This is a genomic window from Spirosoma validum, from assembly GCF_014699035.1.
Lineage (GTDB): Bacteria > Bacteroidota > Bacteroidia > Cytophagales > Spirosomataceae > Spirosoma > Spirosoma validum.
On sequence record NZ_JACXAA010000010.1, the window covers coordinates 115,344 to 173,014 of the forward strand.

The 57,671-nt window shown below is 48.4% G+C and carries 51 protein-coding genes and 1 pseudogene (2 of these 52 cut by a window edge); 26 read left to right on the forward strand and 26 right to left on the reverse strand.

Annotation, left to right across the window (positions count from 1 at the left end; genetic code table 11):
• From IC230_RS23820 to IC230_RS23840, 5 genes are all read left to right on the forward strand, one after another.
• Positions 1 to 730 carry the 3' portion of a DUF2157 domain-containing protein gene (locus IC230_RS23820; RefSeq protein WP_191041569.1) on the forward strand. 278 nt of this gene lie to the left of the window's left edge, so only the last 730 of its 1,008 coding nucleotides appear in the window; its start codon lies off the left edge, out of view; it ends in the stop codon at positions 728 to 730.
• Positions 717 to 1,907: a hypothetical protein gene (locus IC230_RS23825; RefSeq protein WP_191041570.1), complete on the forward strand. Its 1,191-nt coding sequence runs from the start codon at positions 717 to 719 to the stop codon at positions 1,905 to 1,907. The genes IC230_RS23820 and IC230_RS23825 overlap by 14 nt, the downstream gene beginning before the upstream one ends.
• Before the next feature lie 42 nt (positions 1,908 to 1,949).
• On the forward strand, positions 1,950 to 2,165 hold the full coding sequence (locus IC230_RS23830; RefSeq protein ID WP_191041571.1) for a type II toxin-antitoxin system VapB family antitoxin: 216 nt from the start codon (positions 1,950 to 1,952) through the stop codon (positions 2,163 to 2,165).
• Entirely contained in the window at positions 2,162 to 2,557 is a 396-nt protein-coding gene (gene vapC, locus IC230_RS23835) for a type II toxin-antitoxin system VapC family toxin (RefSeq protein WP_191041572.1), read from the forward strand. The genes IC230_RS23830 and vapC overlap by 4 nt, the downstream gene beginning before the upstream one ends.
• Positions 2,558 to 2,629: 72 nt before the next feature.
• Positions 2,630 to 3,817: a phosphoglycerate kinase gene (locus IC230_RS23840; protein ID WP_191041573.1), complete on the forward strand. Its 1,188-nt coding sequence runs from the start codon at positions 2,630 to 2,632 to the stop codon at positions 3,815 to 3,817.
• A gap of 19 nt (positions 3,818 to 3,836) precedes the next feature.
• On the opposite strand, the gene IC230_RS23845 is transcribed toward IC230_RS23840, so the two are convergent.
• From IC230_RS23845 to IC230_RS23855, 3 genes are read right to left on the reverse strand one after another with little or no spacing between them, the layout of a single operon-like run.
• Positions 3,837 to 5,333 (reverse strand): tetratricopeptide repeat protein, encoded by a 1,497-nt coding sequence (locus IC230_RS23845; protein WP_191041574.1) that lies wholly within the window; start codon positions 5,331 to 5,333, stop codon positions 3,837 to 3,839.
• Positions 5,334 to 5,347: 14 nt separating this feature from the next.
• Positions 5,348 to 6,103 (reverse strand): zinc ribbon domain-containing protein, encoded by a 756-nt coding sequence (locus tag IC230_RS23850; RefSeq protein WP_191041575.1) that lies wholly within the window; start codon positions 6,101 to 6,103, stop codon positions 5,348 to 5,350.
• A gap of 17 nt (positions 6,104 to 6,120) precedes the next feature.
• Positions 6,121 to 7,221, reverse strand: a complete 1,101-nt coding sequence (locus tag IC230_RS23855; protein ID WP_191041576.1) for a Nif3-like dinuclear metal center hexameric protein — start codon at positions 7,219 to 7,221, stop codon at positions 6,121 to 6,123.
• Positions 7,222 to 7,595: 374 nt separating this feature from the next.
• Between IC230_RS23855 and IC230_RS23860 the strand changes: the two genes are divergently transcribed.
• The 4 genes from IC230_RS23860 (at position 7,596) to IC230_RS23875 (ending at position 9,866) form a co-directional block, all read left to right on the forward strand.
• On the forward strand, positions 7,596 to 7,808 hold the full coding sequence (locus IC230_RS23860; RefSeq protein WP_191041577.1) for a hypothetical protein: 213 nt from the start codon (positions 7,596 to 7,598) through the stop codon (positions 7,806 to 7,808).
• A 32-nt stretch (positions 7,809 to 7,840) separates the two neighbouring features.
• The gene (locus IC230_RS23865) at positions 7,841 to 8,230 is read left to right on the forward strand and encodes a hypothetical protein (RefSeq protein ID WP_191041578.1); all 390 of its coding nucleotides are present in this window, start codon (positions 7,841 to 7,843) and stop codon (positions 8,228 to 8,230) included.
• A 120-nt stretch (positions 8,231 to 8,350) separates the two neighbouring features.
• The gene (locus IC230_RS23870) at positions 8,351 to 9,397 is read left to right on the forward strand and encodes an SDR family NAD(P)-dependent oxidoreductase (protein ID WP_191041579.1); all 1,047 of its coding nucleotides are present in this window, start codon (positions 8,351 to 8,353) and stop codon (positions 9,395 to 9,397) included.
• Positions 9,398 to 9,581: 184 nt separating this feature from the next.
• On the forward strand, positions 9,582 to 9,866 hold the full coding sequence (locus IC230_RS23875; protein WP_191041580.1) for a hypothetical protein: 285 nt from the start codon (positions 9,582 to 9,584) through the stop codon (positions 9,864 to 9,866).
• A gap of 76 nt (positions 9,867 to 9,942) precedes the next feature.
• Here IC230_RS23875 and IC230_RS23880 read toward each other — a convergent pair whose 3' ends face one another.
• Positions 9,943 to 10,200: a DUF6582 domain-containing protein gene (locus IC230_RS23880; protein ID WP_191041581.1), complete on the reverse strand. Its 258-nt coding sequence runs from the start codon at positions 10,198 to 10,200 to the stop codon at positions 9,943 to 9,945.
• 81 nt (positions 10,201 to 10,281) lie between these two features.
• Here IC230_RS23880 and namA point away from each other — a divergent pair, with 81 nt between their 5' ends.
• Positions 10,282 to 11,352, forward strand: a complete 1,071-nt coding sequence (namA, locus tag IC230_RS23885; protein ID WP_191041582.1) for an NADPH dehydrogenase NamA — start codon at positions 10,282 to 10,284, stop codon at positions 11,350 to 11,352.
• 94 nt (positions 11,353 to 11,446) lie between these two features.
• Entirely contained in the window at positions 11,447 to 12,292 is an 846-nt protein-coding gene (gene ypfJ, locus IC230_RS23890; RefSeq protein ID WP_191041583.1) for a KPN_02809 family neutral zinc metallopeptidase, read from the forward strand.
• 75 nt (positions 12,293 to 12,367) lie between these two features.
• Here ypfJ and IC230_RS23895 read toward each other — a convergent pair whose 3' ends face one another.
• On the reverse strand, positions 12,368 to 16,042 hold the full coding sequence (locus IC230_RS23895) for a PAS domain S-box protein (RefSeq protein WP_191041584.1): 3,675 nt from the start codon (positions 16,040 to 16,042) through the stop codon (positions 12,368 to 12,370).
• Positions 16,043 to 16,273: 231 nt separating this feature from the next.
• Between IC230_RS23895 and IC230_RS23900 the strand changes: the two genes are divergently transcribed.
• Genes IC230_RS23900 through IC230_RS23910 form a run of 3 tightly spaced genes read left to right on the forward strand, consistent with a single transcriptional unit; the run spans position 16,274 to position 18,314 of the window.
• Positions 16,274 to 16,609 (forward strand): PKD domain-containing protein, encoded by a 336-nt coding sequence (locus IC230_RS23900; RefSeq protein ID WP_191041585.1) that lies wholly within the window; start codon positions 16,274 to 16,276, stop codon positions 16,607 to 16,609.
• 5 nt (positions 16,610 to 16,614) lie between these two features.
• Positions 16,615 to 17,520: a hypothetical protein gene (locus IC230_RS23905; protein ID WP_223860809.1), complete on the forward strand. Its 906-nt coding sequence runs from the start codon at positions 16,615 to 16,617 to the stop codon at positions 17,518 to 17,520.
• 20 nt (positions 17,521 to 17,540) lie between these two features.
• Positions 17,541 to 18,314 carry a hypothetical protein gene (locus IC230_RS23910; protein ID WP_223860810.1) on the forward strand — a complete coding sequence of 258 codons (774 nt, stop codon included), beginning with the start codon at positions 17,541 to 17,543 and terminating at the stop codon, positions 18,312 to 18,314.
• Positions 18,315 to 18,397: 83 nt separating this feature from the next.
• On the opposite strand, the gene IC230_RS23915 is transcribed toward IC230_RS23910, so the two are convergent.
• Positions 18,398 to 19,807, reverse strand: coding sequence for a WG repeat-containing protein (locus tag IC230_RS23915; protein WP_191041586.1), 1,410 nt, complete (start codon positions 19,805 to 19,807; stop codon positions 18,398 to 18,400).
• A gap of 108 nt (positions 19,808 to 19,915) precedes the next feature.
• The gene (locus IC230_RS23920) at positions 19,916 to 20,494 is read right to left on the reverse strand and encodes a retropepsin-like aspartic protease family protein (RefSeq protein WP_191041587.1); all 579 of its coding nucleotides are present in this window, start codon (positions 20,492 to 20,494) and stop codon (positions 19,916 to 19,918) included.
• Positions 20,495 to 20,848: 354 nt separating this feature from the next.
• Between IC230_RS23920 and IC230_RS34115 the strand changes: the two are divergent.
• Both IC230_RS34115 and IC230_RS34120 read left to right on the forward strand, forming a co-directional pair.
• Positions 20,849 to 21,100: pseudogene (locus IC230_RS34115) on the forward strand (cupin domain-containing protein); the annotation flags it as partial.
• Between the two features lie 266 nt (positions 21,101 to 21,366).
• Complete coding sequence (locus IC230_RS34120; protein ID WP_223860812.1) at positions 21,367 to 21,750, forward strand: cupin domain-containing protein; 384 nt, start codon at positions 21,367 to 21,369, stop codon at positions 21,748 to 21,750.
• An 87-nt stretch (positions 21,751 to 21,837) separates the two neighbouring features.
• Here the strand turns inward: IC230_RS34120 and IC230_RS23930 are convergent, their stop codons facing one another.
• The 5 genes from IC230_RS23930 to IC230_RS23950 form a co-directional block, all read right to left on the reverse strand.
• Positions 21,838 to 23,175: a hypothetical protein gene (locus IC230_RS23930; protein WP_191041588.1), complete on the reverse strand. Its 1,338-nt coding sequence runs from the start codon at positions 23,173 to 23,175 to the stop codon at positions 21,838 to 21,840.
• Positions 23,176 to 23,264: 89 nt separating this feature from the next.
• Positions 23,265 to 26,699 carry an acetate and sugar kinases/Hsc70/actin family protein gene (locus tag IC230_RS23935; RefSeq protein WP_191041589.1) on the reverse strand — a complete coding sequence of 1,145 codons (3,435 nt, stop codon included), beginning with the start codon at positions 26,697 to 26,699 and terminating at the stop codon, positions 23,265 to 23,267.
• A 7-nt stretch (positions 26,700 to 26,706) separates the two neighbouring features.
• Positions 26,707 to 28,197 (reverse strand): hypothetical protein, encoded by a 1,491-nt coding sequence (locus tag IC230_RS23940; protein WP_191041590.1) that lies wholly within the window; start codon positions 28,195 to 28,197, stop codon positions 26,707 to 26,709.
• A gap of 117 nt (positions 28,198 to 28,314) precedes the next feature.
• A complete protein-coding gene (locus IC230_RS23945; RefSeq protein ID WP_191041591.1) occupies positions 28,315 to 28,758 on the reverse strand; it encodes a hypothetical protein in 444 nt (147 codons plus the stop codon).
• A gap of 73 nt (positions 28,759 to 28,831) precedes the next feature.
• The gene (locus IC230_RS23950) at positions 28,832 to 30,337 is read right to left on the reverse strand and encodes a hypothetical protein (protein WP_191041592.1); all 1,506 of its coding nucleotides are present in this window, start codon (positions 30,335 to 30,337) and stop codon (positions 28,832 to 28,834) included.
• Positions 30,338 to 30,539: 202 nt separating this feature from the next.
• On the opposite strand from IC230_RS23950, the gene IC230_RS23955 reads away from it, so the two are divergent.
• Positions 30,540 to 32,324, forward strand: a complete 1,785-nt coding sequence (locus IC230_RS23955) for an Ig-like domain-containing domain (RefSeq protein WP_191041593.1) — start codon at positions 30,540 to 30,542, stop codon at positions 32,322 to 32,324.
• Between the two features lie 20 nt (positions 32,325 to 32,344).
• On the opposite strand, the gene IC230_RS23960 is transcribed toward IC230_RS23955, so the two are convergent.
• Both IC230_RS23960 and IC230_RS23965 read right to left on the reverse strand, forming a co-directional pair.
• Complete coding sequence (locus IC230_RS23960) at positions 32,345 to 32,773, reverse strand: hypothetical protein (protein WP_223860813.1); 429 nt, start codon at positions 32,771 to 32,773, stop codon at positions 32,345 to 32,347.
• A gap of 176 nt (positions 32,774 to 32,949) precedes the next feature.
• On the reverse strand, positions 32,950 to 34,614 hold the full coding sequence (locus tag IC230_RS23965) for an ArnT family glycosyltransferase (protein ID WP_191041594.1): 1,665 nt from the start codon (positions 34,612 to 34,614) through the stop codon (positions 32,950 to 32,952).
• Positions 34,615 to 34,821: 207 nt separating this feature from the next.
• On the opposite strand from IC230_RS23965, the gene pgi reads away from it, so the two are divergent.
• The 5 genes from pgi to IC230_RS23990 all read left to right on the forward strand — a co-directional run bounded on the left by pgi (position 34,822) and on the right by IC230_RS23990 (position 39,830).
• Positions 34,822 to 36,486 (forward strand): glucose-6-phosphate isomerase, encoded by a 1,665-nt coding sequence (pgi, locus tag IC230_RS23970; protein ID WP_191041595.1) that lies wholly within the window; start codon positions 34,822 to 34,824, stop codon positions 36,484 to 36,486.
• 154 nt (positions 36,487 to 36,640) lie between these two features.
• Complete coding sequence (locus tag IC230_RS23975) at positions 36,641 to 37,510, forward strand: PorT family protein (RefSeq protein WP_191041596.1); 870 nt, start codon at positions 36,641 to 36,643, stop codon at positions 37,508 to 37,510.
• 148 nt (positions 37,511 to 37,658) lie between these two features.
• The gene (locus IC230_RS23980; protein ID WP_191041597.1) at positions 37,659 to 38,546 is read left to right on the forward strand and encodes a hypothetical protein; all 888 of its coding nucleotides are present in this window, start codon (positions 37,659 to 37,661) and stop codon (positions 38,544 to 38,546) included.
• 103 nt (positions 38,547 to 38,649) lie between these two features.
• Positions 38,650 to 39,216 carry a precorrin-2 dehydrogenase/sirohydrochlorin ferrochelatase family protein gene (locus IC230_RS23985; protein WP_191041598.1) on the forward strand — a complete coding sequence of 189 codons (567 nt, stop codon included), beginning with the start codon at positions 38,650 to 38,652 and terminating at the stop codon, positions 39,214 to 39,216.
• A gap of 77 nt (positions 39,217 to 39,293) precedes the next feature.
• A complete protein-coding gene (locus IC230_RS23990) occupies positions 39,294 to 39,830 on the forward strand; it encodes an NADPH-dependent FMN reductase (RefSeq protein ID WP_191041599.1) in 537 nt (178 codons plus the stop codon).
• 14 nt (positions 39,831 to 39,844) lie between these two features.
• On the opposite strand, the gene IC230_RS23995 is transcribed toward IC230_RS23990, so the two are convergent.
• From IC230_RS23995 to IC230_RS24035, 9 genes are all read right to left on the reverse strand, one after another.
• Positions 39,845 to 40,606 carry a cupin domain-containing protein gene (locus IC230_RS23995; protein WP_191041600.1) on the reverse strand — a complete coding sequence of 254 codons (762 nt, stop codon included), beginning with the start codon at positions 40,604 to 40,606 and terminating at the stop codon, positions 39,845 to 39,847.
• Positions 40,607 to 40,792: 186 nt separating this feature from the next.
• Positions 40,793 to 41,125 carry an MGMT family protein gene (locus IC230_RS24000; RefSeq protein WP_191041601.1) on the reverse strand — a complete coding sequence of 111 codons (333 nt, stop codon included), beginning with the start codon at positions 41,123 to 41,125 and terminating at the stop codon, positions 40,793 to 40,795.
• Positions 41,126 to 41,160: 35 nt separating this feature from the next.
• On the reverse strand, positions 41,161 to 41,742 hold the full coding sequence (locus tag IC230_RS24005; protein ID WP_191041602.1) for a DUF3109 family protein: 582 nt from the start codon (positions 41,740 to 41,742) through the stop codon (positions 41,161 to 41,163).
• Between the two features lie 123 nt (positions 41,743 to 41,865).
• Entirely contained in the window at positions 41,866 to 44,388 is a 2,523-nt protein-coding gene (locus IC230_RS24010) for a LysM peptidoglycan-binding domain-containing protein (protein WP_191041603.1), read from the reverse strand.
• A 39-nt stretch (positions 44,389 to 44,427) separates the two neighbouring features.
• Positions 44,428 to 45,069, reverse strand: a complete 642-nt coding sequence (locus tag IC230_RS24015) for an O-methyltransferase (protein WP_191041604.1) — start codon at positions 45,067 to 45,069, stop codon at positions 44,428 to 44,430.
• Positions 45,070 to 45,164: 95 nt separating this feature from the next.
• The gene (gene dtd, locus IC230_RS24020) at positions 45,165 to 45,617 is read right to left on the reverse strand and encodes a D-aminoacyl-tRNA deacylase (RefSeq protein ID WP_191041605.1); all 453 of its coding nucleotides are present in this window, start codon (positions 45,615 to 45,617) and stop codon (positions 45,165 to 45,167) included.
• Positions 45,618 to 45,946: 329 nt separating this feature from the next.
• Positions 45,947 to 47,299 (reverse strand): magnesium transporter, encoded by a 1,353-nt coding sequence (gene mgtE / locus IC230_RS24025; RefSeq protein ID WP_191041606.1) that lies wholly within the window; start codon positions 47,297 to 47,299, stop codon positions 45,947 to 45,949.
• A 78-nt stretch (positions 47,300 to 47,377) separates the two neighbouring features.
• The gene (gene rsmA, locus IC230_RS24030; protein WP_191041718.1) at positions 47,378 to 48,175 is read right to left on the reverse strand and encodes a 16S rRNA (adenine(1518)-N(6)/adenine(1519)-N(6))-dimethyltransferase RsmA; all 798 of its coding nucleotides are present in this window, start codon (positions 48,173 to 48,175) and stop codon (positions 47,378 to 47,380) included.
• A 98-nt stretch (positions 48,176 to 48,273) separates the two neighbouring features.
• A complete protein-coding gene (locus IC230_RS24035) occupies positions 48,274 to 49,413 on the reverse strand; it encodes an acetamidase/formamidase family protein (RefSeq protein WP_191041607.1) in 1,140 nt (379 codons plus the stop codon).
• 167 nt (positions 49,414 to 49,580) lie between these two features.
• On the opposite strand from IC230_RS24035, the gene IC230_RS24040 reads away from it, so the two are divergent.
• Positions 49,581 to 51,062: an MFS transporter gene (locus IC230_RS24040; protein ID WP_317171829.1), complete on the forward strand. Its 1,482-nt coding sequence runs from the start codon at positions 49,581 to 49,583 to the stop codon at positions 51,060 to 51,062.
• 56 nt (positions 51,063 to 51,118) lie between these two features.
• Here the strand turns inward: IC230_RS24040 and IC230_RS24045 are convergent, their stop codons facing one another.
• A complete protein-coding gene (locus IC230_RS24045; protein ID WP_191041608.1) occupies positions 51,119 to 51,520 on the reverse strand; it encodes a Dabb family protein in 402 nt (133 codons plus the stop codon).
• 251 nt (positions 51,521 to 51,771) lie between these two features.
• Here IC230_RS24045 and IC230_RS24050 point away from each other — a divergent pair, with 251 nt between their 5' ends.
• Positions 51,772 to 52,539, forward strand: a complete 768-nt coding sequence (locus IC230_RS24050; protein ID WP_191041609.1) for a M48 family metallopeptidase — start codon at positions 51,772 to 51,774, stop codon at positions 52,537 to 52,539.
• 108 nt (positions 52,540 to 52,647) lie between these two features.
• Here the strand turns inward: IC230_RS24050 and IC230_RS34845 are convergent, their stop codons facing one another.
• Together IC230_RS34845 and clpB are read right to left on the reverse strand one after the other, a co-directional pair.
• Positions 52,648 to 52,845, reverse strand: coding sequence for a PIN domain-containing protein (locus IC230_RS34845; protein ID WP_191041610.1), 198 nt, complete (start codon positions 52,843 to 52,845; stop codon positions 52,648 to 52,650).
• A 311-nt stretch (positions 52,846 to 53,156) separates the two neighbouring features.
• On the reverse strand, positions 53,157 to 55,778 hold the full coding sequence (clpB, locus tag IC230_RS24060) for an ATP-dependent chaperone ClpB (protein ID WP_191041611.1): 2,622 nt from the start codon (positions 55,776 to 55,778) through the stop codon (positions 53,157 to 53,159).
• 240 nt (positions 55,779 to 56,018) lie between these two features.
• On the opposite strand from clpB, the gene IC230_RS24065 reads away from it, so the two are divergent.
• Entirely contained in the window at positions 56,019 to 56,609 is a 591-nt protein-coding gene (locus IC230_RS24065; protein WP_191041612.1) for an RNA polymerase sigma factor, read from the forward strand.
• A gap of 99 nt (positions 56,610 to 56,708) precedes the next feature.
• Positions 56,709 to 57,671, forward strand: partial view of a FecR family protein gene (locus IC230_RS24070; RefSeq protein ID WP_191041613.1) — the 5' portion only. Its footprint extends 162 nt past the window's final position; only the first 963 of its 1,125 coding nucleotides appear in the window; it begins with the start codon at positions 56,709 to 56,711; its stop codon lies off the right edge, out of view.

Consider the following 57,671-nt stretch of genomic DNA (forward strand, 5'->3'; position numbering starts at 1 on the left):
CAGAGAACAAACCAAAAGTCGATCGTCGTTTGGTGATTACGCCCTGATCTTAGCCTGCCTGCTGTTCCTAACGCTCGAAGGATACGCCCAATATGCCTATACTGTTTTCGGAACGCGTTATGGGTTGGTAACGCTGCTGCCGGCTGCGTTGTTCTTGCCACTGGCTTACCGTTTCGACCACCGCGGGGTATTGGGTATGGCGCTAACCGCGCTGATCTCATGGGTGGGTGTCACGGTTCGGCCACTGGAATTGTATGTCAAAACCAACTTCTTCGATCAGAAAACCGTCTTTTCGGCTATCGGACTAGCGCTTGTTTTAATTACGCTGGCACTGGGTTTGGAACGACAACGTATTAAACCGCACTTCACATACACCTACCTGACCATTGCCGGAAACCTGTTAATGGTAGCGCTACTGGGTGGGTTATTCAATTTCGAGGATAGGTGGGCGTGGTTTGCGCTCGGTTTGGGCGTTACGTGTGTCGCCTTCGATCAATATGCTCGTCGGGAGCGACGGCTTGCCAATAGTCCAGCTGGCTCGTTTGTTTATCTGCTTATCAGTCTGATTTATGGGTACATCGGCGCTACGTATATCGTCTTTCACTACCTGCACCTCGATCGTGTGGGGGATAATATTTACTATTGGTATTTTATTCTGACAGGCATCGCCTTAGTCTATTATCTGATGAGTCAGCTACCGAAGGGAAACAGAACGAATGAAAGCCTATAACGAACAGTGGATTTATAACCGAGGAATAGTAGACCAGGCCGCGCGCTGGCGTCAGCAGCAATTGCTATCTGCTGAACAGATTGACGCCATTCGTCAGGCTTATCCAGTCGAGTTTCGGCAAACGAACGGTTTTATCGAAATCGGTTTGTTTCTTTTTACGACCGTAGCCATTCTGGCCTGTTATCTGCTACCTGCCAGCGTTTTCTCGGTATTGCTAACCGACCAAACAACGTATGGGCTGTTCAACGTAGCGTTTGGGCTTGGTGTTGGGTTTGTTGGACGTATCCTGATCAATCGGCGGCTTCTTTACCGAAATGGTATCGATAATGCTTTCGTCGTTACGTTGACTGGGTTCTTAGCGTTCGGGCTTAATCAGTTTTTACCAAATGGACTTTCAATAGCCACGCATTGTCTCGTTACGTTGCCCCTGTTGTTACTGGTGTTTTGGTACTACGGTGATACACTGATTGCGTTTTTTACTCTCGCTACGTTCTATACGTTCATTTTTGATGGCCTGCTCAAGTTTAGCTGGGGGAAAGATGCCTTACCGTTCGTGATGATGGGCGTTTCACTGATACTTTATCTGACGGTTAGATGGATTCTTAGAAGCAATAGGCAACTGGAGTATTATTCCGATCCGCTAAACCTGGTACAGTGGATAGCCTTGACCGTGCTGGCTGCCAGTGGAAACTACTTTGTCGTCCGCGAGCTGAACGGACTACTGCTTAAAACAAGTCTGATCAGTTCCCGACATGTTGTTGCGCCCGAAATAGCTCTGGCGTGGCTGTTTTGGCTATTGACATTTGTTATCCCTACAATTTACTTGTGGCAGGGATTGGTGAAGCGAAATCGAATGCTTACTATTCTGGGTGTGCTGGGATGGATTGCTGCTGTCATGACTTTTCATGAATATCACGCACTGGTTCCGCTCAACGTAGCGTTGACTATTGGTGGTTTTGTCTTAATCGGCATTGCTGTCGCAGTCATTCAATACTTACGTCAATCCAAATCCGGATTTACCGACGTACCCGATGAAGAATCACCTAATGAGTTACTAAGTAATCTGGGAACGATTGCTTCGATACAGGCTACGACTGGTGCCCAGCATATACCAAAAGATGATATTCGGTTTGGTGGGGGTGATTTTGGTGGAGCTGGAAGTGAAGGGAAATACTAAGTGTATAGAATTCTGTATTTTTGTGTATAAGACATAATTAATATGCGAACAAATATTGATATTGATGATGGATTGCTTCAGAAGGCGATGGCGATAAGTCATTTGAAGACAAAAAAAGCTATCGTTGAACTGGCTTTACAAGAGTATATAAACATGACTCGTCGCAGAGACCTACTTTCTTTACGTGGAAAAGTGCAATGGGATGGTGATTTGGATCAGATGCGGACTGATACCACACTGAATGATTATGATAAATGATTGTTGATACGTCTGTCTGGATAGACTTTTTGCGTGGTGTCCGAAGTGCGCAAACAGATTTAGTAGCTGCTCTTTTGGTCGAGAGGGATTTGCTCTATATAACGCCAACTATCTTGCAAGAAGTCTTACAGGGAGTATACAATGACAGTCAGTTCGAACGAATAAAAGAAAATTTGTTAGCCTGTAGACTATTACGGTTCGATCCTGTTGAAGCCGCCATCGGAGCGGCTCAGTTATATCGCGATCTTCGCAAAAAAGGTGTGACCATTCGTAAGCCCAACGATTGTCTGATCGCACACTACGCGATTTTTTACGACATGCCTATTCTGCACAGTGACGCCGACTTTGACCAGATCGGTCGCTTCACGGCCTTACGGATTGCTACTTCCTGATAAACTTCCCGTTTTCATCTGCCGAAAAACCGCTAAGTTTGGCCTCGTAAACCAACGACCATACGTAGTCGCATGAAAACCGTAGATTCCTACAATTTTGCTGGCAAGAAAGCCCTCGTTCGGGTAGATTTCAACGTGCCCCTCGATAAGGCGTATAACATTACTGACGACACCCGTATTAAAGCGACCATCCCAACCGTGATGAAAATCGTGAATGATGGTGGCTCCGCTATTCTGATGTCGCACCTTGGCCGGCCGAAAGGTGGTCCTGAAGAAAAATATTCGCTTAAACACGTATTACCTGCGCTGAAAGAAGCCTTCGGTCGCGATGTGAAATTTGCGGATGATTGCATTGGTCAATCCGCTACCGATCTGGCGGCTAGCCTGAAACCAGGTGAAATTCTGCTGCTCGAAAATCTGCGTTTTTATAAGGAAGAAGAGAAAGGAGACGTAGCGTTTGCCGAAAAGCTTGCCAAACTCGGTGATGTTTGGGTAAATGACGCGTTCGGAACGGCCCACCGGGCTCACGCTAGTACAGCTGTAATGGGTCAGTTCTTCAATGATCGCGTTGCTGGTTACGTCATGCAGGCTGAATTGGATAATGCCAAAAAGATTCTGGAGAGTGCTGAGCGGCCCTTCACGGCCATTATGGGTGGCGCTAAAATCTCTGACAAGATTCTGATTATCGAAAAACTGCTTGATAAGGTTGATAATTTAATCATCGGTGGGGGAATGACCTATACCTTCACCAAGGCACAGGGGGGGCAAATCGGTAATTCGCTTCTGGAAGCCGATAAGCAGGACCTTGCTCTCGAACTGATCAAAAAAGCGGAAGAAAAAGGGGTGAAAATTTATATGCCGGTTGATAATGTCTGCGCAGATGCCTTCTCGAATGATGCGAATCGCCAGATAGTGGCTACGGGCCAGATTCCTGATGGCTGGGAGGGGTTGGATATTGGTCCTGAAACGATTAAAACGTTTACCGAGGTTGTTCTGGCATCGAAAACTATTCTCTGGAACGGCCCAATGGGTGTGTTTGAGTTTGAGAATTTTGCCAAAGGCACCGACGCTATTGCTGAAGCAGTTGTAAAAGCCACGGAAGAAAATGGTGCTTTCTCGCTTATCGGTGGTGGTGACTCAGCCTCTGCGATCAACCAGGCCGGCTACGGCGACCGCGTTAGCTACGTATCAACTGGGGGTGGAGCCTTGCTTGAATACATGGAAGGTAAGACGCTGCCAGGTGTAGCTGCTCTCGAATAAAACCTCACAGATTACGTTTCTACAAGCTACTTAAAGCCGCTCTTGCTTTGTTGTCAACGCTGTTTTTGTATTCGTGGCGTTTAAAGCTAAGCGCTTTTTGAAAGAACGATCGGGCGCGCGTCCGATCGTTCTTTTGTTGATAAATATAGCCTAACTGTAAAGCCGCCGTGGCACCAAAGGAAAGCTGTTCCGGTTCGCTGAGGGCAAGCGCACGATTGAGGTAAGGAATGGCTGCGTCGGGTTCGTCACGGCGTTGGTAGATACGTCCCATACGGTAATTGTATTCAGCTTTTTCGGCACTTATTGAAAATTTGACCTCTGCATAGGGACGCAGGTACGCCAGCGCACTATCGGTGAACCCACCATCTGAGGCTATTCGTGCGCGCATCAGGACCTTGTAATTTGGTGATACGCCTTTTTTAAAATAAGCTTCGGCAAACTTCTGGGCAGCTTTATCGGATTCAACGTTTGTACGACCCCTTTGGATAACCTGTTGCAGAAAAGGCCGTGATTTAGCATCCGACTCGTTCGCTAACCAGTGACAGAGAAATAGTTTGTAATACGTATCTTTTATATAGTTCTGACCTTTGTAGCTCGTTAGAAATTGCTGAAAATGAACTGCTGAAATAGTATACTGGCTTTTTTGCAGAAAGATATCACCCAGAATGTTTTCAATAATGGGCAGTTGAATATAGGTTTTATCAGTAGGACGACTTTTGAGATACGTTAAAGCCTGTTCGCTGTGTCCGTTTTTTTGTTCGATCGTTGCGCCGAAAAAGTGGAGTAGTAAATTGTCCGGATGCTCACTGACTAGTCGTTGCAAGGTTTGTCCATCAGCGTCAGTAAATTTCAGAACATAAGCCCGAACCATCAAATCAATTAACCGGGCTTCGAGTTGGAAGAGTGGGTCCTGCTGAGCTCTTTGTAATTCCTGCTGACCCTGCCTGATATTACCGTGCAGACCAAGCAAGTTGGCTACCCAGACGTAATTATCGGGCACTGAGCCAATCATGATGTGTAAGGTTCCGAGCGATTTGTAAGTGGGCAGAAAAGTAGGGAATCGCTTCTGGTTCTCTGTTAACAGTTTATAGGCTCGAATAACGTCCCAACTGGCGCTCATCTCCTTACCGAGCTTCAATTTTACAAAGGCCCAGTGAAGCCGTACTTCAGCCTGAATTACCCGTTTCCAGGGCGAAGTGTCATCCAGTTTTTTCAGAGCGTCGAGCCGGTCATCTTCGCGATCATCCAGCGATGCGAAAGCCTGCTCATCATCCGAGCTTACGAGTGTGAGCATATCGGCATAATCATCCAGGAAAATACGAATCCCGTTCGCGGCAGACTCAAGTTCCAGTTGCTGCTTCCCCGACTGCACTCTGAGTTTCTGCAAATCCGCATAGGCGCGTTGCAAACCCGGCGTCCAGACAAAATCCTGGGCGTGAGTCAGTACTGGAATGGAAAGAAGGATAAACAAAAACACCGGGCGTAAACCCGGTGCAGTTGCCAAAAAACGCTTCATATCAGTTCAGTTCGCTATCGACCACGACCAACCGTAGCTGGCTCAGGGACACCTTCGACGTCCGCAAAGATGCGCCCGCAGTGTTCGCAGACGATAATCTTCTTTTTGTCTTTAATATCGGCCTGGCGTTGAGGAGGTACTACGTTGAAACAGCCCCCACATGCACCGCGTTTCACCATGACAACGGCCAAACCGTTCAGAGCGTTACCACGAATTTTGTTATAAGAATTCAGCAGACGCGGCTCAATCGTTTTTGCCTGTTCGTCGCGCTGTTTGATGAATTCTTTTTCTTCTTCCTGGCTTTCCGACGTAATCTGATCCAGTTCCTGCTTTTTCGCTTTCAGATCTTCTTTCCGTTCGTTAAGCGCGGCCTGCGTCGTTTTGATTTCTTCTTCTTTGCCACGAACCCGAAACTGAGCTTCGTTGGCGCGTTTTTCAACCAGTTCGATTTCAAGCGACTGCAGTTCAATCTCTTTAGAAATTGCGTCGAACTCGCGGTTGTTCCGCACGTTCATCTGCTGATCTTTATACTTCGTAATCAGTTTCTCGGCATCTTTCTTTCCTACGCGATTACGTTCAACTTCCTCGTCCAGCGTCTTGATTTCAGCCTGAAACTTGCCTATTCGTGTTTCAAAACCGGCAATATCGTCTTCTAAATCACGGACTTCTTCGGGAAGGCCTCCGCGAATCTTGATAAGTTCATCTAATTGAGAATCCAGGGATTGCAGTTTCAGAAGAGCGTCTAATTTTTGCGCAATCGTCAGTTCCATTCGGAATGTAGTTAGTGCTATATGAAATATCGGACCGGATTCGTATCCGTTTCTGATAAAATTACCGCAAAAGTAGTGAATTTTTTTGCCAAATGCCCGCAAATCAACTCTTTCGTAAAGACTTCACTCTCATAGTGCCCAATATCGCAGATACCTATGCGGCCATCAGCATCGAAAAATTCATGGTATTTGTAATCGGCAGTCACAAAAACGTCGGCTCCTGCCCGCATGGCGTCTAGTAATAAAAAACTGCCTACGCCCCCACATACCGCTATTCGTCTGATCGGACGGTCGGGGAGGGGCGTGTACCGGATTAGGTTCAGATTCATGTTTTCTTTCAGATAGGCCAGCCACGACTGACTATCCAACGGTTCTACTAACTCACCAACTGCCCCTGAACCAACTTCCTGATTTTGATTCTCTAACGTAGTCAGATAATAAGCAACTTCTTCATACGGGTGTGTCTGACGCAAAGCTGTCAGAAGCTGGCTTTGCTGATATGTCGGAAAAATTACCTCAAGTCGGTTTTCTGTTTCCTCATGGTAAGTGCCTACTTCGCCGATGGCGGGTTGGGCACCTTCGCCGGGCTGATACGTACCCGTTCCCTGAACCCGAAAACTACAGTTTTTGTACGCCCCAATCTGACCGGCTCCCGCTGCGTAAAGCGCATCCAGTACCCGCTGCGTATCGGCTACGGGTACAAAGGTGACCAGCTTGGTTAAAACCTGCGTTTTGGGAGACAGCACCCGTACATTCTGTAGCTTTAGTTTCTCGGCAATCTTGAAATTAACTCCGCCTGCTACGTTGTCTAAGTTCGTATGCGCTGCGTAGAGAGCCACATCGTTTTTAATAGCTTTGATAACCGTTCGTTCAACATAGGTTTTTCCATTCAGCCTTTTTAAGCCTTTAAAAACGATTGGGTGGTGTGCTACCACTACGTTACAGCCTTTAGCGATTGCTTCATCAACAACGGCCTCTGTTGTATCGAGGGTGACCAAAATACCTTTGATCTCGGTAGTAGGATCGCCGACGATCAGGCCTGCATTGTCGTACGATTCCTGGTAAGCGAGTGGAGAAAATGTTTCAAGGTAAGCGGTAAGATGACGAATTTGAGGCATATCGAGGCTAGTGCTCAGTAAATATATAACACTGCAAAGTAAGGAAATTTTAGAGCCTAGTATAACTCGTATACCTTAGCTGTACGAACGTGCGTTTTAAACCGGGTCTCATAGGGTTAGAGAAATAGGATTTGTAAATGACTGATAATTAATGACATAGTAAGTATTGCTCTGCTTTTGAAGGAATATTTATAGCATCCCGGTTAATAAATAATCTTACGTTTGTATGAAGTTGTTATCATAAGAATGGAAGGCGATTTACTTTTGTATCAAGAGAAATTAAATCTGAATTAAACCTTACTGTGTGACAATTGTCATAACTCATAGTGATTGAAAATCGCTGAATATAACTTCTACCAACAGATTCAATACATATGCATAAAATTCTCCTTTTAATACTTATTAGTTTAGGTGCTTTAGTCGCCTTTACTGGTTATTGCGCTGCGCTGATTGACTGGATTCAGGATTTTTCGGGCGGAGTTTATCAGAAAAATTACCTCGAAGCTGTACTCGAAACGGCAGGTCTAGGTATCTATACATTCTTGGGTATTCGGTTTTTCAATCGAAATTTGGGGTCATTTCGGTAAGCGATTTTAATCTCGTTTTCAGTCCCAAGTTTATGAAAGCCATTTTCTGGATATTATTGCTGTCTGTTTTTGCTTGTCAGGAACGTAAACAAGCTATGAAAGATAAGCCGGATGCTATTCGCGATTTGCTCATTGACCGATCATTCTGGCAGAGGAAAGCGGGGCCTCAACCGCAGGGGAGTATTGTAGGCACTCATCGCTTTACGATCACGAATACCTCACAACGCTACGTATACCAGCACATCAAAATTCGGTTTGATTACTATGACCGTGGTTACCACAAGATCGACTCCGCACTGCATGTTATTGAGCGAACAATCGAGCCACGGAGTGCCATAAAAATTGATACCGTAGAAACAAAGCTGAACAAAGAAGGGGCCATGACGGCAACAGCCACTATTGTAAATGCATCAGTGGATTAATTCCGGTTGCCAGTCTGTATGCTGACCCTCGTTTATTGGTCAACGGCTATGGCCTTTCGGGCTAATTCATAACCTTCCGGCGAAACACCTGTTATCATAGTTTACTGAAATGAACGAACTATGAGCGTTTCCATTCAAACAAAAGCTGTGCTGTGGGGCCTGGCGGGACTTGGCACCTGGGCCGCTACCAAAGCGTTACTAGCGCAGAAGCGAAAAATCGATTTTCGGGATAAGACTGTTGTGATTACGGGAGGCTCGCGTGGCCTGGGTCTCGAAATGGCACGATTGTTAGCTAAGGAAGGAGCAAACCTTGGCATTTGCGCCCGTGACGAGGAGGAACTCGACAGTGCTCAGGCGGAACTACAATCGTATGGTATCTCGGTGTACGCGCAAGTCTGCGATATTACCAATAAAACACAGATTGAGCATTTTATCGAAAATGTGCATCAGGCTCTTGGTCCCGTTGATGTGCTAATTAATAATGCCGGTGTTATCACGGTGACGCCCTATGAGCATGCAACAGAAGCTGACTTTCGGGAGTCGATGGATACGAACTTCTGGGCGGCTTTCCATATGATCAATGCTGTGTTGCCGCAGATGCTGGCCCGTACAAAAAGCTCAACTGGACGCGGACGTGTTGTGAACATTGCGTCATTTGGGGGTAAAGTTGCTATACCACACTTGTCTACGTATTCGACCAGTAAGTTTGCGTTGGTGGGCTATTCGGAAGGTTTACGGGCCGAGTTACAAAAAGACGGGATTTACGTAACGACCATCTGTCCGGGGCTAATTCGAACCGGAAGTCCACGTAACGCCATTTTTAAAGGCCAGAATGAGAAAGAATATGCTGTCTTTAAAATCAGTGATTCTGTGCCATTTTTCACGATCAATTCTGCAGAATGCGCCCGCGAAATTGTTGAAGCCTGCCGCTACGGTGAAGCCGAACGAATCATTACGTTACCGGCTAAAGTAGGAGCTGCCCTTCAGGGAGTAGCGCCGAACCTGATTTCTGAGCTGATGGCTATTGTGAGCGAAACACTTCCAGAGCCCGGAGGCATTGGCGAACGACGAGCGTTGGGTAGAGATAGTGAAACAAGCCTGTCTGAATCCGTACTGACAACGCTGACCGATGAAGCGGCTGAACGCAATAACGAAACCCTTCATTAACCAATTCATTACGTAGCTCACGGATTAGAAAGGGATTAATTTCAATCCATTATAGCCAGCGTAAGCGATGCATTTTAAACAAGTATACAGTCAGTTTCGTTAAGTATGTATCCAGATAGCACTACATCAGTGCTATCTACTTATAAATCAATCACTCACTAATGGACCCAGGTCCAACACTGTTATGAAAAAAGTAATCGTTGTTTTTGCTGCTATAGCATTATCACTAACAGCGGCTCAGGCTCAGGATAGCAAAGTGAAGAAAAAAGCGGAAACAGTTGAGGCAAAAGCTGAAGTAGCCGCTGACAAAGCTGATCTGAAAATGAATAAGGCAGAACGCAAAGCTGCCAAAATGAGTGGCGATAAAGAAGCGCTGAAAGAAGCCCGCAAAGACAGAGTAAAGAAAACGGGCGAGCTCATTAAAGACGAGGCTAAGAAAGACGTTAAAGTAGTCAAAGAAAAACTATAAGTTTGTTCTCAGACTAAACACAAAAATACCCGCATTACATAAGGCGGGTATTTTTGTGTTTACGTACTTTATACAATTATTCGTCTTCTATGGTTACGTCGTGCTTCTTGGCGGCTTTCTTAATACGATCTTTAATTATATCCACTTCATTAGCGTCGTATTTAGCCGCATTGTCTTTGTGATTGATATAGCTCCACGCTGCCCGAACATGCTCGGGCGTATCAATCGGATATTTTTTGTTTGTTCGGTCGGCGAATTCGACGTCGCCGTATTTGTGCTCACCTTCAGTCGGTTTGACATCGTCGCGCCGATCAATTTTCGAGTCAGTTGCCATAATCGTTGAGGTTTTGTTTGTTTGCTTAAACGGTATTCAGCTACCAAAGGTTTATAGGCAATACAACCTCAATTTACACGTATGTCAATTCTTTTTTCCCCGCTGTCGCTACGTAGCATCCAGCTTAAAAATCGTATTGTTGTTTCGCCCATGTGCCAGTATTCCAGCGAAGATGGTTTTTCAAACGACTGGCACCTGGTTCATCTCGGAAGCCGGGCCGTGGGTGGCGCCGGTTTGCTTATAACTGAAGCGGCTGCTGTTTCGCCGGAGGGACGTATCTCGCCCGATGACTTAGGTATCTGGAAAGATGAGCACATTGCAGGACTAAAACGTATCACTCAATTTATCCAGCAAAATGGAGCTGTAGCTGGGATACAACTGGCTCACGCCGGTCGGAAAGCCAGTCATCAACGTCCATGGGAAGGCGGCACCGCGATTTCTCCAACCGAACCACGGGGCTGGCAGACCGTAGCGCCCAGCGCGATTCCGTTTCAGGAGGGAGACCCCACGCCAACGGCATTGACCGACGAAGGAATCGAAAACGTGCTGGTCGATTTTCAACAGGCAGCCCAACGGTCTTTAGCCGCAGGGTTTCAGATAATCGAGATTCATGCCGCTCATGGCTATCTCCTTCATCAATTTTTGTCTCCGTTAAGCAATCAGCGTACCGATCAATACGGCGGTTCATTCGAGAATCGCACTCGCTTGTTACTGGAAGTCATTGAGCGCGTCCAATCAGTATGGCCCGACGAGCTACCCTTGTTCGTGCGGATCTCAGCTACCGACTGGACTGAAGGGGGCTGGACGGCTGACAACTCAGTCGCGCTGGCGGCTGTGCTGAAAAACAAAGGCATTGACGTAGTGGATTGTTCAACGGGGGGCAACGTTGCTCATGCAAAAATTCCGGTTGGTCCTGGTTATCAGGTGGAATTTGCCGAACGTATCAAACAGGAAACGACGATGCTGACAGGCGCTGTCGGAATGATTACGTCGGCAGAACAGGCCGAAGCGATTCTAGCAACTGGCCAAGCGGATCTGATCATAATTGCGCGCGAGTTCTTGCGAGACCCGTATTTTCCGCTGCACGCAGCACAGGCCATGGGCGACGATCTAAAATGGCCGGTTCAATACGAGCGGGCTAAGCCACGATGAATATTGAAGCAGCTTTAAACATTTTTGCACTGGAAATTGTAGTGTTGCCAGTAAAATTTATGAATCATTCACCATTTATTAACTGAAAGAAATCATGCGTTGGTTAGGAGGACGTGAAAGCGATAATGTTGATGACCGCCGGGGGAGCGGTGGAGGAGGAATGCTCGTGGGCGGTGGTATCGGTACGGTAGTTATTGCCGTGATTGTTATGCTGCTGGGTGGTAATCCATCCGACATTTTAAATCAAGATTCGAGTCAGCAAGCGGCTCCCGTTAACCAACAGGCTGATGATAAAGCGGCTCAGTTCACCAAACGAACGCTGGCCAGTACGGAAGATGTCTGGACAAAACTGTTTGCTGAACAGGGATCTCAATACCGAAAGCCGGTACTGGTACTGTTTCGTGGCGTAACGTCCTCTGGTTGCGGTACCGCACAGAAAGCGATGGGGCCTTTCTACTGCCCGTTAGATCAGAAAGTATACATTGACTTATCCTTTTACGATGACCTCGCAGAGCGCTTTCAGGCTCCTGGTGACTTAGCAATGGCTTATGTTATTGCTCACGAAATTGGCCACCACGTACAGAAGCAGTTAGGCATTATGGACAAAACCGATGAACTTAGGCAACGTCTGAGCGAAAGAGAGTACAACCGCGTGTCGGTTCGTCTGGAACTACAAGCCGATTTTTTTGCAGGAGTCTGGGCGCATCATGCTCAGGGTCAGAGTATTTCCATTGACGAAAACGACGTAGAGTCCGCGCTGACAGCGGCTAACGCCATTGGCGACGATAAGATTCAGAAAGAAACGCAGGGGCAGGTCGTTCCCGATGCGTTTACGCACGGCAGTTCGGCACAGCGAGTGTACTGGTTCAAAAAAGGACTTAAAACCGGCGACATTAACCAGGGCGATACGTTCAACAGCCGCGAAGACGCGAATCTTTAATCGGTTGAACTAAATAGAAGTATCAGGGAAGACTCAGGTGTTGTTAATTTCCAGCAACACCTGGAGTCTTCCTTTTTATTTCCTCAACTCCGTCAGAAATTCATCAAAGGCTTTCTTCAAGGCCTGCAACGCGTCAAACAAACCGCTGGTATCGTTCACTTTCAATTGCCCTTCGGCCGTTTTGGCAATATCAGCAACGCGCGATACACCAATTGTCCCGGCACTTCCTTTGAGCGTGTGCAGATGGCTTTTTACCGTTGGAATATCCCCCAGATCATAGGCCGAAGAAGCACCCTCAACCAATTCTGCCGCTTCTGTCACAAACTCCTCCATGATGCTATCGACTAACTCCTGTCCGCCAATGTCGCGCAACTGACCAACAATCTCTTCATCAATGATCGGTAGGGCCGGTTCAGGAGGCAACGTAGCGAGTTTAGGAGCTTTCTGGGTTACAGGCGCTTGTTTTGCCCGGTGAGCGTCTGAAATTTCCTTTACTTTGGCAACCAGGCTTTGGGCACGAATGGGCTTGGCAATGTAATCGTCGAGTCCCTGACTGATAAAGCGTTCACGGTCTTCTTTCATCGAGTAAGCCGTCATAGCCACAATCTTGGGTAACCTTTCGCCGAATTTCTCGCGGAGATGACGCGTCGTTTCAACGCCGTCCATATCGGGCATCTGAATGTCCATGAAAATAACATCGAAGCCTTCCTTGGTTTCCATTCGCTCGCTTACACTGGCAATGGCTGCTGGCCCACTGTCGGCCGTGGTTACTACACAGCCTGATTTGCGCAGAATTTCGCTGGCAACTTTCCGGTTTACAGCATTATCATCGACCAGCAAAACGTTCGGATGATACGTATTAAAGAAGTTGGCCAGCGCAATTTCGGCGACCTCCGTCGTCTGCTGCGTTGGACTAATGGCCGTTTCTTTCAGTTCGCTGGTGAACCAGAACGTACTGCCTTGCCCGACTGTCGATTCAACGCCAACTTCCCCTTTCATCAAGTGCGCCAGTTCTTTCGAGATTGCCAGCCCCAGCCCCGTACCGCCAAACGATTTCCGCGACGACGTGTCGACCTGGCTGAATGAATTAAACAGCAGGTTAATGTTTTCGGGCGAAATGCCGATCCCTGAGTCCTTCACGCCGATCCGAATGCGGTTAAACTTACCACGTTTGCTAATCAGCGATACCTCAACCCGAATCGTGCCGTTTTCTGTGAACTTGATAGCGTTGGAGGTCATGTTCGACAGGATTTGCAGCAGTCGTGTCTGATCGGCAATGACGAAAGTAGGCAGATCGGGGTCCAGATGATACGTTAGATCGTTGTTCTTGGAGTTAGCCTGCTGACCAAAGAGTGCAATGAGTTTCTCGAAGATCTCTTTCAGCGCTACCGGGGATTCGTGCAGAACCATCTTTCCTGCCTCGATTTTAGAGAGGTCCAGGATATCATTCAGAATATTCAGCAGGGTTTCTGAGGAGCGCTTGACGGTCTTTACGTAACTCCGCTGTTCTTCATCCAACTGCGTATCGTTCAGCAGATCGATCATGCCGATAACCCCGTTCATCGGTGTCCGGATTTCATGGCTCATGTTGGCCAGAAACTGCTCTTTTACTTTGAGCGACCGTTCGGCTTCGTCTTTTGCTTTCTCCAATTCGGCCGACTGTCGCTTCAGCTCGGTAATATCGCGGGCTAAAACGGCCACAACCGACCCGCTGTTCGGATCGTCGTTCAGCATCAGCATGTTGAACATATACTGCCGCTCGCTCCCATCTTTCCGGCGCATACTGGCCTCGAAGTTCCGCAGGCTACGGTTTCGACCCAGTTTAAACATCGCCCGGCGAATCAAATTCTTGTCGATGAAAAACTGGGTAATTTCATGGCCCAGTACTTCGTCGGGGGTGTAGCCCATGCGTTTGAAAACCGATGGGCTAATCATGGTGATACGTCCCTGACGGTCGACCCTGGCGTAGATGTCCTGTAGGTTCTCGAAAATACCCCGGAATTTTTCTTCGCTTTGGCGGGTAGCAATCTCAGCCCGTCGGCGGTTGGTAATGTCCCGCGCAATACCCGAGACTTCGTCGATGACACCACCAGCCAGTAGAATCGGGTTGAGATGGAATTCCAGGTAGGTTTCGCCCCGAGTGGTTTCAAAATGCAGTTCAAAATTCTGCGGATGTCCCCGAAAGGCCTGCCGGTATTTTTCTTCCAGACGCTTCCGGTTATCGCTACCAATCATACGCCAGCCCAGATCGGGAGCGCTAGCCTGAACGGAAGGTGTTTCGTTCAACTGATACTCGATCAGACGAGCGTAGTTTTTGTTGAAAGACGTCAGTTGCAGCGCCTTGTTAACCGACCAGATCAGATACGTACTGCTGTCGAAAATAGCATTTAGCCGGGCGTTTTGTTTGTCCAGCCGGGCGTCAGACTGCTTACGGGCAATGGCCAGCGCTACCTGTCCTGAAATAAACTCCAGCAACTCCAGATCACGCGGGCCATACGTCTGTGCATCATCGTACGATTTAACCCCAATGATTCCAGTGATTTCGTCTCCAACCCGGAGTGGAGCCGTTAACATTACCTCAGGTTGCCGCAGTCCATACAGATCGATATGATGCTGATCGGATAATAAACGGATGTCTTTTTCGTACAGAAACAAGGGCTTGTTGGCCTGAATCGTGTATTCGATAATGCCGTTACCCAGTTTCCGTTTGGTAAATCGCATACTACTGCCGAAGTACTCATCAACGTAGTAGGGGAATGACAAATACGTTTTACTGGAGTCATACAGCGCAATGAAAAAATTGCGGGCGTCGATGATGTTGCCTAATTCTTCATGAATTTTGTGATAGAGTTCATCGAGATTGGGCGTGTTGATGGTCCAGTTCGCAATGCTGTAGTATAACTTCTGCGCTTTTTCAGCACGGATTTTCCCCGTCGTATCGTGGAGAATGCAGCGAAAAGCCGTCGGACGCCCGTTGTCGAACCGGCAGTTGACACTTCCTGATAGAAACAGCGTTTTTCCGCTCTTTGTCCGAAAAACAGTTTCTACGTAAGGTAGTTTGTCGCCCTCCTGAATCCGTTTGAGCATGCCAAGCGTACTATCCGCATAATCCGGATGAAGTACGTCGCGCAGATTAAGCGCCGAGATTTCTTCCGAGCTGTACCCGAGTGCCTCACGCCAGGCCCGGTTCACGAAGATAAACTTGCCATCAAGCGTCAGAAGTTGAATCAGATCGGACGTATTGTCGACCAAATCCTGCAACTGCGCGTTGGTATTCGACAGCGCTGAAGCGACCCGGCGCTTATTCGTTACGTCCTCGCCAATTACCGTAAACGACGCTACGTAGCCATCGGCTTCGTTCACGATAACGGAGTTGAGCTGGACATTACGTAGCGCTCCGCTCTTGGTCAGCAGGTTGATTTCCCGCTGTTCGGCAAACCCACCTTTAACGATAGCCTCTTCAAACTCCAGCTTGAGCCGAGTCAGATCGGCAGGAGGCACAAGTGTATTGAAAAAATTTTTGCCGATAATATCCGCTGGTTGCCAGGCCGTTACCCGGTACGTATACGGATTAACATATTTCAGCGTACCATCGCGTTCAATCGTAAGACCAACCAGGTTCAGTTGATCTACCGTTTGGCGGACGTCGAAGGTGGTCAATGTATCGGACACCGTGAGACCATCGCGTTCATGGTGAAGCCGTTGGATTTCGGCTACTAATTCATCTTTGGTTTTAGCGGACCAGCGCATAGGTAAACAAGTAAGTAATATGTCTGATAAGAATAAGGCAAAGTGCTTTAACAGCCGACATAACCTAAACTTTGCCGCTGGCTTTCTTATCTGGCTATCTAAATTTACAAAAAATGTTGGTTTCTGATAACAATCCGGCAGTCACGAACAAAAATCAGGTCAGAAACAAATCTGTAGACTGTTTTTCATTACGTTAGTATTGCTTATTTTGCTAAGGTTCACCTGACCATTATGCTGAAACGCTACCTCTATCTATGGACATTGCTGGTTACTGTAGCCTGCGAACCATTTGAGTTGACCAGAAAAAACTTCCCGGTTTGTGCTAAACCTTCGGCCAAAATTGGCTACACGGCTGGTACGTTAGACGTTACTTTTTTCCTGGATAATCCGCAAGGCGACATTGGCGCGGCTGGCTGGGACCCGGGCGACGGCAAAGGCGTAACGCGCGTTGGCTCCCGCGTTACATACATATACGATAAGGCGGGTACCTATACAGTTACGCTCACGATGGCCAATTCGTGTGATGATAAAGTCACAGTTAGTCAACAGATTACCGTCCGTAATTAAGTTCGATGATGCGTATACCCCTCGTTTTTCTGTTGAGTTTGTTGCTGGCCACATCGAGCCTGGCGCAGGAACGTGTTCGTAATGTTCGGATACGGGTTATTGATTCGTCGCAACTCGAAATTCGCTATGACCTGATTGAAATTCACCCTGGTGACTCTGTTTACGTTGACATGGAAAGTCGCTTGCGGGGCGAGTTGCGCATCCTTCCCGAGTTTATACGGGGCGATATTGGTAAACGAGTAACGGCTGGCTCCGACCGACGTATTGTCTGGGACGCCCTGGCTAGTGGATATCCGCTGAATGAAGACATCCGGGCCATCGTATCCGTTAAAGCCGGACCATTAATTTCGTCAGCTCCAGTCGCAACCCAGCAACCAAACGAATCGCCCGCGAAACCAACTGAACCGGTTGCCACGAAGGAATCAAAGTCGGCCGATCCTGAAATGCCTGTTGTTTCGACACCGACAGAGGCCGTGTCTGTCCGAAAGACGCGCTATGCCGGACCTGCCTGGGCGTTATTATCGGCAGTTGCGCCAGGTATCGGTAATATTTTTGTTCAGATGCCGAAGCCAAAAGTGGGCTTACGACCGTTAGTAACCATAGGGTGCTATGGCTTATTGGCGTACGGTTTGTCGGAGCGGCAAAAATCGCACGATGAATATGCACTTTATGAACAACAGAAAAACATGACAGCGGCTGAACCGTATTACACACAAGCCAACAGCCATCACCAGAATTATTACCTGGCTACCAGAGGAGCCATCGTTGTGGCGGCTATCGACGTTATTTTGACGTTCATGAAAGGGTTGCGTAATAATCGGTTGCAAAGAACGCAGGGCTTACAACCTGTTACGGTACGACCGGGGCTTCAGGCTGGTCAGTTAACGGCCGTTGTACATTACTCGTTTTAAGAAATCTATTGAGTAATTGAATGAATGAATTATTTATGCGCTTGTTCCTGCTGATTGGCCTAAGCGCATTGCTTTTAAAAACCAGTTTTGCCCAGCCGGTCGGACAAGGGCCTAAGCCAATGGTTTATTCAGCTTCCAGCGCCTGGCAAAAAGTGATACTCCGGTCAACGCCCGAACCTGGTCCGCGCAGGAGTAGCACGACCAGTACAGCGCCATCTACTACGTTCCGGCCTGCTTTTACGGGTGACTTTGTCACGAATCGAAATCACTGGCGGGCAGGCAATTTCGGCGATTATCACTACCAGATCGGTGTGGGATCGTATAGCGTTCGTAAACGAAATGTACGTACATCCAAAGCCTCGTTTAGCTCAGTTGCATTGCCTCAGGAGATTAATCTGAATCGCGCGGAGGTATTTACAATCAAGCTGGATGTTCTGGCCGATTCGGGGCAGGTTCCGACGGGTGGATTATTGTTTGGGATAAAAGATTCGCTGAATTTTTGTGCCTTCACTACCAATAGCAGGGGCGAAGTATCTATCAAACGGGTAGCCAACGGAGAGACTTTCACCGATTATATGCCTGGGGAGTTTTTCAGGCCGGGCGTACCCATTGATAAAAATCGAAACCGATTAATGGTTAAACGGCGGGGTGAATACCTGTATTTTTTCATAAACGAACAGGAGGTTCGCAGCAGCCCGTACCCATTTCGGATGTTGTCTGGGAATGGCATTGGTTTGACCAGTTCGGGCTATTGGACGTCGTTCCAGAAGTTGACCGTAACGGTGGGGTTATGAAGGCATAGGGGTAAGGGCGTGGAGCAGAGGGCAAACAAACGTGAGCAGGGACCCTCTGCCCCACGCCCTTACCCCTATGCCCTTTACTTTCTCACCTGTTCACCCGATCGATTGATGGTCATAAGCTGGCCATTCAGGAATACGGCTGCCGTGTTGCCACGGAAGGGCGTCACGGCTTCAAATTCGGGTTGGATTACCCATTCATCATCTTCGTTGATATACCCCCAGCGGCCTTTGCTGCGAGCGCGTCGCCAGCCGAGTTCGTCGGTACCCAGCTCGACTTTATCGTAGGGTTTGTTTCCGAACGTCTCTTCATATTTCCCCTGACGGGCATCGGCTGGTGTGGCTGGCTTATAGGTTGGTTCATTAGCCGCAACCATTTCATCTTCCGGTTGGCTACTGGGTGAATTTTCTCGTTTAGATTGAACAGGTACCGACGCCGTTGGTTTAGGGGTAGATTCCTCGGGCGTATCAGTAGCTTCTGTCGTTGACTCGGCGAACGTGGGCTTGGTTTCCGGTCGACTTAGACTCGTTGATTTTCGCTCAGTTGTTTGTTCGGTTTTCCGTTTTGATTTTACAGGTGTATCACTGCGCGAATTGCTGCTTTTAATAAACCAGTAAATAATCGCCAGCAAAGCCAGCGCGAAGAGCACACCGTAAATTCCACTACGATCAGGCTTAATCACCTCAACCCGGACAGTGCTCAACGGATTATTATTTGCGTCGAATAGCGTATAATCGGTTGTCTTCAAAGGTTTTACCCAGCCTCGGTTGGATGGAGACAAACCTTCGCCTAAGTCGTCGATCGTTACAGCCAGCAAGTTTTCTACCTCCCAGGCAAGCGTCACGGGCTGGCCTTTCCCTACGCGAGCGGGCGTCGCCGTAAACGACCGCACAATCGGCGGAGGCTCAGGTCTACTGGGAGCAGTAGGTGTAGGCGTGGGTGGATCTACTTCGACAGTTGGTGGCGAAACGGGAGTGGGCGGGGACACTATTCGTTCGCTAACTGGGGGCTCTACCACCGGCGCAGGCGGTTTCGGGAGTTCCGGCTCCTTATCAATTAATTCGTCGAATATATCGGGCTTCTCCACCGGCAAGGTTACTGGCGAAGGTGCAGACGTAACGGGCGGCTCGGGCTTCGGAGGAGCCGACGTAACGGCTAAACGATGTAAAATAGTGGGCACCCAGCGATTCTTGACAAAGTCGGGAGAGAGCTTTAATGACGTAGCGGCATTAATGATCTGATTTAAATCCTGGTCAATTAAATGAGCCCGAGAAGGCTGGGCCAGTCGGGCAATACGAGCCTGTATGTTTTGAAAGAGAATGCTATTGTTACTGACTTCCTGACTTACCTCATTGGCTCGTTTTAGGGCGTCCGGCAGTGATAAGCCTGCTTGTTGAGCATCCTGGAGATAGCCGTTCGTTCGCCAAACGTCAGGGCCGTCGAGAACAATGGCTTCGCGAAGTCGGTCGATCAGTTCGGTTTCTGTCATAGGGGCAGTAATTCATGATTGGGACATTTGGGTAGACGTCTTCAGGAATGGATAAGCAATTGGTTGCCCATTCCTGAATGCGCCTGACTTACAACTAAACATCAAATTTTAGTCGAACGTCACAATATTACGTCGATAATCCACCGAAATTTTACCGAACTGCGATAAAGCCGACTGTCCCAGCAGCAATGGCGCCTTTGTGCTACGTACTACGTTAGCTGTTACGTTCTCCAGAACACGGTCGCCAATCTGTACCGATTTAAGCCGAATCACATCACCGGGCGAAATATCACCGTTCGCATCCTGAAATTTTGACTGCCCGATAATATCGGTGTCGGTGATGGCGCCTTGTTTGAACATAAACTCCGCTTCGGTAGCCGAAATAGAAATCAAACTGGCTCCCGTATCCAGAATAAACTTCATCGGAACACCATTGACCGTAACGGGTACTTTATAAACGCCCCTATCTTTCTCCATAGCCACTTCCGTCGGCCCAGACCCGATTTGTTTCAGAGTTGGTTTGGGTAGCTCGGCTGAAGTCGGCTTAGGTTTGCTGGTTGTCTGATCTGGCGTATTACGTTTCGATTTCTTCGGCTGATGGCTACCTGAACGTGAGCAACCGGAACAGCCTGACAAGTACAGTGTTATAAATAGTGGTAAAAGAAGTATCGCGAGTCGGGAAGCCATTCGATAAGTAGATAGGTGACTATTGTCCAATTTACCAAAACGGTGGCTGATGGCGCTGTATTGTCTTTAGTAGACGAAGCTTTTAGTTTTTTAGGTAGAACAATGCGTTGAGAATACCTACAAAAAGCTATGAAAATGGTTGTTTGGGTTGATTTTGTCGGTTAGGTTTACCGACGATCTGTTACGTAGCAGATCATTATTAACACCAGAACTACTTCACTACAGAATGAAAAATGAGACGCTAAGCTTTCGCTATCAATTAGAACAAAAAGAACCTCGATTAGGACCAGGGGGTGTTACGCGTGGGGCTTCAGTACGTGAGTTCCCTGCTTCAATAGGCATCGCAGGCGTCTCGCACCTGGAGGTATGCGGGAATTGCACTGGCACGCGAATGCCGCCGAGTGGGCTTATGTGATTACGGGCTCCTGTCGAACCACGATTATTCATCCAGATGGAAACGCTTATATTGATACGTTCGGACCAGGGGATGTCTGGTATTTCCCAAGAGGATATGGCCATTCCATTCAGGGCCTTGGCCCGGATGAATGTCATTTTATTCTCATTTTTGATAATGGCGATTTTCGGAGGATCATACTTTCAGTATAACTGATTTTATCGCGAGCGTTCCCAAAGAAATCATAGCGCAAAATCTGGGGTTATCTTTAGACGAAGTGGACCGGCTTCCTAAAAAAGAAGCTTATTTCGTGTTAGGAGACGTGCCTGATGATCAATCCCTTAAATCGATAGAAAGGCCTTACCCGGAACTTGTCAGCAAACATCGCTACCCGTTGCATGCCCAGCAGCCAAGGCGGGCACCGGGAGGAGGCACCCAGCGTACCGTAACGGTAGACTAGTTTCCGATCAGTACAACCATGGCTGGTTCGATCATTGAACTGCAGCCTGGAGCCCTGCGCGAAATGCATTGGCACCCCAACGCGGATGAATGGCAATATTACCTTTCAGGTACAGCTGAAATGACTGTCTTTCTGGCAGAAGCTACAGCTGTAACGGAATCATTCAATGCGGGCGATGTCGGTTATGTTCCGATGGGTGCCGGGCATTATATAAAAAATACGGGGACTGACGTTTGTCGCATCCTGATCGGCTTTAATAATGGACATTATGAAGCCATTGATTTGAGTGAATGGCTGGCCAGTAACCCTGATGATGTTCTGGCAACGACTTTCGGTTTATCAGCCGACATCATTAAAAAACTTCCCGTAAAAAAACTTTTTATTGCACCACCCACTACGTAATTCCGGCGACAAATGTGATAGAGCTGTTAAAATTCTATTGCATTTGGCGATTCTATTTCTGAAAATCAACTATTTAGTTATCAGGCGTTATTCGTACCGAATCAACGCTTTCGTTTTTACCCGCCAAGCGCCATTTTCAAACAAAGCCTGCCCATCTTTACGCATGGCAATTCGGGTGTAGGAATTTGTGTAACTGTTTTCGCTCTCGCAGGCGGGTTCAATCATATAATTCCGATACGTTAGAAACCGCGCTACACGACCCGGATCGGCTTCGAAACGGAACGTAGCAATCGATGGATCGTCGGCGCTGACGCTGAAGCGATACGCTGATTCGGGGGAAAGCGTATCCGTCTTCTGGGCCATGTCGAATTGGCCATTCGGATCGGGCGGTGGAAAGTAAAACACCTCCGAGCGGTTGCGTTGTGGCAGCGGTTCAAGTGGAGGCAGGGGAGGCAGCGGGGCCAGCGGCTCAACCAAAGCCGCTTCGAGAGTAGCCTCCGACTCAATCGTCGGTTGTCCTGAACGGGTGACAGGCGTGGGTTCTGGTGGTTGAACCGGAGTTTGCTGTTTCAACTGTCGAATAGCTTCTACCGGATCGGCATCTGTACCTAACTCGGCTAGAAGCGACTCATACGCTTTGACTTTTTGCTGATCTGTATCCTGTGGCTGACGGGGTACGTTGGCGGGTTTGACCCGTTGAGCCGCATCCAACGACCTGCTCAATTTTGAATTGTCGAAACGAAGCTGATCGGCTTCTGCTTTCGTTTCTTTATAGAGTAAAAAATAAACCGCTGCGGCACCGCCCAGCAGTCCGGCAATAAAACCTGCAAGTATCATCCAGAATAGTTTATCGTCTGAGGTACCACGTTGACCTGATGGTGCCAGCGCAGAGTTGTCGTTTGTTTCTTCATCACTAACGGGTTGCGTAGCGGCTGGAGCACTCGACGAAGCAACGGAGTCAGGAGCCACTACGTCGCCTGGAGGTAGTAATTCGTCAATTTTGGCTAATATCTGAGTCTGAACATCTGGACTCAACGGGACGCTATAGGGCTTTTCGGCCTTATGAGCGGTATAAAACCGCTTCAGTTGCTTCCGAATGGCTGCGTTCGCGTCGCTAGGCGACATCGACAGAAATTGCTGCGTGTTTTTCAATTCGCTCAGTTCCTGCATTTTGGCACCTACCTGATCCCAACTGCCAACCGTCTTGATAATCAGTTGCGGATCGCAGTCAGCACTGCATTCAACAAGCTTTGTATAAATTTCCTGCGCTTTAGGCTGATTATTTTTGGCAATGTTGGCGAATACAGCTTTGGCCACTTCCTTCGTCAACGTATCGACAGCCGCCTGATTGTCATTCTGCGCGAACGTGAACGTTGCTGATGTCAATAAAGCGATAAGTATTCGAAATGACTTGTTTGTCTGCATAAAATAGTCAATTCAGTGTGGTGATGCCAGTTGTAAGTAACTGACATCACCTTATCCTAATAGCATAAATACTAGCTCGGCTGTGCATTTTACGCCAGCGCATTCGCCATTTTGTTGATAGCTCCAATAAGCGGATAGAAGAACAGCGTTTCCTCAATGGGTGCGCCGAGTGCATCGGTCATGCCGCTGTACTCAGCCGCTACGTCGCTTTCTTTTCGCTGAATGCCGTCCATGAGTGACGTATCCAGGTGCGTTCGCAATTCCTGCTGCGCCACCACCAGTGACTTCGCCGATACGTTCAGATTTCGAACGAAACTAAACTGTTGGTTGACGGCGAAGAAGAAATCAATGAACGCATTCGTTTCTTTCAGCAATGAGTCAATGACTTCCGGCTTCCGTAAATCAGCGTAGGTCAGCGTCGGGAATTCGTCGTTGAACGTAGCCGGATACACGTAGCTAATCGATTCCGTGTCGACCGGACGACTGTTGGAGGGTTGCATCAGGGCGCCTTTACAAGTTACCTCTTTCGGTCCTTTACGTTCATAAAATAACGTGAGTCCGCTGGCGTCGTACGTTTTGTCGTAGACTTTCTCGAAAATCACGCGGGCCAGTTTTCCAAGCATCTGATCGTCGGAACTAATGATTGTCAGCAATTTAGATCCCGTACCACTAAACGTAATGGCCCCTGGAAGACCGATATTTTTGTGCTTCATTAACTGCGCGATGTGGTAGAGTAACGCCGTGAAGAATAGCACAAAAACTACTTTCATGTCTTCATCCTTCGCCAGCATTCCGTTGAACGACAACATACTCTTCGCTTTGACATCGTTGCTTTTCTCGATGGAAAACCAGAACGCCATGATGTCTTCTGACCGGTTCGTATCCAGCATCCGGCGATTGTTATCGCTCAAATTACCTAGGCTCTGACTTTCCAACAGTGTCTGAATCCGGTCGGCGTATTTGCGAACGAAACCATTGTGACTGGCGGCTCCATATTCGCTGAAGGCATCGCCATAAATTGCATTGCCCGCAAACCGGAACGACGTCAGTAATTTCGGTTCGTTACGTTCATAGACGACCACATCTGACGTACCACCACCAATATCTACGTTAATGACGGGCCGGGCCGACGCACTTAGTGTTGGATTCTGCTTGTAGTAATAGAACGGCGCGACCGATTCCGAAACCTCGCGCAGACGTCCCGCTGATCCGCCAATATAGCGGTCGTAAAGCTCCTGCCAGTCCGCGCGAAGCTGACTCACCCGACCGGGCGTCATACTGGCCGGGAAGAACCAGTACACCGTGGTTTGGGATAGATTGCCACCTTCTGTCAGAACTTTGTTTTTGATCAGCATCAGCAATTCTTCCAGGAAAGCTTCTACGCGTCGTTCGGTCTGATCGCTGGTTTTGGCCCATTTCAGATTGGTCGTGATCCGGTTGGAACCTGCCGGTTGCCGCTCAACGTAAAACGGAATATTGAAATCGGCCAGCGCCTGCGTCTGCTGATTAAAGCTCAGGTTCATCGGCTCGGCAATGGCTGTTCGCGTCGGAAAACTATCCGATTTGCCGGGACCGATCGTTGGCGGTACAAACTCCAGATCATACAACACAAACAGCTCGAACAGGGCCGGATTGTATTGCGCTGGAGCCACCAGCGTAGCCACTTGTGGCGTCAGTTCCGCTACGTCGAACGGCCGTGGTGTCTGGCCATCCACACTGTATTCGATGTGTGTGTTTGTCGTGCCAAAATCCACCGAAAACGAGAATTGCTTACTACCGCCGTTATATAGTTGCCAACGGGGAATCAGCACGCCGTTCATGTCCCGACCATCGCCTTTGATATGCGTCTGGATGTATTCGAACTCCTCCCGCATCACGTAATATACGCTCGAGCCGTCGGTATTCTGTTGCCGAACGGTACGTTGATGAATCGATTCGGGCGTGATTTCGGCGTTCGACTGTTGTTTGAAATACGATAGTTGATACTGGTTCTGGCTGTCGAAACCTGACTCGATCAACTCAACCCGGTAATCGGCGGGAACCGTAACCGAACCTGATCGTACAAACGGATAAATGTTGACAGTGAATGAGTTTTCGACAATGATTCCCTCGTTCGTAGCTTCGTTAGGCGAGGTTGAATTACCAACGGTCTGGCTATACAATCGTTCGAACGTAACGAACTGATTACCGGGCTGGTTGGGGGCCGTAACAGGAATGTCGAGCGTTACGTTAATGCCACCGCCCTGCGGCACCATCTTTAACCGAACGCGTCCTGCTAAGAGATCGTCAACGTCGAAGAAATCAAAGAAATCCTTTTTGAGTGGTAACAGAAAGCCCTTATCCGTTGCAGACGTTTGCAGATTACCGTCGAAGAAGCGGCCCCGATCGGTTGGAAACGGTAAGCGAACGAGATACGGTTCCAGAAAATCGCTGACCGTCAGCCAGGGATAGTTGCCCGGTTGGCCCGGCAGAGGCCGTTGATTATCCCGCCAGGATTCGCGGGCGTAGTAGGGGACGGGCGTATTCGAATTCCACTGCGTTTGCGGTACGTAGGTAAACTGCCGGAAAAAGCGATTCTGCAATGCCATCGGACGCGGCAGATTCGGGTTCAACCGAGCGAATTTATCCGACTTGATAATAAAATCGCTGACCTGACTGATTGCGCGCGAGTCCGATTTTTTCTTACGCAGCGGGAACCCAAGTACTTCGACAATATCACCGGGACCTGTTGTCAATTCATCGAATTCCTGATCGAATTTCTCGCGCGTCAGCAACGGTTGCCCATTATGCGATTCGATGTGTTCGTAAAACAGCGTCGGATTTTGCTGCTGCAACAACGCCCGGCTCCGGTTCAGGTAATCGTCGACTTCGCGGAAACGATCGCGGAAATTGGGCATGAACAACTTGATCGCATACCAGAACTTCTGATACTCGATGTCGCGCTGATGAAGCGGACAAACTGACGTATCGAACAGCCGGTCGTTCCCCATCGATACGTCCACCCAGCTTAAGTCATTACCCGAACTGAAAAACAACGTTTTAGGCGACGTACCGCCAACGACCCGGCCCCGGTAACTTAGGATGAACAGCCGCTGAAGCGCATCGAAATTGTACTCGGCCGCATCCTGATCCAGAAATAACTTCAGGGCATCGGCAAGTCGTTTATGGCCCACGCTAGTCGATTGCCGAAGCCGCTCCAGATCAGTCCGGATGTCGAATGGGGTGATCGTTACGTAGGTTTTAAGTTTATCGTAATTGAAAAACAACTCACCCACGTCGAGCGCGTCCGACACGATACGCTGATCGTTCACCGTACCGCTGAGGTCAGGACGGAGGGCAAGGTTCAAAAAGGCCGACCGTACCAAATCCATCCGGGCGAACGGACTCGGAATGGAGGTTGGCTGCTTAACGGTCTGACCGCCCTGGGGGTCACGAATAGCCGCAATCTGGTCGGTGCCCAGGGGTTTGCTAACGTACCAGTGCAGGCCAGGTGTCGGGTTATGTAAACTGAATGTTGTTGGCATAATCTCTTTAATAATCCATCACCTTCGGAAGCTTTTCTTTCACGAACCGGTCGGTGCCTTCTGAAAATAACTGGATAAATTTATCGGCTTCACTGCCGTAGGCTTTTCCTTCAGCAGTTTTGTTCAACGTCTGATCAAAGTCGTCTACGATGTCCAGCTTCACATCCGACTCGCCACCGAACAGGCTTTTCTTTTTGGGTTCGAAGCCCCGAACGGTATGGCCTAAGTTAGCCGCATCGAGCAGAAAGGGTTCAAATGACCGTTTGTTTTCCCGCATTTCCGTAAGCCACTGCCGAAAAGCCGTATCGAAATTTTTGACGCTGGTGAAAAACGACGAATTCAGGAACGATGTCGAAATCTGGGGATTGGCTTTTGCCCATTGTACCGTACCGGCCGCCTGCCGAACGCGTTGGCTCAGATACGTACTGAATAAGGCCATTTTTGAAAGTGGCAGGCTGATGACCTGCTTGGTAGCGGCTGCTAGATTCCCCAACTGAATGCTGATACCATCCTGTTCGATACCAAACTCTTTGTAAACGGGATTGGTCGGACGTCCATTCGTTACGGCCAGACTACTATCATCCATGTTCATAAAGTCAACGATCGACAGTGCGGATGCCATTTCCACAAAATGCGCTTCGTTTTTCTGACCACCCGCACCGGGGTCGTATGTATACGCTTTCGTCTGATCGTCGCCGATGTAATACAGCGCGTTGACGGATGGATTGACGCCTTTCTGGTAATACCCCAGAGCCGCTTTGGTTTTGGCAATGAACGACGCTGGGTCAATCAGTTTGTTTTCGTTGGTTGTCAGGCTGAAATACGGCATCACCGTAACGGCCCCGATTTTCGCGTTCGTCAGAAAGGCCGGATTTGGAATCTGACCAATGGCTTGTGCACCGCGAATATTCTTGAGCAAAATTGGGAAACCGGCGGCACCTGTACCGCCGAAAATGGAACTGACGATGAAAATCCGGTCGTTTGCTCCAAAGTTTTCAGCAAACGCCTGAAATACATCCGAATAACGGAACTGATTCAGTACGGTGCTGCCAATGTTGGGATTTCCGACGAAACCAATGTCCATTTTGGTTTCCAGATTTTCCTCCGAAAACAGTAGACTGGCAAAGGCTTTGGCAGGCGCATCCAGTCCTTCATAGTTGATATAATCCCGGAATTTCTCCTGCTGAACGCCTTGGAGTTCAAAAACATACGTATCGGCGATGGTTGCGTTGCCGCCAATCGACCGGTTCAGCGTCTTGATCTCTGTACTGAAAAAACCTTCAGTCGGTTTGTTTTGGAGACCAGCGCGGATGTTGCCGTATTCACGCAACAGATCTTTGGTACGCAGCAAATCGTCATTGGTCGCGTGAGGGTCCAGCACGATCGGAATAACCTCATCCGTATTATTGAGTTTTACGCCCGACGCCAGCAAAAAAGTCAGGGCTTTCAATACCCGTGAGCCGGTTCCGCCAATGGCGAAGACAAATAGTTTAGCCATGAATGTTTAATTTATTAGGCTCTGTTTTGCCATTCCGACGATAGGAGGAATCTCAACTACCCTGTCAGTCAAACTTGAGATTCCTCCTATCGTCGGAATGGCAAAAAGAAAGGAATTTTATTTTGATGGCCAAAGCATCGGCCGGTGTTTTGCGTTTTTGCTGAAGTTTTTCATCACCATCGAAATGATGAAAAAGATAAGGGCTGTCAGCAAGGCCATTTCAAAGGCATAGCTTAAGAACGTACTAATTCCCTGATCGAACAGATTGCCCTGGTCAGGATCTGCTTCGTCGCGCGCAATTTCCTGATTTGCTTTCTGATAACAGGTTACCAGCGTAATCGTGAACAATAGGAGAGAGCTGATGCCTGTCATCAACAGCCAGTGGCTCATGTCGCTGAAACTCACTTTATTAAACGGCCATATGTAGAAGGCAAACGCTACAATGAAGGCAATGCCAATAGCCGTCCAGGTCATGGGTGACAGCAGTTCTTCCTGATACAGATCTTCCAGCAGGCTGCTGTTTACGAACAGGTTGTAAAAATTATAGAGGGATTCTTCCATGTTGTAGTGAAGAGTGAAGAGTGAAAAATGAAGAATAAAAAGCGGACGCAAACTATTCTTCATTTTTCACTCTTCACTCGATTTTAATTTTTAACGTGAAATATTCGGTTTGGTTGTTGGGATTGTAGGCGCGTTCGACACCTTGTAATAGATTTTCGAGGCCGAAAGTCGAGTTTGCGTCGGGCGATGCGTCGTTGGTTGTGGTTGTATTCGCAATCCAGCGGGGCGGAAACTGGCGACGTAATCGAATCGTGGCGGTACGTTCCCCACGGGCCGGTTTGTCGGTTGAGATCAGTAATTTGTGCGTCGTGCCGTTGGCACCCGAATAGGTCTGTACTGATGTTACCCGGAAATTGTCTTTACCTTCCACAACGTACTGACTGGCATCAGTGAGCAACGAAGCGGGCAGACGTAACGTCGACAAGTCGACAGCAATAGGAACCGCCAAACTCTTATCCGATACGTCAGGCTGTACGTCGGTGAGTTCATGAACCGCTTTCGCGTGGCTCCGTATTTCCTCGTTTGACCGCTTAAAGCGGCCTTTGCGGGCAGGATCGTTTACCAGAATCGAATAAAAAGGCGTCACGGCTTTCTCATCGCGTCCGAAGAACCACGAGTCAGCATAGCCCGGTAGCTGATCAAATTGCCGGATGGTTTGGTACGTTTGATCCTGATAAATTCGCTGCATGGTTTCGTTACGTCCGATCAGACAGAGATAATACGGTCGTTCGCCAGCGTATTTTTTCTTGGCGTTGTTCCAACTGTAATACGTACCGTCGAAGTCGGCTTTGAGTTTGATAACCAGCATGGAATGTGTACTGGCGTATGGATTGAACACCGTTGTGAGGAGGGAACTGGCGGCATCAAGCGTTTTCTGCGCACTCATGCCTGTCAGACTGGGATCGGAATAGATCAGGTCGGAGACCAGAATGCTCAACTCATCGTTCGACGTCGTGCGAAGGATGTCGCTGAAAATCTTCTCGAAATCAGTACTGGTCGTTTTACCTTTCGTTTTGGCAACCGTAAAAATATTTTTCTCCTTAAAAAACTGCGACAGTGACAAGCCTAATTCATTGACTTCGGTATTCACTACGTATAGTTTTCCCTGATTCGGATTGACGGCGTCAAATTTAGTCAGTACGTCGTTGAGCGTTCGTTTGAACGTACCATTGCTGCCGGGCGCATCGTACGGAAACATGCTGGCACTGGCTTCCAGATACAGCTTCATCCGTAGTGGTTTGCTGGAAACAACAGCACCCGACAGGCTGACATTGGGCGTCTTGCCGTCCTTGGCTAATTTGCGATACGTACGATTTTTCTTGATGTAGGCGAGTAGAGCCGATTCTTCGATTTCTCCGTCGGGCGTAATCAAAGCGGCCGTTTTCTTGTCTTTTCCCAGCACTTTGCTTTCCTGACCAATAAAGACACGTAGTGCATCGGCCTCGGCTACGTCGATGGTATTGTCATCCAGCGCATCGCTGATTTTTTCGTCCAGCTGATCCGTTGAACTGGAACAGCCAACAAACCCAAATGTAGTGACAACAAAAAGCAGTAATGAACAGAAACGGGTGCAGATCATGAATGTTTTTAAACGATTAGATAAGCTTTATTAGGTAACTCAAAAAGTCCAAACTTCGCCTGCACTATCTTCCCTCTGGAGGAGTTATCTTTAAATTTTCTTAAATTTCTATACAACGTAACGAACTAGACTGTCATTTTATGTCAATCGGTACCAGTAAACGATAAACGGACGTTTACCTTTGTAGTCTTATTTTGATGACATGACGCTTCGCCACATTGTTTTATTTTTTTTTCTGGCACTTCCCATTTTTCTTCAAAACTGTGCACAGGTGGCTCAGCCGCCCGGTGGTAAAAGGGATACACTGGCCCCAAAATTAGTGAGCAGTGTACCGTCTGTTCGTCAATTAAATTATACTGGCAAAACGGTCGAGCTGGAGTTTGATGAATACGTAAATAGCGAAAATCTTCAGTCGAAAATCACGATTACCCCTCAGGATAGTAATACGTACGTCGTTAAATCGCTTCCTCTTGGCGTCCGGCTGAATTTCAACAAGCCTTTTTTACCAAACACGACCTATACAATCGACTTCGCCGACGGAATCAAAGATATTACCGAACGGAATGTAGCGAAAAATACGAAAGTTGTGTTCAGCACCGGTCCGTCGATCGACTCGCTTTACCTGACCGGTACTGTCGTGGACGATGAAAGTCGGCTGCCGCTATTGGGTTTTGTCGTGGGTCTGTTTGCGTCGACCGATACGTTGCCCATTAACCGAAAACGCCCGCAATACTTTGCTCGAACGGATAGTAGCGGTAATTATCGGATCGAGAACGTTAAAGCCGGACTATATAAAGTTTACGGGTTCGATGATAAGGATTTGAATCTGGTGAACAACACGCCGGGCGAACGCGTCGCCTTCCGCGATAGCGTACTGAACCTGACCCGCAACTATACTGATGTGAATCTGGTCGCGTTTCGAGGATACGGAAAGCCACGAATCAGCCGACGCGAGCGTACCGACGAAACATTAGGTCTTGAACTCAGTAGTGGGATTGCCAGCTATAAAATTCGATACGGTCGGTTTGCGATTACCCCAACCGTATCCACGTCGGCTGTGTCCAGGACGGCCACATCTACATCGGCCGTGTCCACGACTGCTCCTTCGACAACGGCCGTAGCTACCTCGGCTAATTCTACATCTGTAACTTCTGCAACGGTTGCTACGTCGCCCACTGATACGTTGGTTTCGTTTCTGGAAAATCCAAAAATGATTCGGTTGTTTCGGCCAGCCAACCGCGCTGCCGACGATACGTTGCATTTGACGATTATGACGGAAGACTCCGTTGGGAACGTAACGGAATTACGGGAGCGGGTTTATTTTTCTCCCCTGAAAACGAGAGCGAAAAACCGGACTCCGCTAACGATGCAGCTAACACCACCCGCCAATGATCCGATTGACAATAACCTGGAATTTACACTGGTGTTCAACAAGCCCGTATTTCAGTTTAAAACCGATTTAATCATTATTGGCCCCGACAGTACGAAGTCGCTTAAACTGACGCCTGCTAATCTAGAATGGAGCAACAATTCCTCTAGGTTAGTGATAAGACAGAAAACGAATTTGCAGGATACGTTGCTGTTTCGATTGCAGAAAGGGGCATTTATCAGCGTGCAGGGTGATACGTTGGCCCGCTATTCTACGCGGTATCTGATTGCCGAGGAAGATAGCTATGGCTTACTGGCTGGTCGTGTCAGTCCGACAACTATCGGGCCAGCGGGCACAAAGTTCATTGTGGAGTTGCTGGATGAAAAATATAAAGTGTTGCGAAGCGTATACAATACGCCAAACTACAGTTTCGGTCGACTTAAGCCAGGACTCTACCGAATTCGACTGATTATTGATGCGAATGGCAATCGTAAGCGAGACATTGGTAACGTACAGAAGGGAACCCAACCCGAGCGAATTATTTATGCACCCGGCTCCGAAGAGAACGGTTCGATCAGGGTTAAACAGAATTTCGAGCTGACCGATATTGATTTCTGAGATGGTACTGATTCGTTGAATCACTTAGTGCTGACTTGCACAACGTACGTTCGAATAGGTTTGCCGCTACCCGTTTGATTTAAGGGTTTTGTAGAGAACACAACGTTGGCTGTGCCGACCGTTATGCCTTTTATCTGAAAAACAGTTGGCCCAGTATTATCTCGTTTTAAGGTGTCGACTGCCGGGGCCAGTTGCTGTCTGGAGACTTCTACCACTTCCTGATTGTCAGACGAGCCGATTAATTCGAACGAGCTATCTCCCTGATTGGGTAGGGAAACTTCTTTAATTTCTCCAACTGATATACGCAGTTTTCTCTTGGCACCACCATCCGTTTGACCGGTTTGATTACAGGCAAGCAGACTAACAGTCAGGAATACCAGCCAACTAAGTTTAGCTCTTACTTGTAGAACGTAGTTGTATGCAGAAGGAATCAGCGATGAAATAGCCATAACGCTATAACTACGCAATTACGTCAACAGTTTTAATGTCAGTCGGGTCATACCAATTTGTCGGATGTATAGTGTTTGTTACGTAGTCGTTTGTACGTAGTCAAAGGCGGCTTGGGCAAGGTCTTCCTAGCCGAGCGACAGTTGTAACAGATCACTGTGTGGTTAAGAAATATGCATCACTTGGCTGAACGCTGATAAAAGACAAAACCGTTTTCTTCGCCTGTTTTTCGTACGTCGGGTAGAGAATCGAGCAGTGTAGGCTGTTCGCTGGCGTGACGGATGAACCACACGTCTTTATCAATTCGACCACGTAACAGCCAATCATCGTTGTAATAATTGGGATTCGTAACAGGCGGCTTCCGGGTGTAGAAAAACGGGCCATAACTATGGTAGCCGTAGGCTCTTACGTAGACATTCTGCCCCTGCGCCCGCTCGAAAAAACGCATGGCCGCTGCCTGCGAAATACCCTCAATCCGACCAATAAAGAACCAGAGTGTCAGCGTGATAAAAATGGCCATACCACCAAAAAGAGCTACCGATGCCTGTGCCGATTCGCGCTGATTGTACCAGCGAATTGCAACGATCAGCACAATGAGCAGCCATACGCCGGGTATAATAGTCCAGAGTGGCCAGTCGATTTTGGCATCCAAGTTTCCTTGTGAAAAGGCATCCTGATCAGCAATCGAACGTACTAAATCCATCCGTCGGGCAGCCAGAGGCAACCCTCCGATGGCAATCACAAAAATTCCTCCAACGATGATCAGGCCCGCCCGAAGCCAATTGTTGAACTGGATTTTCCGCTCTTCCAGCTGCAACAGCGTCAGGGCTGCGAAATAGGTTACCGGGAAATAACAGAGTGAGGAGTAATGCACGATTTTTGACTGCACGATGCTGAATAGAACCAGTACTACCCAAAAAAGAATGAGCATCCAGCGTCGAAATTCGCGCTGGTAGTTGCGCTCGATAAACAGGGTTCCCAGCGCCCGAATGCCGAAAATCGACGCGGGAAAACAACCGACCAGTAAAATGATAATGTGATAGCCAGGAAAGCCAGCATGACCGGCATCGGGCGTACTGAACAGACGAATACTATACGCTATGAATTCGCGCACTAACGTCGGTCCGTTGAGGTAAATATCGAGCCCGTACCAAAGTAATGAACCAATCGATGCGGCTGCTGAAAACGCCAGAAACTGAAGAGGAGTGATGAACCAGCGAAACCGGTTCAAAGCCCAGTACGTACCCAGACATAAGCAAATAATGAGGTAAGCAACGGGCCCTTTTGTCAGGATGGCTAACCCCAAGACCAGTCCACCCAGCAGAATATACGTCCATTCGCGTTTCGGTACGGTCATCGCGCCACCAAGTCGTTCGCGTTTCCACGAAGCAAAAATCACGTTGACTAAGCTGATGAAGATGAACAGGTTAAAAAACGGGTCGATGATGCCGGATCGGAAATACAGATGGGGCGTTACAGAGCCCAGATAGGCCAGTGACCACAACAGGCCAAAGCGATGTCCGTGTAGTTTCTGACCAAGATTATAGAGATAAACCAACGTAATAATGCCGCAGATAGCGTTCGGGAGCCGGGCCGAAAATTCACTGATGCCAAAGAGATTCATCATCATCGACTGGAGCCAGAAAAACAAAGGAGGTTTTTCGTAAAACGGCTTGAAATCAATGTGAACGTGCAGGTAATCGCCTAACGCGATCATCTCGCGGGCACATTCAGCGAAATTGATCTCGTCCCAATCGAATAGCCGGACGCCCCCCAGAAATGGGATAAACAGTAGAGTTCCCAAGCCGATTAGCACCAGCGAATAGAAAAGTTTTTGATTCATTAATGAGCGTATTGGTAAACAAAGGACCTGCTCCTGACTGGAAAAGGTTCGTAAAAATAGCCGAAAAAAGATTGCCGGGATTACCGATATTCGCGCCGACAATATCCATGAGGTTGTGAGTCGTGGTTTGATGTTGACAAATGCAGGCGTATTCCTGGTACGGTTAATGTTAAGCTACAACCACAAATAATAACCCAAAAGCCCGTTATGCTCGCCAATCATCGATTTACCGACTTACCCGCTTATTCGCAGTTGCAGGCGCATTATGATGGTCTGAAAGACCGCCATCTGCGCGATCTGTTTGCTGACGATCCGGAGCGGTTCACTACGTTCACGCGTCAGTTTGAGGATATTCTGCTCGACTTCTCAAAGAATCGGATTACTGCCGAAACCCTTAGTTTGCTCACTCAACTGGCTGAGCAGGCCGAGCTGAAATCAGCCATTGGCAAGATGTTTTCCGGTGATAAAATCAACCGCACGGAAGATCGGGCGGTATTGCATATTGCGCTACGGAACCGCTCCAACACGCCAATACGGGTGGATGGTAAAGACGTAATGCCTGAAGTAAACGACGTATTGAAGCACATGAAATCATTCACGGAACGGATTAGGTCCGGTGAGTGGAAAGGGTATACCGGTGAGGCTATTACCGACGTAGTGAACATCGGGATTGGCGGCTCCGACCTCGGACCAGTTATGGTAACGGAAGCGCTGAAGCCTTATGCTGACGACAAAAAACTACGGGTTCATTTTGTCTCAAATGTCGATGGTGTACACATCTACGAAACATTGCAAACGGTACGTCCTGAAACGACGCTATTCCTGATTGCGTCGAAAACCTTCACGACGCAGGAAACGATGACCAACGCCCAAACGGCGCGGCAGTGGTTTCTGGATACGGCCAAAGACGAAGCCGCTATTGCCAAACATTTTGCTGCCCTGTCGACCAACCAGAAAGACGTCGAGAAATTTGGTATCGACCCCGACAATATGTTTGGCTTCTGGGATTGGGTTGGTGGGCGGTATTCACTCTGGTCAGCCATTGGTTTATCGATAGCATTGTATATCGGCTTCGACAACTTTGAGGAATTGCTGGAGGGAGCTCACGCCATGGATGAGCATTTTCGGGATACGCCCCTCGACCAGAATCTGCCCGTTATTTTGGGACTGGTCGGAATCTGGTATAACAACTTTTTCGGCGCGCAGACGGAGGCTATTCTCCCGTATGATCAGTACATGCACCGGTTTGCGGCTTATTTTCAGCAGGGCGACATGGAAAGTAATGGCAAATCGGTAGACCGCGACGGTAGCCCGGTTGATTACCAGACCGGCCCAATTATCTGGGGTGAACCCGGCACCAATGGACAACACGCGTTTTATCAACTGATTCACCAGGGGACGAAACTTATTCCGTGCGATTTTCTGGCCCCGGCTATAAGCCAACGGCCCATTGGTGAACATCACAAAATTTTAATGGCCAATTATTTTGCCCAGACGGAAGCCCTGATGAATGGCAAAACGGAGGAAGAAGCGGCCGATGAATTGCGGAAGTCAGGCAAGAGTGAGGAGGAAATTAAGGCACTCGCTCCCTTCAAAATGTTTTCGGGAAATCGGCCTACCAACTCGATTCTTTTCCGGAAGCTGACCCCCCGAACGCTTGGTAGCCTGATTGCCCTATACGAGCATAAAATCTTCACGCAGGGCGTAATCTGGGACATTTTTAGCTTCGATCAGTGGGGCGTTGAGTTGGGAAAACAACTCGCCAGCCGCATTCTACCCGAATTGCAGGACGACGCGCCTGTTCGTACACACGACAGCTCGACAAACGGTCTGATGAATGCTTTCAAAGCCATGCGAACAGAAAAATTTTAGGGGGGCTTAAGTTCTTCGTTCTCAGTATAAAGAGCAGATTAAATTTGGGGCCAAATCAGAATAGTTCAAAACATTGCTGAACAAAGGCCTGTTAATGGGGTGTAATTTCGATTACACCCTTTTTATTTTTATATAACTCAACGTGATTACAATCATGAAAAAGTCATTCTCCTTATTAGCTGTATGCTTATGTGGGATCGGTCTTGCAACGGCTCAAACCACAACCAACACGTACTCAACAACGAGCACGGAAACGAATCCAACCTATACATCGCCTGTTACAACTGACAGCACCAACACGTCGAATGCGGTAAACTCGTCGAATACGACGAACAGCACCTCGATGATGGAGAATAGCCGTACCGGAACGAATGGTACGTATTCAACAAACAGTGTAGCCTCGCCAACGACAGACGGTACAACAACGGACACCTACACAACAACCCGCGTTAAGGACAAGAAGGATTATAAAAACTTTGTGTTTGGTATTTACGCAGGCTTGAATACAACCAAGTTTAAAGGTGAGTCAGTTAACAACGGTACCAACAGCAAACTAACGGGTCGTTTAGGCTATCAGGCTGGTTTCTTCGTACGCGGTGGTGGTCGTCTTTTCGGTCAGATTGGTGCTGAGTATTTTGCGTCAAGCTCTAATTATTTCGTAGCCGGTTCGGGTCAGTCAGCCTCGAGCATTTCGGACCAGATCAACATCAAGTACATTCAGGTTCCGGTTTACATCGGTTATAAATTGACGGAATCGGATCGGGGTATTTCGGCGATACGAGTGCAGGTCGGTGTGGAATATGCTAATCAGATTGGCTCGACAGCAAATCAGTTTGGTAACCTGAATAATTTCCAGATCAAACAGGGTACGTTCAACGGTCTGGGTCAGTTAGGTTTCGATGCGGGTCCGGTATTCCTTGATCTGACCTATCATTATGGCTTCAGCAATGCTGTAACGCAGGAGACGGGTTTTGCTGGTTCGCAACGTCGTATTCTGAGCGCAAGTGTAGGCTTTAAATTCTAAAGTCAGTTGACAACAATCAACAAAGCCGCCTTCTCAAAAGGGCGGCTTTGTTGTACCGTAAAATTCCATAAAACTGTCTTACAGCTACCCTGCCCAAACATTCTTGTCGGGTGATCGGTTGTAAGGAAGTTACTCAACTTGATACATTATGAAAACTTTGACAAAAACAGCTTTTTTGGTGGCCGGTATTTGTACCACAACACTCACGCTTGGTCAGCAATATAACTCAAATGACGAGCGCTATAATGATCGGTATGATAGTCGGGACCGGCGATCTGAGCGGCAGAATGATCGCTACCGTGATAATATGATCGAAGAACGTCGGGAATATAACCGTCGTGATGAAGAAAATCCGCGTTACAACAACCGTTATGAAGATCGGATCGGTGACAATCGGCGGTTTGATGAACGGGATTTGAGCAAAGCCTATGACGAAGGATTTGAGGACGGTATGCGTAACCAGGAAGTATCCGAACGGCAGGAGCGTCATCAGAATTACAAACACTTTACGTTCGGCATCTACGGCGGGGCTAACTCTACCCGGTTTGAAGGCGAAACGGTTGATACAAAAAATTTGACGGGTCGTCTGGGCTACCAGCTGGGTTTCTTCGTGCGCGGTGGTGGACGTATCTTCGGTCAAGTAGGCGCAGAGTACTTAACCTCAAGTTCCCAGTTCTACAAAGCCGGTGACGGTCAGGCAGGCAGCGCTGGTGACATTATTGCCAATATTGATCAACGTTATCTGCATGTCCCTGCTTATATCGGTGTTAAGATCGCACAGTCAGATCGGGGTGTATCCGCTGTTCGTCTGGCTGTGGGTGCCGAATACGCTACCCCACTGAGCACAGACAAAAATGATTTTAATTTAGGCAATGCCGATTTTCAGGCAGCAACCGTTAATGGTCTGGTCAATCTGGGCTTCGATGCAGGTCCAATTATGCTGAGCTTCGTGTATCACCATGGCTTTGCTGACGTTCTCACCAGCGGAAACAGCAAACGCCGGATTCTGGGCGTGAACCTCGGGTTTAAATTTTAAACGATTCTTTCGTTAATAGTCGTCAGTCAATAGGAGTTTGTTCATTAGCTTTGGTTATCGCCTGCTACTGACGATCAAATCCTATCGACTGACGACTTTTTTTATGAACACACTCTTCCCAATTTTTGTCAAGGCTGAGAATCTGCATACACTTATTGTGGGAGGAGGCTACGTTGGACTAGAAAAACTTACGGCTCTGCTCAGCAACTCGCCAGAATCCCGCGTTACGCTCGTAGCCCCTGAAATACGTAGTGAAATCCGTGCTTTAGCGCAACAGCATCCGAAGTTACAGTTGATACAAGAGCCTTATCACGAAATTTATCTGTCCGATAAAGAGTTGGTTATTGTCGGTACGAACGATAAGAATATTAATCGACAAGTGCAGGCTGACTGTAAAATACGCCGGATTTTAGTGAACGTAGCCGATACGCCCGATCTGTGTGATTTTTATTTGAGTTCTGTCGTTAAAAAGGGCGATTTAAAAATAGCGATCTCGACTAACGGTAAATCGCCGACATTTGCGAAACGATTCCGGGAGGTTCTTGAAGATATCCTGCCCGACAGTTTGCAGGAAACCCTCGACAATCTGACAGCTATTCGCAACCAGCTCAAAGGCGATTTTGTCCAGAAAATGGAGAAGCTGAACGAGATAACGAAAGTGTTGCGGTGATCATACGTAGTTTTCAACTTTAGGAATAAAGTTTGTGGGAGCGCCTATCTGCCGGAACTCCTGAACGTTTTCATAGCATGAATATTCTTGCCATATCGGGTAGCTTGCGGGCTGCATCGGCCAATACGTCGCTACTACGAGCCACTGCTGAATTAGCTCCATCGAACGTAGTGATTACGATTTATGAAGACCTTGATGATCTTCCGCATTTTAGCCCCGAACGCGATCGGGATAATACGTCCGAGCCAGTTACGAAACTGCGGTCATTATTGCAGGAAGCGGATGCCGTAATTATCTGCACTCCCGAATACATTCATGGCATGCCAGGAGTCTTAAAAAACATGCTTGACTGGCTGGCTTCATCGGGAGAATTTGTCAATAAACCAGTTAGCGTAATCAGTGCCAGCCCCTCAGATATGGGTGGGTCGCGTGCGCACGCATCGCTATGTTATACCTTGTCTGTCCTGATGGCGAAGTTACCCGAACAGGCTTCTCTCATTGTGCCGTTCGTTCGGGCTAAAGTAGACGCTGATGGGCACGTAACGGACCCACAATTGATTCGGCAGTTGAAGAACGTAGTAATTGCGCTGGTCAACGCAGCTAAGGAAGACTGAAATTCTTAAGCTATTCACTCAAACTGAAAAGCGAAGTACATACACTTTCCTGAACTGGTATTCTGAATGCCGTGTGGTACGTTGGATTCCAGGAAAATCACATCGCCTGCGCCTGCTGGTTGCAGCGATCCGTCGATACTTTCCTGAGCTGAACTGTCGACCATTAGCAGAATTTCGGCCGCCCGATGCGTGTGGGGAGGATGGCTCCACAGACCCGGATTGAGCGTCGTAACGTGCATTTCAAAGCGCTTGGTCATTACCGTCCCGCAGTCGAACATCCGTCGGATTCCACCTTTATCGTGTGATTTGTAGGGAACTTCTTTCCAGTCGACCCAGAATGAGCCACCCGCCAATCGATCCAGATCTAAATCCGGCATCTCATTTGAGATATAGCGCATAAGGTAATACGTGAGCGGCTTACTGGTTTTGTTCTCTAAGCGATGCAGATCGCCCGGCATGATCAATGCAACACTACCCGACCCCAGGGTTTTTTGCTTCTCACCCAGCGTTAATGTTAACTCACCCTCTTTAACGATAATTAATTGTTCTTCATCCAGTTTATGAACGGGCTGCGAAGGCTGATGAGCAAAAAGAGTTATTCCGTGGACGGTTAAATTGGAAAAATCCCGCGTAGTACCTGACAGAATCGTTCGGTCTTCATAGCCTCCCTGTTTAGTAACCGGCGATTGATTCCAAGAATAAACTTTAGAAGCAATAGGCTGCGAAAAAGCCAGAGGAGCCAATAAAGTCAGCAGCAAGACGAGGAGAGGTTTCATGGTAGAATAATGGTCTGAAAGACTGAGATAGTACATCATTCCTCAGGCTATCCACGTATATAAACAAAGGTCAAGGCTTAACCTACTTATGCTCCACTACGTGTAAGATGATGTCAGTAAAGCTCAACCAACGTAACGTTGTCGGCGATGATGTATTTCTAAAAACGTAATGCTTTAGTGCCCTTTTCAAAGGACTAACTCGACCGATGGGTCCCAGAACACGGTTTTAAAATCAACGACGCGATCGTTTTCAATCTTAACCCCCTCGTCTTCCAGGAGTTGCTGCATAATGGTTGGCCCACCAAAAAAATGTTTACCTGATAACACGCCCACACTGTTCACCACCCGATGTGCGGGCACGTCTGGTCGGTTATGACAGCCGTTCATTGCCCAGCCAACCATGCGTGCCCCTGCCCGAAGGCTTAAGTAACGGGCAATGGTGCCGTAAGTCGTTACCCGCCCTCTTGGTATTAAGCGCACTACGTCATAGACCTCCTCAAAATAGTCCCTCTGCTCCATGCTATAAACGATCAATCGATGACCACAAAGGACGATTACTGGTTGGCTTCTTTTGTGGGGCTTTCAATCGCCTGAGTTAGTTTCCCATACCACTCTTCACCGTATGCACGAACGAGAGCCTCGCGGACGAATTTGTAGATCGGTACGTTCAACTGTTCGCCAAAGCCACAGGCCGGGCTGCAAATGGGCCAGCGGTCATAGTTCAGCGCATGGAAGGCTTCGTATTTCGTTACCCGGATCGGATACAGATGGCAGGAAATTGGTTTTTTCCAGTCTACTTTACCGTCGTTGTAAGCTTCCTCGATACCACATTTCAAGATTCCCCGATCATTCCAGGTCGCGTAAACACACTCGCGTCCGCCAACGGTGTTTGTCACTAAACCACCAAAACCATCGGATTCGTAACCCCCTTTCTGCTCAATAACCCGAATGCCTTCGGGCGAGAGATACGGTTTTATATCGTCAAAAATCCGGTCTAGGATGGCTGGTTCGTCACCTTCCAGCGGAGCGCCCATATCACCTTCAACGCAGCAGGCTCCTTTGCATTTATCCAGGTTGCAGACGAAAAATTTTTCAGCAACGTCGTCGCTGATGCAGGTATTGTCGATTAGAATCATATACGTAATGTGGGCGGATTAACGTCACAATGAAAACCCGTTTATCAAAGATACGGCTCAACACATTATAGAAAAAGCTACCCATACAGAGCAGCTTTTCTATAAACGAAACGTGGCGAACCATTAGGGTTTTGCCACTCTTATTTTTTGCCCTTCCCGGACGTAGGCCGTACTCAGGTTATTCCACTCCTGAAGCTCAGGAACACTTACGTTGTAAAGCTTTGAGATCCGGAATAGATTTTCACCCTTGGCCACTGTATGGTACGTAGCCCCCGATTGTGAAACCGATACGGACTCTGATGCCTTCTTGGCGGGTGCTGACTCAACTTTAGTGATTGTCTGTTCAACTTTGGTCGTCGTTTTTACCGTGGCTGCTTGTCCTACAGCAGGTGCCGACTCGGTTTTCTCGCCGGTCATTACCTTTATTTTCTGCCCTGCTTCCAGTTTATTGTCGAGCGTACGGTTATTCAGCTCCAGTAGCTCGTTCAGCTTAAGGCCGTATTTTCTGGCAATACCGTAATACGTTTCTCCTTTCTCGACAATGTGTGTTGTTGCAGTCCTGTCAGCACTGACCGATGGCGTGGGAGCGGCTGTTGGCGTTGCGGTCGACGTAACGGTTTTCTTTTCGACCATCGTTACTGTTGGCGTCGTAACTTTCTTCTCTACTTTCTCAAAGGTCGTTACGGTCGGTGCCTCCGCTGGACGCGTATCGGCTTTTGTAACGGCTGGAGCAGCGGGGCGGGGTGGAGATTTTGCGCTCGCCGATGTGATTGTTCCATCGGCTTGCTGCTCCGTTGGTCCGGTATAGTTATCCGCTGACGAACGAGACGTAACAGGCGTTTTAGCGGGACGTGGTCGAGTATATGCCTCCGAATCTTTAACCGACTTAGTTCCATTTGAGCTCCACCCATCCTCAACAGATGCTGGCTTGGACCTATCTGCTACTTCAGGTGTTGTAGCAACAGGAACGGTCTTTGTCGTTCCATCCGAATCTTGCGACCGGACAATCACCACTCGTTGTGAACCCTCAGAACTAGTAGACGTAGTGGGGGCAGGCCGACTTGGCGACACTGAATTCGTCGTTGTGGGTTGCGTTGCTGGTGGGGTTGCCGGAACTGCTGAACCATCGTTTGGGGTAATGCCCCCTCCGGCTAATTTGGGCTGATAGAGTTTTCGTTCAGACGCATTACGGGGTACGCCCTCACTACCCGACACCTGCCGGTTCGTCGCACTTGTACTACGTCCGGTTGGTGTATTGCCCGCTACTTCCTGACGAGCGGGCGTAGGTGGCGCGGGTGTCTGATCGTAAACGGGTGGCGTTGGTGCGGTAATGATCTCAATTGGTCGGTTGGCCGGCCGGCGCTCACGCAACCACATAACGCGCCCTGCCGTCAGTTGCTGCCCTCGATCAACGCGGTTGAAACGTAATAATTTTCGGAGCCGCAGACCGTAGCGTTGCGAAATACTACGAGAGGTTTCACCATCGCGAACAGTATGGAAGGGAACAAGGGCTTTTTTGCGTTTCTTGGCTAAATAATAAATATCATTTACGATGACTGGATCGGATTCGTCCAAATCATTGTAACGCAAAAAGCTCGATAAACTAATCTTAGCCTTCCGCGACAGAGACGCGGCATTGTCACCTGCCTGCGCCTGTATACCCGGTAATCCGTTGATTTCATACAAAACCGGGTCATTCTTGCTCTTTACAGTGGTTGAAACACGACGCAAAACGGGAAAACCAACGTCGCTCTGGGCCAGTTCTGGTGAGTTGCCAGTGCCCGTAGGAACGGTGCCGATTTTCTCCCGAACATCATTAATCTGATTACTAGCTACGGGTATAGCCATAACATACGACTTGTCGGTTGGCACGACATCCCCCAGTATCCAACGGTTGTATTTCCGGAGTTCAAACTCATCGACTCCCAATTCGTCGGCAATCGTTCGTATGGTTTTGCCACCCCCTTTAGGATATTCGATCAGTGCGAAACGATTACTGGTCTGGTGAAACTTCAGGGCGTTTTCAATCGCAATTTTATGCGCAAAGAAGCGTAGAATGTACCGGTCAGTACGTCCGTCGAGAGCAACTTCACGAGCATAGGCCCAATCGGGAGGAATCAGTTTCGTAATTCCAGTAGCCCCTAGATAATACGAGTAAAGAGACGCTACCCAGTTGTTGAACTGCGCATTGCTCTTTTTCAGATAGCCAGCAGCGGCCCGTGTCGAAGCCGTAATGCTCTTGCGTTCGTCGATCTCATCATCCACGCGTATGCCATTCAGCGTCGCCGTTTCTTTTTTGAACTGCCAGTAACCAACGGCATTGGACGTCGATACGGCATCGGGCGTAAGGGAGCTTTCCTGTACGGCCAGGTATTTAAAATCGGTCGGCACGCCTTCACTGATTAGAATCGATTCGATGATCGGAAAATAGAGCACGACCCGGTCAAGTTTAGCAGACCAATACTGTTGATTCGACATCAGCGCGTTAACGTCCTGCTGTACCGTACGCCGGGCGTCAGGGTCCAGTGCGACGGTTATGTCAGCAAAGGTCACCTTCTCGGGAACCACAGGGGTACTTGTTTGCGCCAACGTAGCGAAATGGGTCAGAAGGAAAAGTAGGAGTAAGGAATACGTCTGTTTTTTCATACATTATACCGCTACGGCGGCTCATTTCATCAATCGTACTTATAATTTTCGCACTACCATAATCCCGTCACGAACGGGCAACAGCACATTTTCTACCCGGGAATCGTCCTGAACTTTCTGGTTAAACGCTTGTACGGCTATCGTGTCCAGATCGGCCGGTTTAACTGGTTCAACAACTTTGCCACTCCACAGCACATTATCGGCCAGGATAAACCCACCCGAACGAACCTTATCGAAAATCAGATCAAAATATAGGGAATAATTGCGTTTGTCGGCGTCGATGAATACCAGATCGAATGTTTCATCGAGGGTCTGAATGATAGTAGCCGCCACGCCAATCCGGAAATCAATTTTAGAATTCAGTGGAGACTCAAGCCAGTAAGATCGGGCAAACGCTTCAAGTTCTTCGTTCTGGTCAATCGTAATTAGTTGTCCGTCATCTGACAACCCCTCCGCCAGGCAAAGCGCTGAGTAGCCTGTATACGTACCAATTTCGAGAATCCGGCGAGGGCGGATCATCCAGGAAATCATCGATAAAAAACGGCCCTGAATATGACCCGACAGCATCCGGGGCGCCATCACACGCGCACGCGTGTTCCGGTTGAGCTGGTACAACAACGCACTTTCGGGCGACGTATAAGTTTCGGCGTAAGTGCTTATGTCATGCGGCAAAAAATCCATTCGGCTATTAACCTGCGTAATTGTTTAATCCGACAGGTAAGGGCTGGTTTCAGTAAAAGTAACGGATAGATACAACAAATTGGTAATCGAATACACTAAATCCGATTTTTTGAATCAATAATGACCGTTACAGGCCCGTCGTTCAGCAACGAAACTTTCATGTCGGCTCCAAATTCACCCGTTTGAACGGGCTTCCCCAAATCAGCGGATAGCTGCGTAATCATTGCCTCATAGAGCGGAATGGCTACCTCTGGTCGGGCCGCGCCGATAAAACTTGGACGATTTCCTTTTTTGGTGCTGGCATGAAGCGTAAACTGACTGATCAGGAGTATATTACCATCAACGGTTGTCAGGTCGAGGTTCATTTTTCCGTCCGAATCGCCGAAAATACGCATACCGACGATTTTCTTACTAAGCCACGCTACGTCTTCCTGGGTATCGGTATGGGTAATACCAAGTAAGACCAGAAAACCCAATTCGATCTGACCTTTGATTTGATTGTTAATGGTGACCGAAGCCTGTGTAACACGCTGAATAACGGCAATCATGAAGTCTACCTAGAGATTATTTGCCAAAAATAGCAGCAATTGACTAGTCTGTCTTCAGTAAGTTACTGCTCGTTGCTAATAATTTCTCTATAGTTGACGGAGCACGTAAAGAAATTGTTTGGTTATGTAGGGGCAGATTTTTCAATCGACACTACGGATGATTACCAATGCTGGCGTTGGTCCACTGCCATTTTTTAAATATGAGGAAAGCTTTAGCGAGTTTTTCGGCCTGCATAAGCCTGTTTGTAATTCGTGAAAATCGCTCGTTCCGTAGCTAGTCGCTATCCAGACAGCCTGGTAAATTAAACGTTTGGGTTCAAACAACAGGCTCAAACCTCCGTCAACAGCCACTGCGCAATTAGAAAATAAACACCAATACCAATCAGGTCGTTGGCCGTGGTAATGAACGGACCTGACGCAACGGCCGGATTGATGCCGATTCGGTTGAGAACCAACGGCGTTACGGTACCCATAAACGAGGCCAACAGTACAACGGACAGCAGTGACGTTGCCACCACAAAGAACAAGCGCGGCTCGCCGATAATGAAGGTATAAACGCCTGCAATTAGCCCAACGACCAATCCGTTGATAATAGCAACCAATAGTGTTCGAATGAGCCGTTTAGCCATGGTTATGCTCAAACCCGTTGTGTCGGTTAGGCTTTGCAGAATCAACGACGAGGTCTGGATGCCGACGTTGCCACCCGTTGATCCGATAATTGGGATGAACGCAGCAAGCGCAGCTACTTTGCCCAGTTCGCTCTGAAAACCGTTAATTACCGTTGCTGCCAGTAAACTCCCAATAGCTCCTGCCACGAGCCAGGGCAGTTGCACTTTTGAGCGCTGCCAAACGCTGTCATCGTCTTCGGCTTCGCCCGACAAACCCGAAATGACCTGAATATCTTCTTCGGCCTGTTCCGTAATCACGTCCACGACGTCGTCAATGGTGATCCGACCTAACAATCGCTGCTGTACATTCACAACCGGAAGAGAGTCCAGGTCATACTTCTGCATGACCTCGGCCACTTCAGCCACCGGGCGGTACGTTTCCACAAACACGACGTCATCATCATAGATATCCGCAATCTTGGCATTTTTACGAGCCAGCACAATCTTCTTCAATGACACCAAGCCGAGCAGTTTTCCCGCATCGTCCACTACGTAAACGGCGTAGACATTTTCGACATCTTCGGCTTGTTGACGGATTTCTTCAATGCAGGCATTAACCGTCAGGTTGACGTTGATACGTATCAACTCCTTCTGCATCAGGCTCCCCGCTACGCCATCTTCGTAATGCAGCAGATCCAGGATAAAGCGCGCCTGTTCGCGATCTTCTAGCAAACCGATCACTTCTTCGCGAATCTGAATAGGCTGCTGATTCAGTACGTCCACAGCGTCATCGGAGTCCATCTGGTTGATGAACGGTGCAATTTCCTCCGACGAAAAGAGTTTGAGCAGATTGGTGCGCTCCGTAGGATCGAGATTCGCGATAATCTCTGCACCAACGGATTTATCCAGCAGACCTAGTAAATAATGCGCTGACTCGGGTTCTAACTCATCCAGGATTCCCGAAATGTCCGCTGGAAATAAGTCGGCCATTTCGGTTCGGAGCAGTTCGACATCCCCCGTTTCAATAGCCGTCTGAATATGATCAAGATAGTCTTGGGTAAGTTCGAAAGTCATTTCGTAGGGAGAGAAAAGGGAGGAAGGTGAAGAAAGGAAGGAAGGGAGTTTAGTTGCCCTCTCGTCTCTTTTCTCCCTCTACTCCCTTTCCTCCATCATTAAATTCGTCAGTTCCACAAATTCGGCAACGCTCAATTGCTCAGCCCGCTTGTCCATGAATGGGCTGGCCAGTGCATCGGCAGGTGGACTGAGCGGTTTCAGAGCATTACGTAGCGTTTTCCGGCGTTGGTTGAAACCATGTTTGACAACCTGCACAAATTTGCGTTCATCGCATCCTAAATCGGTTTTGTCGTTACGTCGGAGCGAAATGACGCCGGAATGAACTTTAGGAGGTGGATTGAAAACGTCGGGGGGGACGGTAAATTCGTAGTTGATATCGTACCAGGCTTGCAACAACACACTTAGGATTCCGTAATCTTTATTGCCCGGTCCGGATGCAACGCGTTGAGCGACTTCCCGCTGAAACATACCGACCAGTTCTGGCACCCGATCGTGCATATCAAGTACTTTGAAAAGAATTTGGGTCGAGATGTTATACGGAAAATTGCCAATGACAGCAAAGGGTTCTGTATTATCAGGCTGTTTAGTCGGTAACAGGTCGGGGCGGATATTTAAAAAATCAGCTGGTAGGATCCTGCCTTCCAACACTGGGAAGTTCTGTTTAAGAAAATCAACCGATTCGCGGTCAATCTCGATCACGTACGTATCAAACCGGTCATCCTTTACCAGAAATTGCGTCAGGACACCCATACCTGGCCCTATTTCAAGAATCTTTTTATAGCCACCGTGCCCAGTCAAAAGTTCGGTGATGTTCTGGGCAATACTCAGGTCTTTCAGGAAATGCTGACCAAGTTCTTTTTTAGGCTTTACGTACATGATACCGGCGGTTGTCGCCTGCAAAGGTACGGGGCTGCGGTTGAATTATAAGTGACCATTCATGGCTGCGGTCAAGATTCAGAATTACCAGGAAAGCGTTACGTCCAATAGTCGAATTTCTTCTTCGAGAAAATGGATTTGGGGATCATCGCGTGAACGCCTAATGTCTGGTCAACAACCTGACTGACTTCAAAATCGACGGCGGTACTGGCGATGGACAGGGCTTCGTTGAAGGTAAATCCTAACTCTTCTTTGATAAACGCACACGCTTCTGAAAGAGCGTTTTTCATCGCTTTGTTCAAATCTTTATCCAGGCCGACGGCAATGAAATGTGTAGGCGTTTCGGCGCGGGGCTGTTTCAGCGTTTTGCCTTTGTGAACGATGAATTTTACTGTGAGGTTAATGGCCGTTTCAATCGCGACCCCACTCACTTCGCCATTTCCCTGCGCCCCATGCCCATCGCCGGTTGTAAAGAGCCCACCAGCTACGGATATGGGTAAATGCAACGTAGTGCCCTTTGTCAAGTGCTTGATGTCCAGATTGCCACCGTAAAAATTCGGCGGGATTGAACTCTGGCGACCCATGTCGGCAGGGGGCGACAAAGCCATGACGCCCATAAAGGGTTTCAGCGGAATATCGATGCCTTCTTTGAGCGACGCCGTTTTTCGCTTCATATCGTACCGATAGACGAACGTTTCACGGGTTTTCACCTCATCAGGAATACCGCCACCACCCGGCCAGACGCTGTTGACCCCAAACGGGGCTGGAAACGTCATGTCGAGAATCCGAATTTCAAGACTGTCGCCAGGTGATGCCCCGTCAATATACACGGGTCCCGTTAGCATGTGCCCGCGAATCCCCGATGGTTCGGGTTTTACGTTTTTCAGAATCGCAATTACTTCCTGCGCATGCTGATCGATGGGTAAATTATTTTTGGTATAAAACTCTTCCGGATTGGTTCGACTAACGCCCGATGGATTGACTGTTTGAATTTCCACTACGTCTCCATCTTTTACTTTGGCAACGGGCGGGACGTCGGCCCCGTAATACCCCCAGACCATATTTTCGGGTAACGAGCGTACTACGTGGTCAGGTTTGATTGTACTGGAAGGTAGCTTAGCTCCTGAAGTCGTGTTATTTAACTGATCGAACGGGCTGGCCGTCAGGCTGCCTGCTGAGAGAATGGCCAGCCCATTTTGGGTAGTTTTACGTAGGAAAGTTCGTCGGGAGTTTTTCATCAGGTTGTATGATTGAGGCAGTTTGGGCAGAAAATGAACGTACTAAGATAAACGATTGCTGCTCAATCCGTACGAACGTAACGATTTATGCTGAAAGCTAGCCTGGTTTCTGCTGAACAACGTACCTGCTCGCCCCGTTACGTTTCAGAATCAACCTGAATTATGCCGTGACATCGTCCGCTGATCCTGTTAAATCATCGTTGCCCAATAAGTGGATAATTTTAGGGACGGTCATGTTCGGAACGTTCATGTCGACGCTCGACAGCAGCATCGTGAATATTGCTCTACCGACTATCCGGCGTGAACTCAACGCGGGCGACAGTGTCGAATGGATTGTGTTGTGTTATCTGCTGACAACAACCAGTACGTTGCTTATTATGGGCAAACTGTCGGACTGGGTCGGTCGTAGACAACTGTATATCACGGGGTTTTGTGTATTTGTCCTCGGATCGTTGCTCTGCGGTCTGGCCTGGAATCTGTGGTCGCTGGTAAGCTTTCGGGTTCTTCAGGGACTGGGCGCTTCGATGATTTACGCGATTGGTCCGGCCATCATCAGCGATGCGTTTGCGCCAAACGAACGAGGACAGGCGCTGGGTTTCATGGGCTCGGTCGTAGCGGCTGGTTCCAGTGCCGGACCGGTGATTGGTGGCCTGTTGCTGGGTAAATTTGGCTGGACGAGCATTTTTTTTGTAAACGTGCCGATCGGATTGATCGCGATCTGGCGTGCCTGGACCATTTTGCCCGATAGCCCGAAAGTAAGCGGTCAACGTTTCGATTTATTGGGAGCGGGTTTATTTCTATTAGGGGTAGTGACCTTGCTGACTGGGCTGGATTTTGGTCCCGAGCCCCGCTATGGCTGGGATAATACGTTGGTTGTTACGTTGCTATCCATGGGCGCGGTTTTGTTGATTTTGTTCCTGATTTGGGAAATGCGGGTTAGCGAACCGATGCTGCGGCTAAGCTTGTTTCGAATCTGGCCATTTACGTCGGCTATTTTGGCGGCTTTCTGTGGCTTCCTGGCCTCCGGTGGCAACTTATTTGTGATTCCCTTCTTTTTGCAGCAATTGCTGGGTCTGAACCCAGAACGAGCGGGATTGGTGCTATTAGCAGGCCCATTAACGCTTAGTATTGTCGCTCCGTTGGGCGGGTATCTTTCCAGCCGAATCAATGCGCGATGGATATCCAGTATGGGTTTATTAATTACGGCCTGTGGTTATTTCGCCTTCTCGTTTCTGGATACGAGCTGGGATTGGAAAGACGTTGTATGGCGTAGCTCGTTGGTTAGCATGGGGTTCGGCTTATTTCAATCGCCAAATAGCAGCAGTGCGCTTAATGCAGCGCCATTGGCGCAACGCGGTATTGCCAGCAGCATGATCGCTTTCATGCGAAACCTCGGGTTTGTGGTCGGGATTGCGCTAGCGGCTGCGGTCTGGTACAGCACCCGGAATCGTTATGCGCTGGCGAATAACGTAACGCCCGAAACAACAGCCGCTCAACTACTCGGTATGCATTATGCCTACCTGGTTATGACGGGCTTAATTTTGACCGGGGCATTGCTTTCGTTTCTACGGGGTAAGCCTACGCCCGCTTTATCGCCAGCCGTTACGGCTGTTCCTGCCGGACCCGTCGTGAGCCCACCTGGCAATTAAAAAGGATGACTGGTTCGGGTTCAGCGGCAACCCGAACCAGTCATCCTCAAAACGAATTAGCGTTTGGGCCCGATCGAATCGTAGATCACTACTTTTTCCCACAACGAAGAATAATTGTTCCGGAAGTCATCGTGAATGGGGTGTTTCTGATAGGCTTCTTCGTCGGCTGGACTGTCGAAAAAGCATAGCCACGAATACGCATAATTCCGGTCAATGACCTCCCGGTTCGTAGAAGCAGGGGTGCCGATGTGTACCATCTTAATAGTCGGGCATTTGGCTAATTTGTTCAATCCTTCCAACAGTTTGGCTTTGTCGGCTTCACTTCTGGCATTTTTTAAGTAAAACAGGACATGGTGGACGAATATTTCCTTCGGGGCAGTAGCCACATTAGGTAAACTGGCACTCAGCCCAGCCGCTACGCTATTTTTAACAAAATTTCTCCGTGATTGCTCATTCATGGGATATTCTCGCTAGTGAGTTCGTGAGGATAAACTCCTCCTGGCGCAAAAATGCCAAACGATTCGTCGCCAGACAAATCTGATTGGTAATTGATCTTCGAGAATGATTTTCCGCAACAAGATTCGTTCAGGTCAGGTCTATCGGAGATACCACAATTCGCCAATTGCACCAAACGTTTATAGACTTACACAGTTAATTAGAGAAATCTATTGGCATAAAATCCGCCCCGATCTATCGAACGAAACAGCTTATGATACGTATTGCAAGCTTATTTTTTGTAGTATTTGGTTGCCCCACACTAAGTTTAGCTCAGGTTAACCCAAGTCTGATTCAGGCAGGTATTGATGCCTTTAATGCTTATACATTAAGCGACGCTCAGGTGGCCGACTATTCTAGACAAGCCGTTCAGCAAATGGATGCCAAAAATTCGGTTGCTGGTCCAAATGATCCGTATACCCAGCGTCTGAACACGATTGTGGTGCGGCACCATAAAGTCAGTGGATTGCCCATCAATTACAAAGTTTACAAAGTGGCTGACGTGAATGCTTTCGCGACGGCTGATGGGAGCGTACGTGTTTTCAAGGGGCTTATGGACGTCATGACCGATAACGAATTGCTGGCCATAATGGGCCACGAAATCGGCCACGTGATTAACCACGACTCGCGCGATGCTATGAAAAGTGCGCTCAAACGTTCAGCGGTACGTAACGCGGTCGCGTCGAATTCAGGCACCTTAGGAAAACTGTCTCGCTCGCAACTCGGCGGGGTAGCCGATTACATGCTCGGCGCTTCATTCAGCCGCCGGCAGGAGACCGAAGCGGATGACTATAGCTATGATTTCCTGAAACGGAATGGATATAACGTAATGGCGCTTGCTACGTCCTTTGAAAAGTTAGCCAAGTTGAGCGGGGGAGGACAGGGTGGCCGCGTTGCTGCCATAATTTCCACGCACCCCGACAGCAAGTCGCGCGCTGATCGCGTCCGTGACCGCGCCCGACGGGATGGACTTGCGCGATAGGAAATCAGCTCCAGATATTAACCCTGCATCAACGAACTTGTTATCATCTGGGTCAGCCTCAATAATTCCCCAGGTGAAAGGTGTATCAGTGCGTATTACATTGGGTAGTTATGTGAGAAACTCCAGAATGTTGTTGGCTACAATCGCACTGGTCTTACGAGATAATATTTCCTGATAGTCTAACAAAATTGCTGTACTAATAAGCAATTCAATCCGGCCGGTGGTCAACGCTGAAATAATGATCCGAAAACGTGATGTTTTGTGTAGAGCAGCCAACAAAACATTGGTATCCATTACGACCCTCATGGTTTAGGTCGGTAGGTTGTCGGCTCGTGCCCTTTAGCCTACTCTTCAATAGTATCTTCATTCCAGCCTTTTTCTTCTCCAAGCCCTTCCACTCGGCGTCAGCTTTATCCAAGAAATAATGCGCTAACAGTTTACGTATTTCAACCAACTGCTCATCTGGCAACGCGTACGAAAACGTTTGAAGAATCTCCAATTGGAGATTGGTAAGCTTAGCATTTGCAGGCATGGCACACACTCTTGTTAAGTAAAGGCTAGATCAATAAAAAGCCCGGCTACTTCGCAGCAGCCGGGCTAGGCACTCTATTTATCAATTACATTTCAATTTCTGCATCCAGATTCGTGAAGGCAATCTCCCCGTCGTCATTCAACTCCATCAATACGACTGAGTCTTTTTTGACATCACCCGACAGAATACTCTTCGACAGCTCGTTTAGCACCCGGCGTTGCAAGACGCGTTTCAGCGGACGGGCACCGAAGATCGGATCGAACCCTTCTTCGCCAAGTTTGGTCAGCGCTTCATCGGTAGCGTCGAGTTGAATCCCATTTTCGGCCAGACGTTGCCTGATTTGACGAAACTGAATGTCCACAATCTTGCGGATGTTGGCCTGGGTTAGCGGTTCGAACATCACGATTTCGTCAATCCGGTTCAGGAACTCAGGACGTATCGTTTGACGTAACAACTCCATCACGGCCGACTTGGCTTCTTCCAGCACCAGCGAGTGGTTCCAGCCTTCGTCTTCGGCAAATTTCTCCTGAATCAGATGACTACCGATGTTCGACGTCATGATGATGATTGTGTTCTTGAAGTTCGCTACACGACCTTTGTTGTCGGTCAAACGCCCTTCGTCGAGCACTTGCAGCAAAATGTTCCAGACGTCAGGGTGCGCTTTTTCGATCTCGTCAAGCAACACGACCGAATACGGTTTCCGACGTACGGCTTCGGTCAACTGACCACCTTCGTCGTACCCAACATATCCCGGAGGAGCACCAATTAACCGGCTGACGGCGTGACGTTCCTGATACTCCGACATGTCGATTCGTACCAGCGCGTTTTCGTCATTGAACAGGTATTCAGCCAGCGTCCGGGCCACTTCGGTTTTACCAACGCCCGTAGTACCGAGGAAGATAAACGAACCGATGGGGCGTTTTGGGTCCTGCATACCGGCCCGGCTCCGACGTACAGCGTCGGCTACTACTTCGATGGCTTCGGCTTGTCCCGCTACGCGTTTGCCTAATTCTTTCTCCAGATTGAGCAGTTTCTCGCGGTCACTTTGCAGCATTTTCGAGACGGGAATGCCCGTCCATTTTGCCACTACTTCAGCAATATCCTCAGCCGTAACTTCTTCCTGCATCATCCGGTCCGACGAATCTTTGTCCGAACCTTCCTGCACTAAGGAATTCAGCTTTGTTTCGATTTCAGGAATGCGACCGTAACGAATCTCCGCTACTTTACCATAGTCGCCACTACGTTCAGCCTGTTCAGCTTCCAGACGTAATTTGTCAAGTTCTTCTTTCAGTGTACGCCCTTCGTTGACCGATGCTTTTTCGGTTTCCCACTTGGCTTTTAGACTGTTACGTTGTTCGCTAAGGTCTTCAATCTGCTTGTTCAGAAACGTCTCCTTTTCCCTGTCGTTTTCGCGACGGATAGCTTCCCGTTCAATCTCTAGCTGCATGATACGTCGGTTCAGTTCGTCGAGTTCTTCAGGGACCGAATCCATTTCCAGACGTAATTTCGCAGCCGCTTCGTCCATCAGGTCGATGGCTTTATCGGGCAGGAATCGATCGGTAATGTAACGGGTCGAGAGTTCAACGGCGGCAATAACCGCGTCGTCTTTGATCCGTACACCGTGGTGCAATTCGTATTTCTCTTTGATACCGCGCAGAATCGAAATGGCATCGGCCATGTCAGGCTCATCGACCATCACGGCCTGGAACCGGCGTTCTAGCGCTTTATCTTTCTCAATATATTTCTGATACTCCTTCAACGTAGTGGCACCAATTGTGTGCAGCTCACCACGCGACAGAGCTGGTTTTAGCAGGTTAGCGGCATCCATGGCGCCTTCGCCACCGGCACCTGCGCCAATCAGCGTGTGAATCTCGTCGATAAACAGGACGATTTCGCCGTTGGAGTCCGTTACTTCTTTGATAACGGCTTTCAAACGTTCCTCGAACTCGCCTTTATACTTGGCGCCCGCAATCAGCAGACCCATGTCGAGCGAGACGATGGTTTTACTTTTCAGGTTTTCCGGTACGTCGCCCGATACGATCCGTTGGGCGAGCCCTTCCACAATGGCGGTTTTACCAACGCCCGGCTCACCGAGCAAAATCGGGTTATTTTTGGTACGGCGGCTCAGAATTTGCAGCACCCGCCGGATTTCCTCATCGCGGCCAATCACCGGATCGATTTTGCCGGTACGTGCCCGTTCGTTCAGGTTGACGCTGAACCGCTCCAGGGATTGATATTTAGCTTCTGCGTTTTGGTCTTTCACCGAGTTTCCTTTTCTAAGTTCGTTGATGGCCGCTTTCACTTGTTTCTCGTTGAAACCGGCGTCTTTTAATAACGTTGCAATTTGGTCTTTGCCCCCCATGAGTCCCAGCAGCATTAACTCGACGCTTACAAATTCGTCGCCGAATTCTTTGGTTAAGCTGCTGGCCTTGGCTAAGGCTGCGGCTGTGTCATTCGTCAAATAGACACTTCCATTACCGCCCGAAACCTTCGGATAGGTAGTAAGGATGGCTTGTAAGGCGGCATTCGTGTTCTGTAAATTGATTCCGATCTTCTTGGCAATGAAACCAACTACGTTTTCGTCTTCCGACAGAATCGCCTGGAGCAGGTGACCTGTTTCAATGGCTTGCTGGCCGTTTCCGAGGGCAATCTCCGACGCCTTCTGAACGACCTCCTGTGCTTTGATGGTGTAATTCTTAAAGTCCATGACAGTTCAGGAATGGGTTAAATACTGTATGACTACCTATAAACAAATCGCGGGCCGAGGTGTTTTTCCGGTCATTTTGGCGGCTTTTTCTCTGCTTTTGCTCTTTTTCAAGACAGAATGTCGGTACATTAAAATCATTGGTCACAACGAAAAATGTTAATCGCTAAGGAAGCTTTCTGAGCGTAAAATTGTTCCCAGGTACGTACGTTTCTATAGTGACCGATCAGCTATCTTCTATTCATGTCTGTTTTTCCTTCTTCTGTAACCGACGATCACCAGCTATGGCGGCAGTTTCGGGAAGGTGATACGGTAGCACTGGGCCAGCTGGCCAAGAAATATTACCAGACGCTCTTTAACTACGCAACTAAGTTCACCAGGGACAAAACACTCATTGAAGATTCCATCCAGGACATTTTTCTGAAGCTCTGGGAACACCGAAATCAGTTGAGTGATACGTTGTTTGTCAAGTTTTATTTGCTGAAAACGCTACGCCATCATCTCTTTAAAACTCATCACAAACACCTGCCTATCAGCGAGACGATGCATGACTGGCTCGACCTGAGCGAGGGTGATAGTGCCGAAAGTCGGATTATTGATGAAGAAAACTGGCAACTTACCCGGCAGCAACTGACATCCCGCGTTGCCGACCTCTCCAAACGCCAGCAGGAAGCGCTCTATCTGCGTTACTACGAAAATCTGACGTATGAGCAGATTGCTCAAACGATGGGCATCAATTCGCAGTCGGTGGCTAACCTGCTTCAAAATTCGCTCAAACGCCTGCGCGATCACTGGACGTATCTGTTGTTGATCTATTACTCACTGTTTATGTGAGCGTTACGTCCCGCGCGAAAATTTTTCTCAAAAAAATTAAGTATAAAGATTTCGAAACGGGATAATCCATTGTAGAGAGGCCACTAACTGCCTTTTTCAATGAAAGATTATCAATTCTTCGAGGTAAACGATTTTCTGGACGATGCGGCTTTTCGCCGGTGGGTATTTAGTGCGTTGCCCAAAGACGATGAATTCTGGAAGCAGTGGTTGCTGGAACATCCCGAAAAAGAAACGACTGTAACTCAGGCACGACAGCAACTGCTGGATATCCGTGGCAATCTCCAACCACTCTCGGTCGACTATATCGATCAGAAAGTCGCGCAGATTGTACGGCAGGCTCAGGAAAAGGAGGAAACACCCGAAATACCGCTGCCAATCATTCGGCGCTTCAATCCGACCTGGTATTATCTGGCTGCTTCGATAGCGTTGCTGCTTGGCTTCGGATGGATTTATCAGAGCCGATTGCAGTCCGGCGAATCCAGTGTTGTTCCAACGGTTTATGCGCACTTAGTAGAAAGCGCCAATCAGCCGTTGCTCGAAGTTGGAAACACAAGCAATTCACCCAAATCTGTTACGTTACCGGATGGCTCGACGGTGATGCTGTACAAAAACAGTCGCGTTAGCTATCCGAAACAATTTGCTGCGGCCAGTCGGGAAGTTTACCTGACCGGACAGGCTTTCTTTCAGGTACAGAAAAATCCCAAACAGCCGTTTCTGGTCTACGCCAATGAGCTGGTTACGAAAGTGTTAGGAACAAGCTTTTTCGTGAAAGCCTACGATCAGGACAAAGACGTTTTGGTGACGGTGCGGACGGGAAAAGTCTCGGTGTTTGCCCAAACGGATAAGCAAGCCACTACGCAGAAAGCCAGCCGGGAGCTGGGTGGTATGATTCTGACGCCGAATCAGCAGGCTATGCTGATTCGCGCTAATAAGCGCCTGATCCGCTCGCTGGTTGCAGAACCTCAACGGGTCGATGGTCCCCAGAAACTCACTACGTCCTTTGTTTTCAAACAAACTCCTATCCGTGAGGTATTTGCCTCACTGGAGCGAACCTACGGAGTG

Coding starts and splice junctions, on each gene's coding strand:
- IC230_RS23870 (WP_191041579.1), top strand. CDS start 8,351: ATGAGCGTTTCCATTCAAACAAAAGCTGTGCTGTGGGGCCTGGCGGGA.
- IC230_RS24010 (WP_191041603.1), bottom strand. CDS start 44,388: ATGAAAAAACAGACGTATTCCTTACTCCTACTTTTCCTTCTGACCCAT.
- IC230_RS23910 (WP_223860810.1), top strand. CDS start 17,541: ATGAATGAATTATTTATGCGCTTGTTCCTGCTGATTGGCCTAAGCGCA.
- IC230_RS23960 (WP_223860813.1), bottom strand. CDS start 32,773: ATGGCTATTTCATCGCTGATTCCTTCTGCATACAACTACGTTCTACAA.
- IC230_RS24050 (WP_191041609.1), top strand. CDS start 51,772: ATGATACGTATTGCAAGCTTATTTTTTGTAGTATTTGGTTGCCCCACA.
- namA (WP_191041582.1), top strand. CDS start 10,282: ATGTCAATTCTTTTTTCCCCGCTGTCGCTACGTAGCATCCAGCTTAAA.
- IC230_RS23915 (WP_191041586.1), bottom strand. CDS start 19,807: ATGACAGAAACCGAACTGATCGACCGACTTCGCGAAGCCATTGTTCTC.
- IC230_RS23920 (WP_191041587.1), bottom strand. CDS start 20,494: ATGGCTTCCCGACTCGCGATACTTCTTTTACCACTATTTATAACACTG.
- IC230_RS34120 (WP_223860812.1), top strand. CDS start 21,367: ATGGCTGGTTCGATCATTGAACTGCAGCCTGGAGCCCTGCGCGAAATG.
- IC230_RS23825 (WP_191041570.1), top strand. CDS start 717: ATGAAAGCCTATAACGAACAGTGGATTTATAACCGAGGAATAGTAGAC.
- IC230_RS24015 (WP_191041604.1), bottom strand. CDS start 45,069: ATGGATTTTTTGCCGCATGACATAAGCACTTACGCCGAAACTTATACG.
- IC230_RS23930 (WP_191041588.1), bottom strand. CDS start 23,175: ATGCAGACAAACAAGTCATTTCGAATACTTATCGCTTTATTGACATCA.
- IC230_RS24005 (WP_191041602.1), bottom strand. CDS start 41,742: ATGATTCTAATCGACAATACCTGCATCAGCGACGACGTTGCTGAAAAA.
- IC230_RS23905 (WP_223860809.1), top strand. CDS start 16,615: ATGATGCGTATACCCCTCGTTTTTCTGTTGAGTTTGTTGCTGGCCACA.
- clpB (WP_191041611.1), bottom strand. CDS start 55,778: ATGGACTTTAAGAATTACACCATCAAAGCACAGGAGGTCGTTCAGAAG.
- IC230_RS24045 (WP_191041608.1), bottom strand. CDS start 51,520: ATGAATGAGCAATCACGGAGAAATTTTGTTAAAAATAGCGTAGCGGCT.
- ypfJ (WP_191041583.1), top strand. CDS start 11,447: ATGCGTTGGTTAGGAGGACGTGAAAGCGATAATGTTGATGACCGCCGG.
- IC230_RS23965 (WP_191041594.1), bottom strand. CDS start 34,614: ATGAATCAAAAACTTTTCTATTCGCTGGTGCTAATCGGCTTGGGAACT.
- IC230_RS23980 (WP_191041597.1), top strand. CDS start 37,659: ATGAAAACTTTGACAAAAACAGCTTTTTTGGTGGCCGGTATTTGTACC.
- IC230_RS23840 (WP_191041573.1), top strand. CDS start 2,630: ATGAAAACCGTAGATTCCTACAATTTTGCTGGCAAGAAAGCCCTCGTT.
- mgtE (WP_191041606.1), bottom strand. CDS start 47,299: ATGACTTTCGAACTTACCCAAGACTATCTTGATCATATTCAGACGGCT.
- IC230_RS23850 (WP_191041575.1), bottom strand. CDS start 6,103: ATGGAACTGACGATTGCGCAAAAATTAGACGCTCTTCTGAAACTGCAA.
- IC230_RS24035 (WP_191041607.1), bottom strand. CDS start 49,413: ATGAAAAACTCCCGACGAACTTTCCTACGTAAAACTACCCAAAATGGG.
- IC230_RS23990 (WP_191041599.1), top strand. CDS start 39,294: ATGAATATTCTTGCCATATCGGGTAGCTTGCGGGCTGCATCGGCCAAT.
- IC230_RS23985 (WP_191041598.1), top strand. CDS start 38,650: ATGAACACACTCTTCCCAATTTTTGTCAAGGCTGAGAATCTGCATACA.
- IC230_RS23945 (WP_191041591.1), bottom strand. CDS start 28,758: ATGGAAGAATCCCTCTATAATTTTTACAACCTGTTCGTAAACAGCAGC.
- IC230_RS23955 (WP_191041593.1), top strand. CDS start 30,540: ATGACGCTTCGCCACATTGTTTTATTTTTTTTTCTGGCACTTCCCATT.
- IC230_RS34845 (WP_191041610.1), bottom strand. CDS start 52,845: ATGAGGGTCGTAATGGATACCAATGTTTTGTTGGCTGCTCTACACAAA.
- pgi (WP_191041595.1), top strand. CDS start 34,822: ATGCTCGCCAATCATCGATTTACCGACTTACCCGCTTATTCGCAGTTG.
- IC230_RS23895 (WP_191041584.1), bottom strand. CDS start 16,042: ATGCGCTGGTCCGCTAAAACCAAAGATGAATTAGTAGCCGAAATCCAA.
- IC230_RS23880 (WP_191041581.1), bottom strand. CDS start 10,200: ATGGCAACTGACTCGAAAATTGATCGGCGCGACGATGTCAAACCGACT.
- IC230_RS23865 (WP_191041578.1), top strand. CDS start 7,841: ATGAAAGCCATTTTCTGGATATTATTGCTGTCTGTTTTTGCTTGTCAG.
- vapC (WP_191041572.1), top strand. CDS start 2,162: ATGATTGTTGATACGTCTGTCTGGATAGACTTTTTGCGTGGTGTCCGA.
- dtd (WP_191041605.1), bottom strand. CDS start 45,617: ATGATTGCCGTTATTCAGCGTGTTACACAGGCTTCGGTCACCATTAAC.
- IC230_RS23855 (WP_191041576.1), bottom strand. CDS start 7,221: ATGCCTCAAATTCGTCATCTTACCGCTTACCTTGAAACATTTTCTCCA.
- IC230_RS23900 (WP_191041585.1), top strand. CDS start 16,274: ATGCTGAAACGCTACCTCTATCTATGGACATTGCTGGTTACTGTAGCC.
- IC230_RS23875 (WP_191041580.1), top strand. CDS start 9,582: ATGAAAAAAGTAATCGTTGTTTTTGCTGCTATAGCATTATCACTAACA.
- IC230_RS23950 (WP_191041592.1), bottom strand. CDS start 30,337: ATGATCTGCACCCGTTTCTGTTCATTACTGCTTTTTGTTGTCACTACA.
- IC230_RS23830 (WP_191041571.1), top strand. CDS start 1,950: ATGCGAACAAATATTGATATTGATGATGGATTGCTTCAGAAGGCGATG.
- IC230_RS23845 (WP_191041574.1), bottom strand. CDS start 5,333: ATGAAGCGTTTTTTGGCAACTGCACCGGGTTTACGCCCGGTGTTTTTG.
- IC230_RS23975 (WP_191041596.1), top strand. CDS start 36,641: ATGAAAAAGTCATTCTCCTTATTAGCTGTATGCTTATGTGGGATCGGT.
- IC230_RS24065 (WP_191041612.1), top strand. CDS start 56,019: ATGTCTGTTTTTCCTTCTTCTGTAACCGACGATCACCAGCTATGGCGG.
- rsmA (WP_191041718.1), bottom strand. CDS start 48,175: ATGTACGTAAAGCCTAAAAAAGAACTTGGTCAGCATTTCCTGAAAGAC.
- IC230_RS23940 (WP_191041590.1), bottom strand. CDS start 28,197: ATGGCTAAACTATTTGTCTTCGCCATTGGCGGAACCGGCTCACGGGTA.
- IC230_RS24000 (WP_191041601.1), bottom strand. CDS start 41,125: ATGGAGCAGAGGGACTATTTTGAGGAGGTCTATGACGTAGTGCGCTTA.
- IC230_RS23995 (WP_191041600.1), bottom strand. CDS start 40,606: ATGAAACCTCTCCTCGTCTTGCTGCTGACTTTATTGGCTCCTCTGGCT.
- IC230_RS23935 (WP_191041589.1), bottom strand. CDS start 26,699: ATGCCAACAACATTCAGTTTACATAACCCGACACCTGGCCTGCACTGG.
- IC230_RS23860 (WP_191041577.1), top strand. CDS start 7,596: ATGCATAAAATTCTCCTTTTAATACTTATTAGTTTAGGTGCTTTAGTC.